49 protein-coding genes and 4 riboswitches are annotated in these 51023 nt (G+C 60.2%); of the genes, 23 read left to right on the top strand and 26 right to left on the bottom strand.

The features are described 5' to 3' along the window. Positions 1-317: 317 nt before the first annotated feature. From AUR04nite_RS15770 to AUR04nite_RS15790, 6 genes are all read right to left on the bottom strand, one after another. Positions 318-1283 carry a T3SS effector HopA1 family protein gene (locus tag AUR04nite_RS15770; protein ID WP_141366901.1) on the bottom strand — a complete coding sequence of 322 codons (966 nt, stop codon included), beginning with the start codon at positions 1281-1283 and terminating at the stop codon, positions 318-320. Then, positions 1237-2385, bottom strand: coding sequence for a class V lanthionine synthetase subunit LxmK (gene lxmK, locus AUR04nite_RS15775; protein WP_141366903.1), 1149 nt, complete (start codon positions 2383-2385; stop codon positions 1237-1239). The genes AUR04nite_RS15770 and lxmK overlap by 47 nt, the downstream gene beginning before the upstream one ends. 67 nt (positions 2386-2452) lie before the next feature. Next, positions 2453-2581 carry a hypothetical protein gene (locus tag AUR04nite_RS18465; protein WP_281285136.1) on the bottom strand — a complete coding sequence of 43 codons (129 nt, stop codon included), beginning with the start codon at positions 2579-2581 and terminating at the stop codon, positions 2453-2455. Between the two features lie 45 nt (positions 2582-2626). Continuing rightward, positions 2627-3532, bottom strand: a complete 906-nt coding sequence (locus tag AUR04nite_RS15780) for an ABC transporter permease (RefSeq protein WP_141366905.1) — start codon at positions 3530-3532, stop codon at positions 2627-2629. Positions 3533-3534: 2 nt separating this feature from the next. After that, positions 3535-4566, bottom strand: coding sequence for an ABC transporter ATP-binding protein (locus tag AUR04nite_RS15785; protein WP_246055563.1), 1032 nt, complete (start codon positions 4564-4566; stop codon positions 3535-3537). A gap of 709 nt (positions 4567-5275) precedes the next feature. Next, positions 5276-5623 carry a zinc ribbon domain-containing protein YjdM gene (locus tag AUR04nite_RS15790; protein WP_141366907.1) on the bottom strand — a complete coding sequence of 116 codons (348 nt, stop codon included), beginning with the start codon at positions 5621-5623 and terminating at the stop codon, positions 5276-5278. A gap of 174 nt (positions 5624-5797) precedes the next feature. Here AUR04nite_RS15790 and AUR04nite_RS15795 point away from each other — a divergent pair, with 174 nt between their 5' ends. The 8 genes from AUR04nite_RS15795 (at position 5798) to AUR04nite_RS15830 (ending at position 15568) form a co-directional block, all read left to right on the top strand. Next, entirely contained in the window at positions 5798-6988 is a 1191-nt protein-coding gene (locus tag AUR04nite_RS15795) for a siderophore-interacting protein (protein ID WP_141366909.1), read from the top strand. A 37-nt stretch (positions 6989-7025) separates the two neighbouring features. Then, on the top strand, positions 7026-8792 hold the full coding sequence (locus AUR04nite_RS15800) for an alpha/beta fold hydrolase (RefSeq protein WP_141366911.1): 1767 nt from the start codon (positions 7026-7028) through the stop codon (positions 8790-8792). Between the two features lie 4 nt (positions 8793-8796). Then, a complete protein-coding gene (locus AUR04nite_RS15805) occupies positions 8797-10179 on the top strand; it encodes a helix-turn-helix domain-containing protein (protein WP_141366913.1) in 1383 nt (460 codons plus the stop codon). Between the two features lie 173 nt (positions 10180-10352). Then, positions 10353-11372 (top strand): Fe2+-enterobactin ABC transporter substrate-binding protein, encoded by a 1020-nt coding sequence (gene fepB / locus AUR04nite_RS15810; protein WP_141366915.1) that lies wholly within the window; start codon positions 10353-10355, stop codon positions 11370-11372. A 2-nt stretch (positions 11373-11374) separates the two neighbouring features. Then, complete coding sequence (locus AUR04nite_RS15815) at positions 11375-12397, top strand: FecCD family ABC transporter permease (protein ID WP_141366917.1); 1023 nt, start codon at positions 11375-11377, stop codon at positions 12395-12397. Further along, positions 12394-13401, top strand: coding sequence for a FecCD family ABC transporter permease (locus AUR04nite_RS15820; RefSeq protein ID WP_141366919.1), 1008 nt, complete (start codon positions 12394-12396; stop codon positions 13399-13401). The genes AUR04nite_RS15815 and AUR04nite_RS15820 overlap by 4 nt, the downstream gene beginning before the upstream one ends. Positions 13402-13437: 36 nt before the next feature. Beyond that, a complete protein-coding gene (locus AUR04nite_RS15825; protein WP_141366921.1) occupies positions 13438-14292 on the top strand; it encodes a siderophore-interacting protein in 855 nt (284 codons plus the stop codon). Further along, complete coding sequence (locus AUR04nite_RS15830; RefSeq protein ID WP_141366923.1) at positions 14273-15568, top strand: esterase family protein; 1296 nt, start codon at positions 14273-14275, stop codon at positions 15566-15568. The genes AUR04nite_RS15825 and AUR04nite_RS15830 overlap by 20 nt, the downstream gene beginning before the upstream one ends. 76 nt (positions 15569-15644) lie before the next feature. Here AUR04nite_RS15830 and AUR04nite_RS15835 read toward each other — a convergent pair whose 3' ends face one another. The 4 genes from AUR04nite_RS15835 to AUR04nite_RS15850 all read right to left on the bottom strand — a co-directional run bounded on the left by AUR04nite_RS15835 (position 15645) and on the right by AUR04nite_RS15850 (position 19271). Further along, on the bottom strand, positions 15645-16994 hold the full coding sequence (locus tag AUR04nite_RS15835) for an LLM class flavin-dependent oxidoreductase (RefSeq protein ID WP_141366925.1): 1350 nt from the start codon (positions 16992-16994) through the stop codon (positions 15645-15647). Then, positions 16991-17794: a 3-oxoacyl-ACP reductase gene (locus tag AUR04nite_RS15840; RefSeq protein WP_141366927.1), complete on the bottom strand. Its 804-nt coding sequence runs from the start codon at positions 17792-17794 to the stop codon at positions 16991-16993. Before AUR04nite_RS15840 ends, AUR04nite_RS15835 begins: the two co-directional genes overlap by 4 nt. Positions 17795-17855: 61 nt before the next feature. Further along, positions 17856-17949: riboswitch (TPP riboswitch) on the bottom strand. Positions 17950-18012: 63 nt separating this feature from the next. After that, positions 18013-18621, bottom strand: coding sequence for a hypothetical protein (locus tag AUR04nite_RS15845; RefSeq protein WP_141366930.1), 609 nt, complete (start codon positions 18619-18621; stop codon positions 18013-18015). Next, the gene (locus tag AUR04nite_RS15850; protein ID WP_141366932.1) at positions 18621-19271 is read right to left on the bottom strand and encodes a hypothetical protein; all 651 of its coding nucleotides are present in this window, start codon (positions 19269-19271) and stop codon (positions 18621-18623) included. The genes AUR04nite_RS15845 and AUR04nite_RS15850 overlap by 1 nt, the downstream gene beginning before the upstream one ends. Before the next feature lie 240 nt (positions 19272-19511). On the opposite strand from AUR04nite_RS15850, the gene AUR04nite_RS15855 reads away from it, so the two are divergent. Beyond that, positions 19512-20213, top strand: a complete 702-nt coding sequence (locus AUR04nite_RS15855; RefSeq protein WP_141366934.1) for an HNH endonuclease family protein — start codon at positions 19512-19514, stop codon at positions 20211-20213. A gap of 168 nt (positions 20214-20381) precedes the next feature. Next, positions 20382-20591, top strand: coding sequence for a hypothetical protein (locus AUR04nite_RS15860; RefSeq protein ID WP_141366936.1), 210 nt, complete (start codon positions 20382-20384; stop codon positions 20589-20591). Positions 20592-20795: 204 nt separating this feature from the next. On the opposite strand, the gene AUR04nite_RS15865 is transcribed toward AUR04nite_RS15860, so the two are convergent. Both AUR04nite_RS15865 and AUR04nite_RS15870 read right to left on the bottom strand, forming a co-directional pair. Beyond that, positions 20796-21293: a hypothetical protein gene (locus tag AUR04nite_RS15865; protein WP_174787895.1), complete on the bottom strand. Its 498-nt coding sequence runs from the start codon at positions 21291-21293 to the stop codon at positions 20796-20798. Positions 21294-21344: 51 nt separating this feature from the next. Next, a complete protein-coding gene (locus AUR04nite_RS15870) occupies positions 21345-21767 on the bottom strand; it encodes a hypothetical protein (RefSeq protein WP_141366938.1) in 423 nt (140 codons plus the stop codon). A gap of 174 nt (positions 21768-21941) precedes the next feature. Between AUR04nite_RS15870 and AUR04nite_RS15875 the strand changes: the two genes are divergently transcribed. Then, positions 21942-22487 (top strand): MarR family winged helix-turn-helix transcriptional regulator, encoded by a 546-nt coding sequence (locus AUR04nite_RS15875; RefSeq protein ID WP_141366940.1) that lies wholly within the window; start codon positions 21942-21944, stop codon positions 22485-22487. 25 nt (positions 22488-22512) lie between these two features. On the opposite strand, the gene AUR04nite_RS17980 is transcribed toward AUR04nite_RS15875, so the two are convergent. Both AUR04nite_RS17980 and AUR04nite_RS15880 read right to left on the bottom strand, forming a co-directional pair. Further along, on the bottom strand, positions 22513-22686 hold the full coding sequence (locus tag AUR04nite_RS17980) for a hypothetical protein (protein WP_170184248.1): 174 nt from the start codon (positions 22684-22686) through the stop codon (positions 22513-22515). 769 nt (positions 22687-23455) lie between these two features. Continuing rightward, the gene (locus tag AUR04nite_RS15880) at positions 23456-23716 is read right to left on the bottom strand and encodes a GlsB/YeaQ/YmgE family stress response membrane protein (protein WP_141366942.1); all 261 of its coding nucleotides are present in this window, start codon (positions 23714-23716) and stop codon (positions 23456-23458) included. 675 nt (positions 23717-24391) lie between these two features. Between AUR04nite_RS15880 and AUR04nite_RS15885 the strand changes: the two genes are divergently transcribed. Continuing rightward, on the top strand, positions 24392-26659 hold the full coding sequence (locus AUR04nite_RS15885) for a 5'-nucleotidase C-terminal domain-containing protein (RefSeq protein WP_141366944.1): 2268 nt from the start codon (positions 24392-24394) through the stop codon (positions 26657-26659). 90 nt (positions 26660-26749) lie between these two features. Here the strand turns inward: AUR04nite_RS15885 and AUR04nite_RS15890 are convergent, their stop codons facing one another. From AUR04nite_RS15890 to AUR04nite_RS15935, 10 genes are all read right to left on the bottom strand, one after another. Then, a complete protein-coding gene (locus AUR04nite_RS15890) occupies positions 26750-27073 on the bottom strand; it encodes a putative quinol monooxygenase (protein ID WP_141366946.1) in 324 nt (107 codons plus the stop codon). A gap of 75 nt (positions 27074-27148) precedes the next feature. Further along, complete coding sequence (locus AUR04nite_RS15895; protein WP_141366948.1) at positions 27149-27856, bottom strand: hypothetical protein; 708 nt, start codon at positions 27854-27856, stop codon at positions 27149-27151. A 200-nt stretch (positions 27857-28056) separates the two neighbouring features. After that, on the bottom strand, positions 28057-28461 hold the full coding sequence (locus AUR04nite_RS15900; RefSeq protein ID WP_246055564.1) for an MmcQ/YjbR family DNA-binding protein: 405 nt from the start codon (positions 28459-28461) through the stop codon (positions 28057-28059). 19 nt (positions 28462-28480) lie between these two features. Next, complete coding sequence (locus AUR04nite_RS15905; RefSeq protein WP_141366950.1) at positions 28481-28897, bottom strand: CoA-binding protein; 417 nt, start codon at positions 28895-28897, stop codon at positions 28481-28483. 116 nt (positions 28898-29013) lie between these two features. Then, positions 29014-30432: an NtaA/DmoA family FMN-dependent monooxygenase gene (locus AUR04nite_RS15910; protein ID WP_141366952.1), complete on the bottom strand. Its 1419-nt coding sequence runs from the start codon at positions 30430-30432 to the stop codon at positions 29014-29016. A 2-nt stretch (positions 30433-30434) separates the two neighbouring features. Further along, the gene (locus AUR04nite_RS15915) at positions 30435-31673 is read right to left on the bottom strand and encodes an acyl-CoA dehydrogenase family protein (RefSeq protein WP_141366954.1); all 1239 of its coding nucleotides are present in this window, start codon (positions 31671-31673) and stop codon (positions 30435-30437) included. Positions 31674-31708: 35 nt separating this feature from the next. Continuing rightward, the gene (locus tag AUR04nite_RS15920; protein WP_141366958.1) at positions 31709-33331 is read right to left on the bottom strand and encodes an ABC transporter ATP-binding protein; all 1623 of its coding nucleotides are present in this window, start codon (positions 33329-33331) and stop codon (positions 31709-31711) included. Between the two features lie 30 nt (positions 33332-33361). Next, on the bottom strand, positions 33362-34246 hold the full coding sequence (locus AUR04nite_RS15925) for an ABC transporter permease (RefSeq protein WP_141366961.1): 885 nt from the start codon (positions 34244-34246) through the stop codon (positions 33362-33364). Between the two features lie 15 nt (positions 34247-34261). Beyond that, positions 34262-35218, bottom strand: coding sequence for an ABC transporter permease (locus AUR04nite_RS15930; RefSeq protein ID WP_141366964.1), 957 nt, complete (start codon positions 35216-35218; stop codon positions 34262-34264). Positions 35219-35226: 8 nt separating this feature from the next. After that, positions 35227-36858: an ABC transporter substrate-binding protein gene (locus AUR04nite_RS15935; RefSeq protein ID WP_141366967.1), complete on the bottom strand. Its 1632-nt coding sequence runs from the start codon at positions 36856-36858 to the stop codon at positions 35227-35229. 128 nt (positions 36859-36986) lie between these two features. Further along, positions 36987-37079: riboswitch (SAM riboswitch) on the bottom strand. Between the two features lie 295 nt (positions 37080-37374). Between AUR04nite_RS15935 and AUR04nite_RS15940 the strand changes: the two genes are divergently transcribed. The 7 genes from AUR04nite_RS15940 to AUR04nite_RS15965 all read left to right on the top strand — a co-directional run bounded on the left by AUR04nite_RS15940 (position 37375) and on the right by AUR04nite_RS15965 (position 42858). Beyond that, on the top strand, positions 37375-38238 hold the full coding sequence (locus AUR04nite_RS15940; protein ID WP_141366970.1) for an SDR family oxidoreductase: 864 nt from the start codon (positions 37375-37377) through the stop codon (positions 38236-38238). Positions 38239-38264: 26 nt separating this feature from the next. Then, positions 38265-38651 carry an AAA family ATPase gene (locus AUR04nite_RS18555; protein WP_141366973.1) on the top strand — a complete coding sequence of 129 codons (387 nt, stop codon included), beginning with the start codon at positions 38265-38267 and terminating at the stop codon, positions 38649-38651. Continuing rightward, the gene (locus AUR04nite_RS17985; protein ID WP_170184247.1) at positions 38545-38835 is read left to right on the top strand and encodes a P-loop NTPase family protein; all 291 of its coding nucleotides are present in this window, start codon (positions 38545-38547) and stop codon (positions 38833-38835) included. The genes AUR04nite_RS18555 and AUR04nite_RS17985 overlap by 107 nt, the downstream gene beginning before the upstream one ends. Positions 38836-39020: 185 nt before the next feature. Then, on the top strand, positions 39021-40844 hold the full coding sequence (ggt, locus tag AUR04nite_RS15950; RefSeq protein WP_141366975.1) for a gamma-glutamyltransferase: 1824 nt from the start codon (positions 39021-39023) through the stop codon (positions 40842-40844). Positions 40845-41028: 184 nt separating this feature from the next. Beyond that, the gene (locus AUR04nite_RS15955; RefSeq protein ID WP_246055565.1) at positions 41029-41538 is read left to right on the top strand and encodes a sigma-70 family RNA polymerase sigma factor; all 510 of its coding nucleotides are present in this window, start codon (positions 41029-41031) and stop codon (positions 41536-41538) included. Continuing rightward, the gene (locus tag AUR04nite_RS15960) at positions 41535-42245 is read left to right on the top strand and encodes an anti-sigma factor family protein (protein ID WP_141366981.1); all 711 of its coding nucleotides are present in this window, start codon (positions 41535-41537) and stop codon (positions 42243-42245) included. Before AUR04nite_RS15955 ends, AUR04nite_RS15960 begins: the two co-directional genes overlap by 4 nt. 94 nt (positions 42246-42339) lie before the next feature. Further along, positions 42340-42858, top strand: coding sequence for a COG4315 family predicted lipoprotein (locus AUR04nite_RS15965; RefSeq protein ID WP_141366983.1), 519 nt, complete (start codon positions 42340-42342; stop codon positions 42856-42858). 76 nt (positions 42859-42934) lie between these two features. Here AUR04nite_RS15965 and AUR04nite_RS15970 read toward each other — a convergent pair whose 3' ends face one another. Both AUR04nite_RS15970 and AUR04nite_RS15975 read right to left on the bottom strand, forming a co-directional pair. After that, positions 42935-44353 carry an LLM class flavin-dependent oxidoreductase gene (locus AUR04nite_RS15970; protein WP_141366985.1) on the bottom strand — a complete coding sequence of 473 codons (1419 nt, stop codon included), beginning with the start codon at positions 44351-44353 and terminating at the stop codon, positions 42935-42937. 41 nt (positions 44354-44394) lie between these two features. Continuing rightward, entirely contained in the window at positions 44395-45738 is a 1344-nt protein-coding gene (locus AUR04nite_RS15975; protein WP_141366987.1) for an acyl-CoA dehydrogenase family protein, read from the bottom strand. Positions 45739-45754: 16 nt separating this feature from the next. Further along, positions 45755-45843, bottom strand: a riboswitch (SAM riboswitch). Positions 45844-46108: 265 nt separating this feature from the next. Beyond that, positions 46109-46209: riboswitch (SAM riboswitch) on the top strand. 5 nt (positions 46210-46214) lie between these two features. Between AUR04nite_RS15975 and AUR04nite_RS15980 the strand changes: the two genes are divergently transcribed. The 4 genes from AUR04nite_RS15980 to acs all read left to right on the top strand — a co-directional run bounded on the left by AUR04nite_RS15980 (position 46215) and on the right by acs (position 50974). After that, entirely contained in the window at positions 46215-47036 is an 822-nt protein-coding gene (locus tag AUR04nite_RS15980) for an ABC transporter ATP-binding protein (protein WP_141366989.1), read from the top strand. 71 nt (positions 47037-47107) lie between these two features. Then, positions 47108-48130: an aliphatic sulfonate ABC transporter substrate-binding protein gene (locus AUR04nite_RS15985; RefSeq protein WP_141366991.1), complete on the top strand. Its 1023-nt coding sequence runs from the start codon at positions 47108-47110 to the stop codon at positions 48128-48130. A gap of 5 nt (positions 48131-48135) precedes the next feature. Beyond that, positions 48136-48960 carry an ABC transporter permease gene (locus AUR04nite_RS15990; RefSeq protein WP_141366993.1) on the top strand — a complete coding sequence of 275 codons (825 nt, stop codon included), beginning with the start codon at positions 48136-48138 and terminating at the stop codon, positions 48958-48960. 52 nt (positions 48961-49012) lie between these two features. Then, entirely contained in the window at positions 49013-50974 is a 1962-nt protein-coding gene (gene acs / locus AUR04nite_RS15995) for an acetate--CoA ligase (protein WP_141366995.1), read from the top strand. The last annotated feature ends 49 nt before the right edge of the window (positions 50975-51023 follow it).

Raw genomic sequence — 51023 nt, forward strand, 5'->3', positions numbered from 1 at the left:
AGCCAGCTCGGTCAGTGCGGTGGAATTATTCATGGAGTTCTCCCTATGTGAGATGGATGGTGATACTGAAGATTGCTGTTAGTTGGAGCTTCAAGCAGCTCGCAGTAACAGAGGGTGAATTTACCCAAGCGAAAAACATTGATTGCGTATATCAATGAGATTCAACTTGAATAGCTGGATGCCAAAAGAAATTTGACAAGTTTTTCGCGAATTGATGTTCCCATTTGTCGGCACTTCGTTTATTCGCATTTTCGCCACTATGGTTTCTTCCGGTGGCCGGAAGTTCTAGGTATACGTGAAACTCTCAAAAAATGGGTTCACACATAGTTTTCGGAAGGGTGCTCACTGTTGATACAGGCCAGTGCGGCTTGGTTGGCCCAAGCTTCCTTGATCGATATTCGCTGATCGTGAGCATCAATAAGAGAGTCAGTTAGTATTCGAGAGCGATGTTGGCCAAAACTTAATCGGGCATATTCTGTACGCCGATCGGCAGGTTCCATAGCTATCGCTATTCCTGGACCGATCGTCCTGCTAAAAATGGAGGTTGGGCAGCTGACCGTCGCATTTCCCCAGAACATGCTTTGAAGCTCTTGTTCGACTCTTGGTCTGTCCATGTTTGGCACGTAAACGACTATGGAATCGCTTCTGGGATATGCAGCAGACGAAGAGAGGACTTTGATATGGAAACCTGATGCGTGGGTTTCAAGCATGTCCTGAAGGTGGCCCCAGCGAGACAGAGCCTGTTCCGCTGAGTCAGATGCTATGTAGAAACGAGTGGCGTTGCGACTGTCTTGAACACCTTTACCACCGATGGCGAGTAAGTATCCTGGCGTAGTTCGCGCCCTCCAACTTGGCATTCGTACGGTTGCTAATCCGTCCGAGCTTTGTACGGCGACATCATCCCAAGGAACCAGTACTTTCACCCCGCCCAATTGCACAGTGGCGTGGACCTGGCCGTTCACTGTTTTCGAACTGCCATTAATTGATTTGTCGACTCGCTGCCAAATTGTTGGCTGCCGAATCTCGTCGATAAAATTCTGCGCGTAATCCTGATATCCCGTTGTTGGCTCATCAGCCAAGTGTGGGTTCTGCACATGATATTGCAGGTAAATTTCGTGAGCGATCTGAGATCTCAGTTCACTGCGGCTGCCGGCTGACAAATGTTTATCGCCAATACGGGCTTGGATCGTCCGCAAGTTCAGTTTGGCGGTATTCGCAAAGTTTTCTAGGTGGCTTTCAAACGGTGATGCCACGAGACGATGTTGAGTTGTCAATAGACTCATTTGTATTTTCCCCCAAGCCAAGTGCTGCTTGATATGCATCGGGCGTAATCAATGCCCTGCGACCGATGCTTAGTGCAGCTCGTTCAATTCCCGATAGCTTCGAAACCATGCCAGCACGGGCGATGGTCCTTTCCACTAGGTGCCATCCAAGCCGTGCTGTGGCACGCAGCCCTAGATTAGGATCGGATGCTTCTCTGTTGTTCTTATAGGTTTTCCAAAAATTTCCAATGTGGACAGTTGCCTCGTTCATGCGAGCTGCAATGAGAGTTGTTGCGCTCTGTTCATTAAATTTCTCTGGAGGCCTCTGCCCATCACCTCGCGAGGTGACCGTGTCGAGGATCGATCGGTATAACCACTCACCGGCCATCATTCCGACGTCCCTGGCGGCGTCCCCTCGACCGAAATCTTCCCAGTCCAAGAGCATGAGCTGCTCGTCGTTCAAATAGAACTGGTCAAGTCGAAGATCTCCGTGTATTGCCGCCGTGAGATTCTGCTTCTCGTCAGAAAGTAGATCTTCTGCCGCACAGATCAGTTCTTCGTCTTGCTGAAGCTGCGACCACAAATCCAATTCCGCCAGTGTCAAGTCGACATAACGGTTTTTGGGAATGCCGTGACGCAGCATCTGGACTATTCCGAAAACTGGCTTAGTTTCGGGCAGATGGTCACTTGGCAGATTATGCAGTTCCGCTACAACCTTCGCAGCCATACTCGCGAAGTTCTGAGGAAGCATTTCATCGACCAAGAGATGAGCCACCGATGTTCCTGCGCAATATTCGAAAGCAATTGCTTTGAGATTGTTGTCGCTGGCCAATACTCGTGGAGTCGTTTGATGGCTGCCTTGCACCTGGGTAATAGTTGATTCGTGCATCAATGATCGTTCAAAAGCATCTGCCGCAGAGGCTCCACTGACAAACCTTTTGACAAAGACTTTTGTGTGGTCTGCAAGGGTCATCACCCAGGTATCGTTTCTCCCTGCAAAAGCAGCAGGAGAAATTTCAATACTTTGCGGATATCCACTGTCCTTTAGCAGGGAGTTGACCTGCTCGGCGGCTTCAAAGGTGGATGGAGCCGTTGAAGCTGGATGCTGGGCAGTGATTGCCATAATGTCCTCTTTCGTGCTGCGGATACCCGGGAGCCTGCATGCTCCACAAGTACCGCACACAATTCGTCTAGAGCAGGAAAGTAGTGACTACGTAAGCCGCCGCAATACCCAGAATCAGCATGATTGCACTACGCAAGTACTTCTTAGTTGCAGCAGTCTTGGCTTCCTGGTTTTGGTGGTTCAGTTCGTTGTTCATCGTTCTATTTCCTTACGTCGTTGATCTGTTAGTTCGAAACTGGGGCTAGATATCGTTGGCGGATCGGAGCGAAGCTCGCAGAGAGATCCGCGAACCGGTGCGCAACGCGTTGTTTGTATAGAGCTTGGCGACAATGTTGAACAGCACTGGAATTGCCACCAGGGCAATGGCTGCAGCTGTGGCCATCTGCCACATCTCAACGCTTTCTAGGCCGAAACGAATTGGCATGAGGTAGGAGGAGAAGAGCGGCACAAACGAAAGAACCTTCAGCCAAGTGCTTTCCAAGTGTGTCGGCGCCATGTACAAAGAAACAACGAGCAAAACCATCTGAAGCACTGAAAGCGGCATCACTGCGCTGGCTAGGTCTTCTTGCCTTGCAACTGTTGCGGCTAGTGCTGTGTTCAATAGTGCGAAGACGGAATAGCCCAACAGGTACCAGACGATGAACCAAATGAGGGCCGGTCCAGGCTCAACCTGAAGGAAGGAGAAACCATCTTTAATGGCGAATCCTGCAACTGCAGCTCCGCCGATAAGCAGCAGTTGCGCCAGGCTCACGAGACCGATGCCGATGATTTTTCCGGCCAGCAACGGGCGTATACCGATTTTGGTCAGCAGGATCTCTACAATTCGCGAGGACTTCTCTTCAACAACGCCCGTTGTCAGCGACTGTGCGGAGTAGACCAGTGAAGCCAACAGTGCGCAGATCATGGCCGTTGCAAAAATCAGTTTGGGGTTCAGGTTCGCCGGCTCAGATCCCTGCATGCTGTTGCCAAGAAGCGTGGCGCCAAACCCTGCAGCTACTCCGACGCCGATAGCCAGCAACAGTGTGGTGATAAGGATCGTCCGGTTAGTGACACGCGTCAAAATTTCTCTTCGAATCACCAATAGCATTTCGCGTAGCGGCTGCCCCGACTGGGTGTTCAGCGAATCTTTCGATAGTGCGTTGCTCATGATCAGACTCCAGCCGTTTCGAGATTTTCAGCCGTTTCGCGGGCTTTCCCGCGACCAGCAGAGATGTACTTTTCGTTTAGCAGCTCTTCCAGCGAACGCTGCACAGGTTCAATCCCCCGCAAGGACCCAAGTCGCCATGCCGCGGCAAGAACGTTGGGTGGAATATCGCCGTCCCCGTGGTCGAGGCTGACAAGTACTTCGCGTCGATTCTCCTGATTCAGCTGAACCGAAACACCTTCGACAAGTTCGGCCTCAGCAGCAAAAGACTCTGCACTTCGTGAGAAACAGAAGTTCCAACGGGACTGGTTTTCGCGTTTCAATTCAGAGATGGATCCGCTGGCAACCACATGACCTTTATCAAGAATGCACACTCTGTCGCACAGCTTCTCTACAAGATCCAGCTGGTGGGATGAGAACAGCACGCCTACACCTTGCGCAGCTTGTTCTTGCAGAAGGGAACCCATTGTTGCTACAGCAGTTGGGTCCAAACCAGAGAACGGTTCATCGAGCACCAGCAGGTTTGGATTGCCTACGAGAGCAACTGCCAGCTGTACTCGTTGCTGATTGCCGAGGGACAGATCCTGGACGAGTGTCTTCTCGCGGCCCTGCAGCCCAAGTGAGGCGATGAGGTCATCTGCAATGCCACGAGCTGCCTTGGTGCTATTTCCCTCGAGCAATGCAAAGTGGATGATTTGTTCACGAATCGGCATCTGTGGGTAAAGGCCGCGCTCTTCGGGCATGTAGCCGATCTTCCTGCGGTCGGCGCTGGTGATCGGACGTCCGTCCCAGGTGATTTCACCGGTGTCAGCGGCCAGCAGACCCAAGATTAAACGCATGGTTGTGGTCTTTCCTGCACCGTTGCCGCCAATGAAACCGACGATCTCTCCAGGCTGGACGCCAAGATCCATACTGTGCAGGACCGTGTGGTTTCCGAAGCTTCGGCTTACACCGTTGAGCTGCAGCCCATTCATTGTGACCTCTTCGTGTTGTTCTTCCTTGTTAATAAAGACTTTATTGAGCTGTGGGGAATCCATACCTGTACTTACGTACATATTCGGGCTGTCTAAAAGTTCAAGAGTTGAATGGTCACATCGAGCAGTTTTTGTAATCCTCCAGCGATTTCTCCTGCATTTGGATTCTGTACAGTCAGAGTTCCGGCGTGTGGATCTTTGAAGCTGGACCTATTTCAGCGCGCAGCAATAGCTTGGCTTTACATTGGTGAATTTAGCAACGATCCGTTCCCGCAGTAATAAGCAAGCGACCTGCGCGATGCAAGATTCAACTCATGACGTAGTCGCTCATCTACGCTGTAGGACAAAGAGGTTGTCTGTGAATGCCTCTAGATGCCTAGTGGTTCGACGATCGGGCCTGTGTTCAAAGAAGTCATGTACGCCCAGCTTTCCCGGAAAAGCCACACTTGAGTCATGATTCGGGTGCTTCGACCGGGCGACTATGGAAACGACGGCAGGGTTCAGCCGAGCTGCTGGAGTTCTCGATGGACAGTGAACTGATCACGAAATATGATTACCCGTTCTCTGGCAGGGTAACGTACTTGAGCTTGCGGCAGGCGAAGTTCGAAAACTCGCCTAGCGTGGGGCAAGCGTTATCGGTGTCCTGATAGAGAACTGTCACCGATGTGTCGAGACATCACATCGTTAAAACAAAGTTGCGGTAGCGAGCTTCAAAGAACGAAGCTGGCCACCGCAAATTCACTGTTCATGCCAAAGAAGGTCTCTACGATGCCTAGATCTTCTTCACGATCGAAGACTTGAGTTCCATTTGCCCAAATCCATCGACTTTGGCGGCGATGTCATGGTCGCCGTTATCCGGCACCAAGCGGATATTGCGGACCTTGGTGCCTGCCTTCAGCGCGCTCTGCGCACCCTTGACCTTCATGGTCTTGGTGATGCTGACGGTATCGCCGTCCTGCAGCACATTGCCCACTGCGTCCTTGATGACAAGCTCAGCAGCCGGCGATTCCTCGGCTTCGGCATTCCACTCATGACCGCATTCGGGGCAGACCAGAAGCGCATCCATCTCATAGGTGTATTCGCTGGAGCATTTAGGGCACGGTGGCAAGGTATCAGACATGCGAGTATTTTAGCCCGAGCAGACCGCGAACCTATCATGCAATCGGTAGTCGAAAAGAGGCCGAAAGCTCTTCGTAAGACGAATGTCATGGGCGCCCATTTCTCTTGTGCGTGCGGGGTCGATAACGCATACTCAGGCTAGAAGCACAGCGTGCGTTATTCACCAGGGGGAATCATGTCCAAGCATCACAAGTACCGCAGGTATGAGTCTTCCTATATGGCCGCCCCCCGGGACGGAATTGCACTGGAAGTGTTGGCCCACGCAGAAAAAGCTGGAGCCAAGGCAGGCTACGCGACCGCCAAGGAACACCTCTATCGCAACATCGGCGTGGGGGCAGCTCTGGGACAGGCTGAAATTGACGAGCTGCTCGCCGCCGCCGAACGCGCAGGAGCCGCTGCGGCCCTTGCTTCGGCACGCAAGGTACTCGCCAAGACGCTTCGCACCTCTTTCAGCCCTGCTCCGATGCAGGCACCTGCCGAGGCCCAACCCGCCCCGCTACCCATGACCCAACCGGTAGAGCCGGCTCCCTATGCGCAAACCTATGAGGAGCCACTGGCCAGATACAACCCGCCCATCGGCTATGTCCCCATGCCCAAGGTCAAAACCGATCAGCATGTCCTGACGGTGACCCGTGTACAGCGCCTGAGCGAACAGATGGTACGCGTCGTTGCTTCGGCACCGAACCTCGGCGGCTACCGTTCCAATGGGGCGCTAGATGAGTACGTGAAGGTATTTGTCGCCGATCCAGCGCTGGGTCTGACACCTCCCTACGACCTGCGCACGTTGCGCCAGCACCTGCCGCGCGAGCTCATGCCACGCTCCAAGTCCTACACGATTCGTTGGGTTGATACGTTGACCGACGAGTTGGCCATCGACTTTGTCGTCCATGGGGAACCTGGAACGGTAGGCCATTGGGCTGGAACCGTTGAACCCGGGGCTGCGCTGGTGATCTCTCCGGCGCGCAGCAAGTCCTCATTCAAGCTCATTGCCGACAATTACATTTTGGCGGCGGACGAGGCAGGGATTCCTGCCATCAGCAAGATCCTAGAGGCACTGCCCGAGCAGGCGCAGGGAATTGCCCTGCTGGAAATCGCGGATCAGCAGTCAATGTTTGACGTGAAACATCCGGAAAACGTTGATTTACGCTGGGTCACCAGGGACGGCGTCCCTGCAGGCCGCAGCAATGTCCTACTCTCAGCCTTCCAGGAACTGCAACTACCGGCGATGAACACCACCGTGGTTGCCCATGCCGAACGTTCGACGATCAAGGCCATTGGGCATGTCTGCGACCAATGGAGGATCCATAAGGGTCAACGACACATCTCCTCCTACTGGACCCTGCGCGAAGACCGATTGCTACGCTAGATAGGCACCTGACCTCAAACTGCGCCGAAAGCAAACCATGCCGACATCGGAAAAAACCATTCAAATCCTCCGTCCTCTCGTCGGGCTCTCGCTAATTGTTCTGGGCGTGCTGCTGATAATCAACTCCGCCGTTGCCAGTACATTGATCGTCGTGCTTCTGAGTGCGGGGCTCGTCCTAGCCGGGCTGCTGCGCATGTTGGAAGCTCAAGACTCAACTGGTCGCAGGCTGCCAGCATTGGTCGCCGGTGGGCTGCTGATCTGCATGGGAATTGCTGCTCCGTTTTGGCGCGGTGTCACGCTGCCGGTCCTAGCGCTCGCGGTTTCGATTGCGCTTCTCGTGGGCGGAGTTTTGAGATTCGTCGATGTGCTCACCGGCGAGCAGCGTCCGGCATTTCGCGGGTTGCTCAGCGCCACGACTGGGATTTTCGGTGCAGTACTTGTACTTTTCTGGCCCAAGCTCTCTCTATGGGTGCTCGGCGTCGCCTTCGGGTCATGGCTTGTTATCAAGGGACTGCATGTCTTAGGTCAGTCGATCGGAGCCTCTCCTCGATTGGCCCGGCGGATGAAACGTCCGGCGAGCGCGACGCTCACGACGTTAACGCTCGTCGGCCTAGTGGCAGTTTTGGGGTTGGGAGCAGCAACGGCCTGGATGCATGGTCAAAGCCAGCGCACAGTCAGCGATGACTTTTACCTGCCTCCTGCGTCGGTTCCAGCCCAGCCCGGACAGCTCATCCGTGTTGAGCCGCTCAATGGAGGGAATTTACCTGACACCGATGCTTGGCGCATTTTATATACGACAACGGATGCGTCGGGAGACCCGTCCGTCGCCTCGGGCATCGTCACGATCCCCAGCAATGCGACCGGTAAGCTTCCCGTCATTTCCTGGGCGAACGGCACTAAGGGGGTAGCTTCCCGATGCGCCGTCTCGGAAAGCCAAACCCCCTATGACGATGGTCCAGGTACGGCACGCACAAAGATGCTCGATTCCGGATGGGCCGTGGTCGCCACCGACTACATCGGTTTAGGAACTGCAGGTCCTCATCCATATCTCGTCCCCAAGAGCGAGGCTCATGCGGTGCTCGACGCCACGCGCGCCGCTGGACAGATAGACGAGTTGAAATCCCACGACGTTTCGCTTGATTCCCGAACTGTCTTGTGGGGCCACTCCCAAGGCGGCCATGCTGCGCTTGCCAGCGCCAAGGAAGCACCTTCCTATGCACCTGAACTGCAAGTGCTCGGCATTGCCGCGATGGCCCCAGCCACTGACCTCAAGCAGTTAGCAGCTTCGGTTGCGAATTCTTCAGCTGGCAAGGTCATCAGCAGCTATATCGCCACGAGTTGGAACCAGCTCTACCCGGAGCTTCAGATTGAACAAAGCCTCAGCGGAGCCTCGGCTTCGGCTTCTGAGCTGATATCCAAGAGTTGCTTCTTCGGAACAGATACTTTGACTGCTATGGCTCAGGCCAGCCAGCTTTTTGAACCAATCTTCAACCCTCAGATGCTCAATGGACCTGTCGGTACGAAACTTGAAGAGAATTCGGCCCCAGTTCCGTCCAACGTGCCATTATTTATTGCTCAAGGGGCTGCGGATTCTCTTGTTCTTCCATCAATGCAGCGCCAATTCTTCAAGAAAATCTGCAGCACCAACGAGCAGGCTGCTTATGCCGAGTACGCGGGTCTTGATCACATGCCTCTGGTCGGTCCCGATTCAACGGTCAATCAAGATGTTGCCACTTTCACCGCCTCGCTCCTTGATTCCAAGGTGAAATACCCTTCCACCGCCGTGCACTGTGCCGGACAGTAGTCAGTTGTCCGTCGAACATCCTCGTTCAGGGGTTGTCAGGGTCGACTGGAAATGCAATCTGACCTACAACATTGTTGTTTACGCCAGCGTCGGAGAAATCAGTATTCATTTCGAAGACGAGGTGGTTCACTTACCAGCGGGGCAGGCATTGTGGATCCCCACACGACTGGCACATATGGTTGAACATGATGAAAAGTCTTTAGGCATTTCAATCTTGATTCCACAACGTGCGGAGCACACACTAGGCGTTGAACGACGGATCATCGCAGTCCCAAATTCACATCGTCAGTGGATGTTCCACCTCATGTTGCTGACGCTATCTCCTCTGCATACCGGACAGGTCGCTACCGACCAGGTGATTCAATTACTGACTCGGTTCGCAGCGGTACCGGCAACTCATTCCAATGCCGGACAACTGAAAATTCCACGCCATTCTGCCGCGCGGCGCACCGCTATTAGCCTGATGTCAGACCCGCACTCATCCCTGCGCTTGGTGGACTTTGCAGCACGGTACGGGGTTTCTGAACGAACAATCGGACGAGCATTTAGTGCTGAATCAGGAATGAGTTTTAGCAAGTTCAGGCAAGCCTGCGGTTCTTTGTCGGCTGCTAGTCCGGCCCTGATGCACCCTGTGCCAGCGTTGAGCACTCGGTGGATGAATTTGCTCAGAAACGACGTAGTCCTTTGGGCCATGCGAGGAAGGGCAGTCATTCATGTCGCGGCTCATGCTGCTCCAAGCATTGCTGAAAGAACTCAGCGTCTGCAGGCGGGACAGCTGATGCTTATACCCTGTGGCCATTCTGTGCGGCTGGAAATAGAGCAGGGCTCATTGCTTTTCCCGCTGCCGTTACCCAGTGGCGCACTCCCTTCCGATGCATTGGGCCTCTTGCCATGTCAGCTTCCTGCATCTCATACCCTTGCCCTTCTGCGCCGTTCCATCGCGCACATCACTGCACTCAGACCGCTGTATTTTGATCCACTAGATACCTTGACCCTGCTAGAAAAAATTCCCAATTACCCTGGCTTGCGTTTCCCGACATCTCCGCTGCTACGACGCATCGCTTCAGCGCTTATGGCAGATTTGCCCGGGAACCTGAGCGCAGATGAGGTCAGCAGAACCCACGGAATTAGCCTGAGACAGCTTCAACGACGCTGGCCGGAAGAAACGGGACTACGGCTTCAGCAGTGGCGTCAAAGGCACAGATTCCAGCACGCCCAATCTCTACTGGCTGCAGGATTCAGCGTAAATTTCACCGCGACTCAACTCGGTTTCTCGGAGAGCAGCAATTTTTCCCGAGCATTCATGAAAATCTACGGATACCGACCTCGGAAGATCCATTTAGATGGCGAGTCGGACATTTATGGATCACTTAACGACATCATTTGATTCAACGACTGACTTCATCTGTCTTCGAAATCCCCGATTTTCTAAGAAAAATCTCCCTTTGGCGCATTTATCACAAGGTAGGTGAGCCTAAACTAACCGCACTAGGCTCAGTCCCTGTCATCTTTAATTCACGGCTGCCATGAGATCAGCAGCCCGACGGGGAGAATTACCAAGTGCGAACTACGCTGTTTAAACTCGCTTCTGCATCCGCCACCGTGGCACTTGCCCTAACGCTCGGGGCCTGCTCCAGCAACGCGCCTCAGTCATCTGCGGACGAGAACAAGCCTGCAGCTGATGCGGGGCAATGGCCGCGCACGGTGACCGATGATCAGGGGCAGCAGGTGGAAATCCCTGCTCAGCCGAAGAAGATCGTCTCAACCACGGTCTCGACTACCGGCACGCTACTGGCCATCGATGCACCCGTCGTTGCCAGCTCAACCGGTGCAGTTGGTCCAGAAACTGATGAGAATGGGTTCTTCAGTCAATGGTCAGACGTTGCCTCCGAGCGCAAGGTCGAACCCATTTACCAGGTTGGCAACTTCAATTTGGAATCGGTCTTGGCTCAAGATCCTGATCTCATCATCGTCTCAACTTCGGGTGCCGACTCGGAACTCGACTATGTAGATCGGCTCAATGACATCGCTCCGACGCTCGTGGTGAATTACGGCGGAAAAGACTGGAAAGAATTAGCGACACAGCTTGGCGAAGCAACCGGATTGGAGGCCAACGCCGAGAATATCGCCGATGAATTCGATCAGAGGTCTAAGGCGGTCAAGGACAAGTTGAACATCCCCGAGGGAACTTCCGCATCGATCGTCTCCTACAACAAGGGCAAGGACTCCCCCGTGGGTAAAACCAGCGGACCGCATTCACGGCTGATTTCGGCCCTTGGATTCGCAGTTGTTGATCCGCCAGCAGAATTCGACACCTCCACCCAGAAGCGCGAAGATTTTGCGTTTACGTCCTATGAGGGTCTCTCGGAGTCGGCCACCGGCGATGCGACATTCCTGATCTCGGCCACCGACAAGACGGCAGACGCCTTCACCGCTGATCCAACGCTTGCCAATATTCCATCGGTGAAAAATAAGAATGTCTTCCCCCTGGCTAATTCCTTCCGGCTGGACTATTACTCCTCCAATGACATTCTCGACTACTTTGAGTCTGACTTTCCGGGCCTGAACTCAGCAAAGTAACCGTGCTGCAAAAAACAACAACGACACGCTTCCAGCCGCGCGTCCTGATCTGGCTGGCGGCGGCCGTTGCAACTACGCTCCTAGTTCTTATTTCCTGCGCCGTCGGCAGCAAGGGCATTGCCCTAGCTGAGTCGTGGCAGGCGATCACCGCATTCGATGAATCGAACAACAACCATCTGTTGGTTCACGAACTGCGTATACCGCGCACTATCTTGGCCTTGGTAGTTGGAGCGGCGCTTGGTTTGGCTGGAGCGTTGATGCAGTCGCAGACACGCAATCCATTGGCCGAGCCAGGGCTGCTGGGCGTCAATGCCGGCGCTGCCTTCGCCGTCTCCATTGCCATCACCTTTGGTGTAGTTCAGCCGTCGGGCTATATGCTCTTTGCCTTTTGCGGCGCGGCAGCGGCAAGCATCATCGTCTATCTCATGGGCGCGGGACAGCGCGCCGGGAACGACGTTGTACGGCTGGTGCTGGCGGGTGCTGGTCTTTCGGTCATGCTCATGGCCGCTACCCAGATTCTGATCATCGGCGGAAGCTCAGATGTTCACGCGAGATTCGCCGCCTGGACTACCGGTTCCCTACAGGGACGAGGCTATGACGTGCTGCCGGTGACCACTGCAGTAGTCGCCGTCGGAGCACTGATCGCCCTGGCGCTGACCCGTTCCTTAGACGCGCTTGCCCTTGGCAATGACAGTGCTCGCGCCCTAGGCATCAATTCGGGAAAAATCTGGTTCGTCTCATCTGCCGCCATCATGCTGCTGGCAGGCGCGGCCACCGCTGCCGCGGGACCGATCAGCTTCATCGGGCTTGCAGCGCCGCACGCCTCACGGCTGATGGTGGGCCCGAGCCATGCCCGCTTTCTTCCGCTGTCTATGATGCTCGGCGCTGCCATCCTGTTGGTGGCAGACGTTCTTGGGCGAGTCGTTTCAGCACCAGCAGAGATCGGAGCAGGAGCCATGAGCGCCCTCATTGGTGCTCCGCTGTTCATCATGCTCGCCCGCAAAAAGCTCAAGGCTGGCCGATGACTACCCCCACTATCAACAGCTCCCTGCGCCGGAGCCTCATTCTTTCGATCATCGCGGCTTTGCTTGCCATAACCTGTGTCGTAGCGCTGGGCACTGGGACAATTTCGTTGAGCCCCCGCGAAGTGCTGGCAGCACTCTTTGGACAGGCAGACGCCAAGGACCTTTTGGTCATCCAGAAAATTCGCGCCCCACGGGTACTCACCGCCCTGGGCGTTGGGGCAGCACTCGGAGCGGCAGGAGCGTGTTTTCAGTCAATTTCGCGCAATCCGCTGGGCAGCCCCGACATCATCGGATTTACCACCGGTGCAGCCACTGGCGCAGTAGCACAGATCGTCTTGTTCAACGCAGGCGTCTGGGCTACCGGGGTGGCGGCGATGATCAGCGGCCTGCTCACCGCAGCCGTTGTTTACCTTCTGTCTTTTTCACGTCGGACGACCGGAGGCCAGCGCTTGGTCATCATCGGCATCGGCGTTGGAGCAATGCTGGGTGCCGTCAACACCCTGCTGCTCTCGAAGGGCGACGCAGATCTAGCGGCTCAAGCAAACCTGTGGCTTTCCGGATCACTCGGCGGGCGCAGCTGGGCCGACGCACTGCTGGTGGGAATCGCAGTGCTGGTGCTCATACCGTTGCTAGTTGCCCATTCGAGAAGTCTGACGCTGCTGGAAATGGGAGATGACACCGCCAGCGCCCTCGGGGTCGGCGCCGAAACAGTTCGGCGGATCGTCATATTCGCCGCAGTCTGCCTCACAGCAGCAGCCACCGCGGCCGCAGGACCCATTGCCTTCGTAGCCCTGGCTTCCGGCCAGATTATCCGTCAACTGATCGGCAATCGATCAGTTCCAATCATTCCGGCGGCGATGACCGGTGCGCTGTTGCTGGTTTCCTGCGATGTTCTCACCCAGCATCTGCCGCTTCAGGCACAGGTGCCCATCGGATTGGCCACCTCGCTGGCAGGTGGACTTTACCTGTTGTGGCTGCTCACCCGGCACCGTGTAAGAACCTAAGCACCCAGTCCCATCAGTAGAAGAGGAACATTCAGCATGCCTGCCAAGGAACTTCGGGTCGCACAGATCCAGGACTTTACGCCGAAAATGCGAAGGGTAGTTTTCGACGGCCCCGGCGTTGCGCAATACGCCGCGCATCCACCCTGCGTCCCCAATATCAAACTGTATTTTCCGAAGCCGGGACAGCTACTGGACCACCCGGGAGTTGATGATCGGGGCAGGTGGGCATTTACCGGAGACCAGCGTTCTCGGGTGCGCACCTATACCGTCCGCTGGCTTGATGAAGCAGCCGGGCGGATGGCCATCGACTTTGTACGCCACGGTGACGAGGGCCTAGCCAGCGCCTGGGTTGAGCGGATCGCACCGGGTTCGATTCTCGGCGCCTTGGGCGGCGGCGGTCGCGTGCTCAAGCCCGGCGGATATGCCCTGCTTTTCGGCGATGAAACCGCCTTGCCCGCCATCAGCGACACCCTTGAACAGATGCCCGAAGTTCAAGAGGGCCAGGTCTTCATCGAGGTTGCTGACCATGAGGAAATCCACGATCTAGAAAAGCCCGACGGAGTGCAGATCACCTGGCTGCTGCGCGCGGGAAAACCTGCCGGGACCACCCACCTGCTGAAAACCGCGATGCAAAATCTGGAACTGCCCACCGACGTTGAACAGGTACAACTCTGGGTATCAGCCGAATCCGAGGTAGTGCGCTTTGCCCGCTCCTGGGCTGCCGGGGTAGGCATCCCCAAGGGCAACCGACTGATCATCGGCTATTGGCATCGCGATCTCGACGAACTGGCCTATGCCAATGACAGCGACCACGACCGGGTCAGCGGAGAAATGCTCTTTGAACGACAGGGACACGAACGCGAGATGAATCATGCACACTCCCACCACTAGAATCCCCAGACCCCAACCGCGCGGCAGCGGCGCCGCCACACCGCGCGTCTACAACCACCTCGCATTAACATCCAGCCGCGAACAGCTTCTTGGCCTTGCCGCCCAGCTTCGGGAGCGAGAGCTGGACTATCCCCTCTTCACCGATGCCGGCGACGGGCAAGTATTCGCCACCTTCCTCTGGGTGGATGCCCCCGTTGTGGAACCCGCCAGCAACGTCGTCCTCTCGGCCAATGCGCTGGTCGATCACGAAGAACTTGAGGCCTGCGAGTTCGAGCGACCGGCTCCCGGCCTGTGGTCAATTACGCTGCGGGTGCCCGCTGACTGGATCGCCTCCTACCGGATTACTGTGCACTATGGCGACGAACCGGCCCCCTGGCGTCGGGAAACCGAGCGGCGGGCCATCCGGCTTGCGGCGGATTCCGGCGGTGTGGATCCGTTGAATCCGTTGATTGGCGCGTCGATGAACGGCGCCCCGGTGTCAATTGTCCGCGGGCCGACCGCCCCACGCAACGATGCCTTGGCCGATGCCACCGCTGATCTTGGCCAGCAGGGGCCATCCATTGGCGGCACCGGCGCAGCTTCGACTCACGATACTGCACAGCACCCGCGCATGACCCGGCATCAACTATGGGACGAAAACTGCCAGCGACCGCGCGACCTCTGGGTCTATCAACCGCCGGCCCCTGCCGAAGATACTCCGCTGGTCTTTGTACACGACGGCGCCACCTGGACGAACTACCTCAATATCCGCAGCACCCTGGACACTGCCATCTCCCGCGGCGCGCTGGCACCGTTGCATGTGGTGTTCATCGACAGCACGACGACCGAGATCCGAGGTGAGGAGCTACCGGTGGCCTCGGGTACCACCCGATCGCTGGCCGAACAGTTCCTGCCCTGGGCCAGGCGTTTCCTCCCGGTCAGCGCCGACCCCGCACAGACCCTGATCACCGGTGCATCCTATGGCGGGCTTGCTTCCGTATTGACGGTCCTAGAGCACCCGAACCTCTTCGGCCTTGCCTTGGCCCAGTCTCCATCTTTGTGGCACACCGACCTGCGCGAACAGTTAACCGAGCTAGATCCGTCGGTACGCGTGCTCATGCAAGCCGGATGCTATGAAACAGAAATCTTCGATTCCTGTCAGCGGGCGCTCCAGCACCTCGCGGGATCCCCGGTCCGTGAACAGATTGAATTTCAAGAGATCTCAGGGGGCCACGACTGGGCATGGTGGAACGTCAAACTCCTTGAAGGTCTCATCGAGTTCTTCCCCGAGTCTTGAGCGTTCCTGCGCATCAAACAGGCTCCCCCGAAAACTACGATGACCTAGCTTTCGGGGAGCCTGATTCAGCGGCCGGCTAGGACCGACTTCCGGCGAGCGCTGCCTCTACCGGCAGAGCTTGCAACGCCGGAAGCCCGAGATTCTCGCGCAGGGTGTCGTGCTCATACTCGGTGCGATAGCGGCCGCGGCGCTGCAGTTCCGGAATGACCAGCTCGATGAAGTCTTCCAGTGCGCCGGGCAGCGACGGCGGCATCAGATTGAAGCCGTCGGCGGCGCCCGAATCCAACCAGCTCTCGATCTGGTCGGCAATCATTTCCGGAGTGCCGATCATGGTGCAGTGCCCTCCGCCGGCGGCCAGCAGGCCGAGCAGTTCGCGCACCGTCGGGTGATGGATTTCAATCAGCCGCAGGATGGTTGCGTAGCGTCCTGCCGGTCCGGTGAACTCTTCTGCTGGAGGCAGCTGCGGCACCGGTGCATCCAGGTCCCAGTTCTTGACATCCTGCTGAACAAACAATGCCAGCTGGTCCAGGGACTGTTCGATGGGCAGCAGATCATTTAGCGCCCGCTGTTTGGCTTTGGCTTCTTCCAGCGTTTTGCCCACAAAGGTGACCAGCCCCGGCATGATGGCGATCCCCTGTGGGTCGCGCCCCGCAGCCTCAACACGCCGGCGGACATCCTGCGCATAGTCTTGAGCCATCTGTTCATCAGCCGCCACTGCGTAGATCGCTTCTGCATGCTTCGCAGCCAGGTTGCGCCCCTGCTCTGAGGCGCCGGCTTGGAACAGGACCGGAGCTCCCTGGGGTCCGGAAGGTAGGTTCAGCGGGCCGCGGACCTTGAAGTGCTCGCCCACGTGGTCGATGGTGCGCAGCTGGTCAGGGTCGGTGAACTGTCCAGACTTGTCCACCTTGACTGCCGCAGCCGGGTAGGTTTCCCACAGCGCCTTGAGCACGGTGATGAATTCTTCCGCCCTGCCATAGCGCTGCGCATGGCTTTCCAGTTGGTCCATGCTGTGGTTCTGCGCTTCGGCATCCCACATGCTGGTGACAATATTTGCGCCGGCCCTGCCTCCGGAAATCCTGTCCAGGCTCGCCAGCAGGCGGGCCGCATGGAACGGGGTATAGAAGCTGGAGGACACCGTACACACTAGGCCAAGGTGCGTGGTGTGCTGGCTCAATGCAGTTAGCAGGGTCAGCGGCTCAAAGAACCAGGTCGGCCCGGCGGCCGCAGCCTGCGGATTGACGGCTTGCCCGTCGGCGAAGAACACCGCGTCGAGCAGCCCGCGCTCGCACAGCTGGGCCAGCTCGATGTAGTAGTCCAGTTCAGACAAGCGTTCGGCGCCGGAGTCCTCGGCCCTCCAGGCTGCCTGGTGGTGGCCGGAACCGTAGAGGAACAGGTTGAAATGCGCCTGCTTCTTCGGCTGGCTCATCCCTTGACCAGGCCGCCGTCGACGATCAGGTTCTGCCCGGTGACGCCGCGGGAGAGCGGGGAGGCGAAGAAGAGCACTGCGTCAGCCAGTTCGGCCGGAGTGGTCACGCGGCGCAGCGGGGAGCCGGCGGCGATCAGGTCGAAGACCTCTTCCGGGGTAGCAGCCGAAGCATCGGTGGTGCGCAGCAGCCCTCCGGAGACCATGTTGACATTGATGCCGTCCTGGCCCAGGTCGTCGGCGAAAGTGCGGGTCACAGACAGCAGGGCCGCCTTGGTGGCAGTGTAGTCGTGGTACGGGACTACCGGGTTCTGGAAGAGGTTCGTTCCGATGTTCACGATGCGCCCGAAGCCTGTCTCGCGCATGCCTGGAAGCACCGCTTGGATAGCGGCCACCGGTGCCAGCACCGACCCGGCGAACTGGGCGGAGAGCTCTTCGGCGGAGATCGAATCGGCCTTGGAACGTGCGTCGCCGTTGAAGGAGAAGTCCACCAGTGCGTTATTCACCAAGGTGGTGATCGGACGCTTGAAGTGGGAGCCGGCTTCTTCGGCCAGGGAAGCCAGTGCTCCGGCGTCGCGGACATCAGCCTGCACGGCAAGCGCCTGCTGCGGGTACTTTGCTGCGAGCTCATTCGCCGCAGTTTCGGAGGACTTGTAGTTGATGACTACCTTGGCACCGGCTTCGAGGAATGCGGTGCTGATGGCTGCGCCCAAACCGCGGGCTCCCCCGGTGACAAGCACGAGTTGGTCTTTGAGCGGCAGCGCGGCGGTTATTGGTGCGGTGGTTTCTGCCTGTGCAGTCATGGTGGTCGAACTCCTTGAGGATGTGTCAAGGCGAACGGGACCCCGGGAAAGATGCGGTGCATCGAGGTATCCAGGACATTCCCTTCGCCAGTACTAACTGGATCAGGTTCGACGGGTTTTATCTCAGCCGCAGTGCGGCACCCCGTGTCACTTATCCCCATTAGTATCACAGCCGACTTGTGCGCACCCAGAAGGTGACTTCACATTGGCTTAGCGAACTACTGGATCAGCTGGTACTCGAAGGTTGCGTGCGTTCCCGGCTGTGGATTCTGTTCAACCACCAAGTTCTCGATGTGCTCAACGTCGAATTCGTAGTCGGAAGACTTCACCGTCGACGCACAGTGTTGCTGTGTTCGCAGCAGTTCTTGGCCGTCTGCGGAAACAACGAGTTCGACCTGCCCTTCACCCTGGCACATGTAGCGCAGCAAATAAGGGCCCGTCAGATCTGCCGTGGGGATAGTTGTGATTTCAGAGCCAAGCGCACCGCCGCGTTCATAGGGAAAACCACCGCTGCCCCATGCGGCCAGGCCGGAATAGCTGCTCTTGTCCCATTCACCCTGCCAGTAGCCGATCCCCTGCTCCGCGGGAGGGTGCCAAACTCCTGTCTGTAGATAGGCCAGCGGCTTCCCATCAAAAATCTTTGCAATTTCTTGGGACCGTGCTTTGGCTTCCGGAGACTGGGGCTCGACATTTTCCGGCCCGGAGATCGGCCCGCCGCTGGTGCTCAGCGCCGATTCAACCTCCCCGAAGTCCAGCTCAGAGACCGGAGTGGTACAGGCGCTGAGCGCCAAGATGGAGAGGCAGACTAGGGGCCGGAGCTTCTTCATTATTCACCTTCCGTCGAGCTGTAAATCCTAAATTCATATGAACCCAAGGTCTTGGAATCAGCCGACACGAAAGTCGAGAGGCTATAGCCTCCACGAGGAATCGAGAATTCTCCATGCCGCACCGAAACAGGGTCGCTGCAGGATATTGGCAGCGCCAAACTGGACTGCGTTGCAAACTCAGCAGGATCATCGCTCAAATGCACTTCAAGAGTTGCTTTGCCAACACCCTCGCAGGCAAAGTACGCCTCGTAGTTTCCCGGTTGGGCTAATCCATCGCTCACTGCCATGGACTGGTCGATTCCTTGCACTTGGTCCAAGTCGTCGACGCCATAGGAGTAGCGGAAGAAACCATCCATAGACATCACCAAGTTGTCGTTATCCGTCAGCGGACCTGCAACGTCGTCAAGCAGTGTGCTGGCACGGTAAGTTTCACCGAAAAGCCCAGAAAATATCGGGATTCCGTCTTGGAAAGTTGAAAATTCTCCGTTTAGTTCACGCTGCTCGGCTTCCCACGCAGAAGCGTTCCCGCCCAGTTCCTCTAGCTGTTGATCGGTTTTAAGCTTGGATACCGGGGTGGTGCACGATGTCAGTGCAATAAGGCCTACGGCCAATAGAGGAAGAAGCTTCTTCACGGAATCTGTCCGTTTCATTTGTCAGACCTGCAGTACTCTGACCTTATTTTGCACACTGAAAATAAACAACCCTTGTCATCGCCCATTTTAGCGACAAATCGATAACGATTTCGGACCCTCCCAATGCTTTTGGCGAGAACATCACAGGCCCACGTCGGCTCGGCACACTGAATCCGTCGGTTCCAGATCCTAGAGTCGAAGAAGCAGGTTGATCGTTAACCTGCCGTTCATGCGCGACCCAAGGAGAATTACGACCGCATGCGTCTATTGCGCCGCACACTTTCAATCGCACTCATTGCCTCCACCCTCGGCCTCACCGCCTGTTCGGCATCCTCGCCACTCGATCTTTCAGGGGCCGGCAAAGCACAGGCTGCCACCAAGTCGGCAGACCAGAAAGCTTCCTACGCTCAAGCTCTAGACCAGTTGGACGATATCCAAATCAAGGGCCGCGCTCCCAAGACGGGCTACAGCCGGGAACAGTTCAGCAACGGCTGGAAAGACACCGATAACAATGGCTGCGACGCGCGCAATGACATCCTTGCCCGAGACTTGGAAGATGTGAAGTTCAAGCCTGCCCGGGTCGAGTGCGTCGTCATTTCGGGAACTTTCAACGACCCGTACACCGGCAAGACCATCCAGTTCCAGCGTGGACAAGGCACCAGCACCGCGGTGCAAATCGACCATGTCGTCGCGCTATCCGACGCTTGGCAGAAGGGCGCCCAGAAGTGGAGTTCCCAAAAGCGTTTGGAGTTTGCGAACGATCCGCTGAATCTTCTGGCATCGGATGGTCCGACGAATGCGTCGAAGTCGGACAAGGACGCAGCCACCTGGCTGCCCCCGAACAAGGATTTCCGCTGCGACTACGTGGCTCGCCAGACTCAGGTGAAGGCGAAGTACAAAGCATGGATGACTCAGGCCGAGCATGACGCGATTGCTAAGACGCTGAGGTCCTGCATCTAAGCCGGACCCGTTCCCCACTCAGTCCTAGGGTGGAGTCGCTCCCAGCAAATTACCACCTAAGAATCATGTCCAACGAACGTAATCTGTGACACCATTGATGTTACTCCAGCCGATAGCGATTATGTTTCGCGGTGTTTTGGCGTAAATCAACGGTGATAGGGATTCACAATGAAGATGCGTTTGCTAGGCGTAGTGATGCTGTTGCTCAGCGTCGGCGTCTTCGTGTTCGCTTTGGACAATACCCAGCGTTCCCTGGCAACCACCTGCTGGGTCACCTCAACCCTATTATTCATCGCGGCGGCAATGCTGTTGCTCAGCGGAATCGTCGGTTCTTCCTCCGCCACCGTTTCAGATTCCCAGCAAAAGCGCCGCCGATAGCAAACACCTCGAACAGTTCTAGATCCGGTGCCCCGTCACGAATCAACGGGGCACCGGGCGTTTAAGTATTTTCCTTCGCCGCTAAGACAGCGCTCGTGAAGCCCGACTGCCAATAGTCAAATCTCCACGAGTTCAATTACCCGCTGCGTAAAGAAGCGGGCCTCAGCGAAACCCCTCACGCCAAGACCCACTTCAAATCTGCAGTTAGACTCGCTCAAACACACAATTCTGAGCATTCACAGCTCGCAAAGTAGGTCCGGAGCGTTCCGGAAGCCGATACCGCCCCTGCGCAAATTGCGATTTCTCCATTGCTTCGCAGGACGGAACGGCGAACGCTACAGCCGTGTGATCCCACTGAGCCACTCGAAATTCCTGGCTCCCTTCAGCCATAACCTCTTTGAAGAAGTCTCCAGAAGTCTTGCGAGCGGGTGATGCTTCCACAACAGTCAGCACTTTCTGGGGCGTCGTTAGATAAAGCATGTGCAGCCGATCTGTCTTCGGATCAACCATGGCGAGAAAAACTGGCCGCCAGTGGACTGAAACCATTGCCATCGCATTGGTCAGCTCTTCCTCGGCATTGGTCATCACAACCGGCATCCCCTTGCGCCAGCCATACGCACTCAGATGCCTCTTCCCCTCGCGCGTGGCGAGAAATTCGGCAACTCGGACTGCTGTTTGAGTTCTTGCGATTCTGCTTGGCATTTGAGGTACTTCCCTTCATGCTCCGTTTATCAAAAGAAACTGCTAATACTTTTAGGCCATTTCCAATTTCGCAACGTGAGGTATCTGCAGTGGATGATCCAGCCAAGCGGTCGATATCGCTGCTTCCTCGACATGCTCTGGCTCGGAGAGCAGATCTTCGTGTCCAGCAACAGCGAACTGCAGGTTCCTGACCTCAAATTGAACCCCCAAACGACGCTCCATTTCAGGGATGACCTGATCACTAGCGAGGTTTACCAGCTCCGCCAGTGAACCTTCAGACCTGGCCGTGCAAGACAGATTTACAACAAGTTGCTTTGGCTCGCCCGTGATAGTGCAAATTGCGGAGTGGCATGATTGGTTATCTTGGCACTGGCCAGCGCCCCAAGCGGCGATCGTCGACATTTTGAGGGCCCAAGCCTTTTTGCTCGGCTTTTCGGGTGATGCTACGGGTACTGCAAACTGCTGCTTTTTCATCTTTCTCTCCGGTGCGTTGTTTGCTTTTGTAGTATGATTCAATCTGTAGCTTAGCTAACTGTTAGCTAGACTACACATATTATTCGAATACACGCAAGCCGAAAATCATGTCACCGCACAGCAAGGCGACATCACATCTGGGAGTTGCCCATAATCGACAGGAGGGAAATAAAGATGACGACCTACGAAGCGAGCGGCTATTGGTACGCTAGGGAAGAATCCGCCCCCGGTTCGATCGAGCTCCTCAATCTCCTGCGGGAATACCGTGATGCTGAGCGAAAAATGCGACTACAAACCCGCGACTCGATGGGCATGGGCGAGAATGACATGGAAGCCCTTCGCTACCTTTTGCGGGCGCATGCCCAAGGTGAGATTCCGCGTCAGCGCGAATTGGCAAAAGAGCTAGGCATTTCAGATGCTTCGACATCAGGCCTGATCGATCGCCTATGCCGCCAAGGCTACGCCGAACGCGTCATCCACCCCGACGACCGGCGTTCTGCTGGCATCATCCCCACCGACTTCAGCAACCAAGAGATACGCGAAAGCCTCGAAGAAATGCACCACCGAATGCATGACGCCATAAGCCAGCTCTCCCCCGCGGATCGCGCTGGCGCCGCAAGATTCCTCCGGCTCTTGATCGACAGCCTCAACGCGACTGTCCAAGCCAGAACACGATGCAGCTCAAGGAAGTCGGACACTTCTAGATCAACGAAGCGGTGAATTGGGCATGCTCGCCAAATAGGCGCTAGCGCGCGTCCGAATCTTCGTCCGACACTTCCACAGCATTTTCGCGCACAATTTCTCGCAGTTCCTCAACTTCCGCGACCCGGCCATGCCAATACTCCGGTTCCAGCCCAAAACCCAAGATAGACTCCTCCTCCAGCTTCTTAAGGCCGTGTCGATGATCCTCAAGAGCCATATCCAGGTCCTGGTACTGGCTGTGGCTTAGGTCAAGGTTTAGCCGCTTTCTCGGCATCGAATCACCTCCTATCTAGACTGGCTAAATATTATACAGGCTAACAACTTTGCTTCCGGGCGCGTCAGCCCACTGTGAATTACCCTCAAATTCGAAGTTTCAATTCAACCGGATCAGGATGGATGCAGCCGATGAGCTCGGCAGGTCTACCGGGAACGTCGCTTCACGTTCAAACAGTTGATCCCAAGGCACCAATTAGCGCGCCTCCGAGCGAAATCACCACGAGGATTACGGCACCAGAGCGCCGCTCCAAATTGCACTGGCATTCGCAACTTCTATTGAAACTAGCGCAGAGCGGCAAGAAGTCACTGCATCTCTAGGTTTTAGGGGTTTGGCTGACACAGGGAGCAAGAACCCTGGCTTCAACGCCTGCACGCCGCACGAAACCCATTGCCCTAAGTCAGGGAAGTGCTGAAAGCGCCTTCACCATGAGCCCGCCAAGGAGTCCTTGTCCACTCATAGAAGCCTATGCGCTGCTGCAACATCTTCACGCGCTGTCCGGTTGACTGATCGAACTTTTTCCAGCCAGCAAATTTTCTGAATGTTGACTGAACACCTCAACGATACTTGCTGATCACTTGCCAGCCTCTTGGCAAGTGCAGATCTGGCAGGTGATCAGCACCGCCTCCCGCACCCCGAACCCCTAGTTGGCGGTTTAAATGGAGGAGCCCACTGCATCATCTGCAGCAGGCTTCTCCTGTTTGCTCGGGAGCTATGCGCGTCGTCGAGTCAGTGCGCCCCAGACTACAAGCACAATTAGGGAACCGCCGATCGCGAGCAACCAAGTTGACAGCGACCAGAACTCATTCACTCCTACATCGAAGAGTGCAGTGCCAATCCATCCGCCAACAATGGCGCCAACAACGCCAAGAAGCAGGGTGGTTAGCCATCCGCCGCCAGCATCACCAGGGCGAATCGCCTTAGCGATGGCGCCGGCCACGAGACCCAAAATAATCCAGCCTAGAAAACCCATCAGTTCCACCTACTTTCTCATCGACTACATCTGATGCGCCCTAAGCTACACTGACGCCCGCAGCCCTCAACTGAATCTGTGTTTAATCTGAAAATGCCTAGTTATTGGGCTTACCACCAGCCAATTGCCCCAGCGCCAAGTCAGCGACGAAGCTAGCCGCAACACACAGAATCGCCAAGCAAAGCAAGACAAGTGCATTGCCATGCTTATCGTCAAATAACACCGTTGACCCGCACAGTCTAAGAGGAAGGCCAGAGCCAAATCGGAAGCTTCGGCGTCACTGCGCTCAGGAGAAAGTCAACAGCCGATAAGCCGGAAATGGATGTATTGGATTTGAATAATTCCTCTGCCCGCGTCAACCGGAACAAAGGCGTACGAGCATCTATCTGAAGCGTTGATTCTTAGCACGAAAGATGTTCATCTTTGCAGCATCAAACGCAACCCGCACCGAGGATCAACGAATCATCGTGCGGGAATGCTCCAGCTAGAACTAGTGACCTGTACCTTCGCCGCGTAACCCCCACTTGAGGTCTATGACGAAAACGAGGCCGGAAGCCATCTATTATCTGCCCTAAATCTCAGTTTTAAACGTGGAATTAATGTCCAGGCATCGACAGGTTCACTTCTTTGCGATAGACATGATGGAAGTCACACGCTTAACTCTGAGGAGGACCTATGCCTGCGTTCAGGCAGATCCGGAACTTTACGCTGTCATCAGCCGCCGCGGCGGCGCTCATCGCCTCGAGCTGTGCAGCGGCTCAGGCCGCTCCCGCAGCCGAACCAACAGCAGGTGAAACTTTCACGCTCGACCTGCTGGACATCAACGACTTCCATGGCCGCATTGCAGCCAACAGCGATTCAGCAGGCGCCGCCGTTCTCTCCGGAGCGGTAGACCAGGTGCGCAAGGAGAATCCAAATACGCTATTCGTTTCGGCCGGCGACAACATTGGAGCTTCCACCTTTGCCTCCGCCTCGCAGGAAGACGCGCCCACCATTGACGCCCTGGGCGCCGGCGGCCTGGACGTCTCCACCGTTGGAAACCACGAGTTCGACCGCGGCTTCAAGGACCTGTCCGGGCGCGTCATCGACCGCTACGCGAAGGCCACCGGCCAGGACGGCGCAGAGTTCGCCCTCGGAGCCAACGTGTATAAGAAGGGCACTAAGAACCCCGCCCTGCGCGAATATGCGATCCGCGAAGTCAACGGCGTCAACGTCGGGTTCATCGGCACTGTCACCGAGGACGTTCCATCCCTGGTCTCCCCCGCTGGCATCACCGAACTCGACTTCGGCAGCGAGCTAGAGGCAGTAAACCGCGTCGCCGCACAGCTCTCGGACGGCAAGGCCGACAACGGAGAAGCAGATGTCATCGTCCTGCTGACCCACAACGGCTCGGAAAGCACCGAATGCTCAAGCATCGCCAGGGAGAACACCAGCTACGGCGAGCTGCTGCGCAAGGCAAGCGGCGAAGTCGACGCCATCATTTCCGGACACACACACCAGTCCTACGACTGCTCGGTCGCCGGCCCTGGCGGCGAGCGCCCGGTGATCCAGGCACACCAGTACGGCACCACGCTGGGCAAGGTCTCCCTGGAAGTGGACGGCAGCACCGGCGACGTGGTGGAGTCCTCCACCGAGCGGCTGCCGCTGACCGCCAAGAACGATGTCGGGGAATGGGCCGCCAACTACGCACCCAACACCAAGGTTGAAAGCATCGTTGAGAAGGCAGTTGCCGACTCCGAAAAGGTGGGCAACGTCAAGGTCGGCCAGATTTCACAGGACATCCTGCGCGGCGGCGAAGTGCCCGGTTCGGACCGCGGGGTGGAATCCACCTTGGGCAACACCGTGGCAGACATCCACCTGTGGGCCACCTCCAACAAGGACTTCGCCGGAACCCCGGCGCAGATTGCGTTCATGAACCCAGGCGGCCTGCGCGCCGACCTGCTCTACGGCGAGGACGGCACCGTCACCTACAAGGCGGCCGCCGATGTGCAGCCTTTCGCCAACACCCTGGTCACCTTCGACATGACCGGCGCACAGATCCGCGAGGCGCTGGAACAGCAGTGGCAGCCGGACGGCTCGGAGCGTTCAAAGCTGCACCTGGGTATTTCCGAGGGCCTGTCCTACACCTACGTTGAGGATGCCCCGCGCGGAAAGCACATCAAGGACATCACCTTCAACGGCAAGCCGCTGGACGAGTCGGCGACCTTCCACGTTGCCGCCAATGCGTTCCTTGCGGCCGGCGGCGACAACTTCGCGGCATTTGCCGAGGCCAAGAACCACGCGGATTCCGGCCAGATCGACCTGGATGCAACGGTGAACTACTTCAAGTCCCATGACGTGGTTGACCCTGCGCCGCTGGGCCGCGCAGCTGTTGCCGGCACCGACTGGGCCAAGGTAGAACTCTCCTCCAAGCAGCTGAAGGCCGGCGAGGAAGCCACCGTGACAGTCACCGGATTGGCCGAGGGTGCACAGATCAACGCCAGCGCTTTTGACGGCGAACTGGTCATCTCTGACATCCCTGCCGCCGATGCCAAGGGCGCTACCAGCTTCAAGCTGCCTATTGCCGAGGACGCTGCCGCAGGCGACTATGAGCTGGTCATCTCGCAGATCCAGCATGAGGACATCGTGACCCCGTTCAGCGTCGTCGGTGCCGAAGAGCCGAGCCAGACTCCAACCGAGTCGCCGTCTGCAACCCCCACCGAACCGAGCGAGACTCCGAGCGCGGAGCCTACCGGCACCCCGAGCGAGACGGCTACTTCTTCCGAGTCGGCCACCGACGCTCCGAGTGCAACACAGTCGGCCAACGACGATGACTCGCAGAAGAATCAGGACGGCTTGGCGCAGACCGGCTTCAACACCGCATGGCTGGGCATTGCCGCCGGCGTGATCGTGCTGCTGGGCGTCGGCCTGCTGCTAGCGCGCCGCTTCGGCGCCAAGCACTAGCAGGACCGGGTAGGACAAACTGAAGACGGTGGGCGCGGATTCCTTTTTGGAATCCGCGCCCACCGTTCGTTATCCGGTGCTCTGCCGGTTCTAGTCGATGACCAGCTCGCCCATGGCGTCCCAGTCCTCGCCGTCGACCTTGCGGGAGACGATCTTTGGAGTGGACACCAGCAGCGGGCGCATGGTTTCAAGGCCTGCCGCGAAGTGCTCGGAGTTGACGTGCTTGCCGGCCGCTTCGTCGTCGCGGAATGCCTCAACGAGGATGAATTCGTTGGGGTTCTCGACGCTGACCGACCAGTCAAACCACAGATTGCCTTCTTCGGCGCGGGTGGCCTGGGTGAATGGGGTCACCTTTTCGATGAAGCTGTCGGTGAATTCTGGCTTTACCTGATACTTAACAACGATGAAGTACATGTTCCCAGTCTACGAAACCATGGCTCCGGCCGCAGTCTCCCATCCAGTGAATCTGCACCCATTTGAGCACCGCGCCTAGAGCGCCTTGACGAAGTTGAACGTCTTATCAGCGTCGGGGTAGCCTGTCGCCACGATCTGCCGTCCGCAGCTGAAGAGGGCCACCTGACCATAGGCAAAACCTGTTGAATCTGGGTTATCCGCTCCTGGACGCGGGAAATCCCAGGCCGGCCCGTGGGCGCGCAACACATACTGCACGGTCAGCGACTGCCCGGATTCCAGCGGTTCTGCCCCGGAGACCGTGGCATAGCCCAGCCAGCCCGGGTTTGAGCTGGCACTTCGCCGGCCGTTGTTGTCAAAGCCTCCCAGCGAGATGCCTCCCTGCGAGGAGGAAATGACCGGGGAGCCGATGATCTCCCAGTCGAGGCTGGTAGTTCCGTTCAGTCCCAGTTCCACACCGCCGACTTCCAGGGGGCCGCTGCCGCTGTAGAGGAAGGTGGCGGCCACGGTGATGTCGAAGTCGTCGCCAAAGACGGAGCTGTGCTGCAGCTCGCCGTTTTGGCTGTTGCCGATGTTCGTTGGCGCATCCCCTGCGGTGATGGTGGTGCTGAGCTTGCCGACCTTGGTGAACGCGCCGTCGGCGGCGCACTGCACGGGATCGATAGTCGATGCGGCTGCTAATGGAGCCATGACGGCGGCGGAGACTACCGGCACGGACCAGGCCGCGCCTTTGAGCACAGTTCGTCTTTCAGGCAGTGCTTTAAAGGCTTTTTGAGATTCATTCATGCTCTAAAACTAGGCCAGTTCCAGGCGTCGAAATGCTCAAAAAGAAGGATCTGGCATGACGGTTTTACGTCTGGCAGGTTTGCGCCCGATTGCGGATCTGACATGATCATTTAGCCGAAGGCCAGGGATCTTCTGCGGTCTAGAACCAACGCCTGCAGGTGCAATGTGCGGGCCACGCATTCTGGCCTACACTCATTTATTCAACCCTGTTGAATCACCGCTTGCAGGCGGATATATTCCTTGTCCCTTTTCGGCATCCCGTCCACGACCAGGTCATAGGAATCCTCGACCAGTTCGCGCATCGTCTGCTCGTCAAGGCCCACCCGGATTGAATTCCAGTGCTTCTTGTTCATGTGATAGCCGGGAGTGATCTGCGAGTAAGTGCTGCGCTGCTGGTCGGCGAGCGCGGGCTCGCATTTCAGGTTCAGCACCAGCTCCCCGTGCAGCACCATGAGAAGGGCGAACATTTTTGCGTCCTCCCGGTTGCGGCCTGCCACCTTGTAGACGGTGCTGTCGGGGCCGAAGGGATGGTCCTCGAAAGCCAGAGGCATCTGAAGGCACAGCGACCTCCAGCTGCGTTCCATTTCATCAAACTGTGGATTCATGAGGCTGCTGCTTTCGGGCTCAGAGGTACGGGTACTCGATCTTCGGGCAGGTATCCATCACGACCTCCAACCCTGCCGCCTTGGCCCGCTGGGCGGCCGCCTCGTCGACGACGCCCAGCTGCAGCCACACGGCTTTGGCGCCGACGGCAATAGCCTGGTCCACGATATCCCCTACCTTCTGGGAGTGCACGAAGCAGTCCACTACATCGATGGGTCCCGGAATCTGTGCCAGGTTCTTGTAGCCGGCTAAGCCCATCACGCTTTCTCCACTCAGGGACACCGGGATGATTTCCATCCCCAGGCTCTGCTGCAGGAAAGCTGCGATGGAGGGCGCCACGCGATATGGATTATTGGTCAGCCCCACCACTGCCCAGCGCCCGGGCGTGCTAAGCAGCCGGCGGATCACCGCCGGATCGTTGACATGTTTCCTATCCATACCGCAAGGCTACCCGCTGTGGCGGAGCGTTGGCGCCGCGGCGGGAAATGCCAAGGCCGGGGCCAGCTGGTCGCTGGCCTCGGCCTTGGCAATGGCTGTTATCTCGACAACCAGTATTAGTGCTGAATCTGCAGGCTCACCTCGGTGTTGGCGGCGGAGAATTCGCCAAAGGCTCCGCGGTACTGGGCGGCAGGGTGGTTCTGCGGCAGCCTGTCGCCGCGGCCGAACACCTTCTGGCGCAGGGAGCCCGGAGCGTATTCGCTCTGCGCGAGGCCGCGCTTGCGCAGCTCGGGCAGCACGCCCTGGATGAAGTTGTCATAGGAGCCAGGCAGCACATGATTCATGATGTTCAGCCCGTCGATGCCTGCATCCTGCCACTTTTCCAGTTCGTCGACGATCTGCTCCGGGGTGCCGACGATCTGCTGCGCCTTGGCACGGTAGTGCGCCAGGTCCCGCAGGGTCGGGTTGCCGCCCGGAGTGGAGGCGATGGCCGCCTCCAGCACGCCCTGAGCGCCCTCGGTCTTCACGTCGCCCAGCGGGGTGTCCAGGTCCAGGCCGCCCAAATCCACTCCGATGCCGCCGCCAATGTGGGCGATGATCGCGTGCGGATCCAGGTATTGGTCGTATTCGGCCTCCAGCGCCTTTGCTTCCGCCTCGGTGGAGCCCACGACGAAGGACAGGCCGGCGAAGACCTTGATGTCCTCCCGGCTGCGGCCGGCGGCTTCCAGGTTCGCGGTGAGCTGCGCGTTCTTCTTCGCCACATACTGTGCATGCGGAGCAAACAGGAAGGTTGCCTCCGCATGGGTGGCGGCGAACTGCGAGCCGCGCGGGGAGGAGCCTGCCTGGAATAGGAACGGGGTGCGCTGGGTGCTGGGCAGCGCCTGGTGCGGGCCGTCGATGGAGTAGATTTCGCCGCGGTGGTTGATCTTGTTCACCCGGGCCGGATCCGCGTAGACGCCGCTGAGCTTGTCGGCCTTGAGTGCGTCGTCTTCCCATGAGCCTTCCCACAGCTTGTAGGCGGCTTCCACGTATTCTTCGGCCCAGGCGTAGCGGTCGTCGTGGGCCACCAGATTCTTGCCGCCGAAGTTGCGGTGTGAGTTCTCCAGCACGCTGGTGACGATATTCCACGCCACGCGGCCCTGGGACAGGTGGTCAAGGGTGGACAGCTGGCGGGCGAACTGGAAGGGGTGGGCCTGGATGACCGAGCTGGTCATCGCCAAGCCGATCTGGCTGGTTGACGCGGCCAGCGCGGAAAGCAGCACCAGCGGGTCGTGGCTGGGAACCTGCATGCCCTTGCGCACCAGCGACGCCCAGCCGCCCTCGTGGTCGCCGTACAGGCCCACCACGTCGGCGAAGAACAGGTTGTCGAACTTTGCCTCTTCCAGCTTCTTGGCCAGGTCCACCCACAGCCCCAGTTCATGGAACTTGTGCTGCTGCGCGTCGGGGTGGCGCCACATGCCGCCGAGGATGTGGCTGGAGGTGTTCATGACGAACGCCGAGAGCAGGAAGCGCGGACGCGATTCGAAGGTACCCATGGTTATTTTGCTCCCTTTGCTTCGCCGATGGAGTTCAGGCCGGTTGGAATGGTGCCGTTGATGAAGTAGTCGCCCACCGAGCGGGCCTTGAAGGCCACCGGGTTGTGCGTGGCCACGGTGCGGGCATTGCGCCAGAAGCGGTCCAGCGACTTGGAGGTGGACACCGCGGAGGCGCCGGTGACGTCGAACAGTTCGCTGGTGGCATCCAGGACCAGCTTCGGCACCGCCACGTGGGCCTGCTGCACAGCGATTTCGGCGCGGACAAAGGCCGCCTCGGCGTCTAGGCCCAGGGCCGGGTCCAGCGCCGCATCCAGGTCGCGGGCCGCGGCGACCACGATGGACTGCGCGGCGAACACGTTGGCGGCCAGGCGGCCCACCAGTTCCTGGATCTGCGGGTCGTCCTTGAACAGGGCGCCGGAGCCGGTGTTGAAGGTGCGGGTGCGGGCTGCGACGATCTGCGCTGCCTCGTTGCGCGCCGCGATGCCAATGCCCACGAGCACCGCCAGCAGGCACAGCTGGAAGAAGGCGGGCTCCAGGGTGGAGGCGACCTTGCGCTGGATGATGTTCGCTTCCTCGACGGCCACATCGGTGAAGACTGCGGTGCCGGTGCCGGTCAGCGGCTGGCCAAATCCGTCCCAGTCGTCGAGGATTTCCACGCCCGCGGCATGACGGTCCACGATGGCGTACTGGCGGCCTTCCACGCCCTCGGTGGTGGCCATGACCACGACCCAGTCGGCGAAGATCGAGCCGGTGGTGTAGTACTTCTCGCCGCGCAGCACCCATCCCGCACCGGTCTGAACCAGCTTGGTGTTGGTGCTGCCCAGCGCGTTGCCGCCGCGTTCGGTGGCGGCATTGCCGAAGATCTCGCCGGCCAGCACACGCGGGAACCAGCGGTCCTGGAATTCCTTGGGCTGCAGGGCAATGGTCTCCACAAAGGAGAAGTGGCTGCGCAGCAGGTGGGCGACGTTGGAGTCCGCGGCCGCCAGCTCGATCAGCAGGCGGAACAGGTGCTCATGGGTGATCGGGGTTCCGCCGTGGCTGGCCGGCACGCGTAGCGTGGTGAACCCCGCGTCCTTGAGCCACTGCACCTGCTCGAAGGGAAGCACCCGGTGCTGTTCGCGTTCGCGCGCACCGCGTCCGATGCGCTCGAAAACCTGCGCAAAGCGGGCTTCCAGCTGCTGATAGTCAGCTTCGCCGCCGCTGTAGGCGGTAGGGACTGTGTCTAGGACTTCGGTGCTCATGGCGTCTCTTTCACTGGTGAGGGGTCTGGAAAATTTCAGGCGCTGCGGGTGCCGGCAAGCTCGCGCAGCACGGTTCCGGGGTTGGCGGCCAGCAGCGTGCGGGTGTACTCGTGCTGCGGGTTGGCGAAGACTTCTTCAGCGGTGCCGGTTTCCACCAGCTCTCCGCGGCGCATCACGCCCACCCGGTGGCTGATGCGCTCCACCACGTGCAGGTCGTGGGAGATGAACAGGTAGGTCAGCGACTGTTCTTCCTGCAGGCGGGCGAGCAGCGCAAGGATCTGTTCCTGGGTGAGCACATCCAGTGCGCTCAGCGCCTCGTCAAGCACCAGGATCTTGGCCCCGCTGGCCAGCGCCCGGGCGATGGCCACGCGCTGACGCTGGCCGCCGGAGAGCTGGCCGGGGCGCTTGGCGGCCAGGGAGGCATCGAGGCTGACCTGCTCCATCAGCTGGGCCACCCGGTTCGCGCGCCAGGCGGCGTCGCCGAGCTTGTAGTTCACCATTGGCTCGGCGATGATCGACTCGATGGCCTGGCGCGGGTCGAGCGCCGAGTCGGGGTTCTGGTAGACCAGCTGGGCCTCGCGCCACAGGTCATAGCGCGCCTTGCCGCGGATGCCGTCCACGGCCAGGCCGTTGACGCTGATGCTCCCTTCGCTGGCCTCCAGCAGGCCCATGACCATCTTCGCGGTGGTGGACTTCCCGGAGCCTGACTCGCCGACCAGCGAGAAGGTGGTTCCGCGCTGAATCTGGAATGACACATTGGACACTGCCCGGTGCGCCGCCGCTCCCTTCCCGAAGACCTTGCCCAGGCCCTGCACGGTGATCACCGGGGTGCCGGCCGCCGGAGCCTCCTGCCGCTCGTTGACCGCATAGGCCTGGTCCAGCAGCGCCTTGGTATAGGGGTCGGTGCTGCTGGAGACCAGCTGTGCGACGCTGCGGTCCTCCAGGATCCGGCCCGAGTTCATCACCAGCACCCGGTCGGCGATGTCGGTGGCCACCGCCAGGTCGTGGGTCACGAACAGGACCGTGGTCCCCTTCTGCCGGGCCAGAGAGACAAAGGTCTCCAGCACGGTGCGCTGCACCGTAACATCCAGGGCACTGGTCGGCTCGTCGGCAATCAGCAGCTGCGGATCCAGCGCAAAGGCGATGGCGATCAGCACGCGCTGCTTCAGCCCGCCGGACAGCTCATGCGGGTACTGGGACAGCCTGCTCTCCGCCCGGTCGATGCCCACGCTGTGCAGCAGCTCGATGGCCTTGGCCCGCCACTGGTCCTTGGGCACCGAACGGCTCGGGTGCAGCCGGAAGACCTCGATCAGCTGCGAGCCGATGGTCTTGACCGGGTCCAGCGAAGCGCCGGGATCCTGCGGCACCAGCCCGATGCCCGCGCCGCGGATGCTGCGCCACTGGTGCAGCTTCAGCTCGGTGACCTCGGTACCGCCAAAACGCACACTGCCGGTGCAGCTGGTTCCTTCCGGCAGCAGGCCGATCAGCGTCTTGGCCAGCGTGGATTTGCCGGAGCCCGACTCGCCGACGACCGCGACAATCTGGCCCGCGGGAATTTCAAGGTTGATGCCCTTCGCGGCAACCGTGCCCTGTGCATACTGCACCCGCAGGTCTTCAATCCGGATGACCGGATTGGCGCCGGTGTCCTGTGCATTCATGGTTCGTGTCCGTTCGCAGAGAGTTCGTGGCTAGAAGCGGAAGGCCTTGTTCACGCCGCGGCCCAGGGCGGCGGTGAGCATGACCGCCGCGACGATGACCAGCCCCGGAAGGGTGGTCAGCCACCAGGCCACCGACAGGTACTGGCGGCCCTCGGAAATCAGCAGGCCCCACTCGGGAGTCGGCGGCGGCGAGCCGAAGCCCAGGAAGCCCAGACCGGAGATCGCCAGGATCGCGGCGCCAAGGTCCACGGCGATCAGCGAGAGCACCGGGCCGATGACATGCGGCAGGATGTGCCGGCGCAGCACGGTGAAGTAGCCGCCGCCGCTCATCAGCGCCGCCTGCACAAAGTCGCGGGAGCGCACGCGCAGCACCTCGGTGCGCACCAGCCGGGCAAAGGCCGCGATGGAGGCGATGCCCACGCCCAGTCCCAGCGACAGCGGGCCGGGCTGCGTGGCGGTGACCAGAATCAGCGCGATCAAGAACCCCGGCACCGCCAGGATGATGTCCACAAAGCGCATGGCGGCGGTATCCGCGAAGCGTCCTGCGATGCCTGCCAGCAGGCCCAGCAGGGTGCCGACCACGCTGCCCACCAGGCAGGCCAGGCCCGCGGTGAGCAGGGTCTGCCGGGTTCCATAGACCACGCGGGTAAAGACGTCGCGGCCCAGGTGGTCGGTGCCGAACAGGTGTGCGCCGCTGGGCGCGGAGAACTTGTCTGCAGGCACGCCGGTGATCGGGTCCTGCCCGGTGAACAGGGCAGGCGCCAGCGCCCAGGCCAGCAGGATCGCCAGCGGAACCAGCACCCACCAGCGGGCGGCCCAGCGCAGCAGCGCCGGGGCCCTGCGCTCGCCGTCGGAATCGGCGGGAGCCTGTGCGGCGGCGGTTTCCGCGTCGACGCGGTCTGCAACGATGCTCATAGGTCTTCCCTTTCCTTAGGCGCTCAGCGCGCGGGGCGAGCCAGCGCGGGCGGTGATGATGCGCGGGTCCAGCTGCGGGTGGACCAGGTCCACCACCAGGTTCACGGCGGTGAAGACCACCGCGGTCAGCAGCACCAGGCCCTGGACCAGCGGGATGTCCTGGACGGTGACCGACTGCAGGATCAGCTGGCCCAGCCCGGCGCGGGCGAACACGGTTTCGGTGATGACCGAGCCGGCCAGCAGGGTGCCGATGGTGATGCCTGCAATGGACAGGGCGGCCGGGGCCGCGTTCTTGAGGGTGTGGCGGTAGAAGATCCAGGATTCGCTGGCGCCCTTGGCCCGCAGCACGTCGATGAACGGCTGCGCATTGACCTCCTGCACGCTCTTGATCAGCACCTGCGCAATCGGGGCGCTCAGGTGCACGGCAAGCACGAAGATCGGCACCGCCAGGGACATGAACGAGTCATCCGGGAACAGCGACATCACCCCGAGCTGGACTGCCAGCAGCTGCAGCAGCACCAGGCCCAGCCAAAACACCGGGATGGAGACCATCAGCGGCGGAAGGTTCAGCAGCGCGCTGCGCAGCTTGGCCCCGCGGGCCAGGGTCGCCGCTGCGGTCAGGGCCAGGGCCAGGACGACCGCCGCGGCGAAGGCGCTGCCGGCGAGCACCAGGGTGGATCCCACGACCTCGCCGATGCGGGTGGTTACGTCCGAGCCGCTGGAGAGCGAATAGCCCAGGTCTCCGCGCAGCAGGCCCAGCAGCTGGGTGAAGTACTGGATGACCAGCGGCTGGTCATAGCCGTAGTATTCCTTCATCTGCGCAATGGTTGCCGGGTCCGCCGCCGAGTCCGAGTTCAGGAAGATCGTGACGGGGTCGTTCGGCAGGGCCTGAACCGCGAGGAACACCAGCGTGTAGGCAAGCCAGATGACCAGCAGCGCCTGGCCGATTCTTTTGGCGACGTATCCACCCATGCCGGCTCCTAGCCCTCGGCCTTCCAGGCGCCCTGGAAGATCGGTGCGGTGCCGGAGGTGAACTCGACGTGGGCGTTCTTGCTGCCGCCGTAGACCTGCACTTCGTCCCACAGCACCAGGGTCAGCGCCTTGTCCAGAACCAGTGCGCGCTGTTCCTCGCCGACCAGCTTCAGGTGTTCGGCTTCGCTGGTGGCCGCCTGCTCTTTGGTGAAGAGCTTGTTCAGCTGCTCATCCGCGTTCAGCGTCTGGGTGTTGTTGGCCGGCGCGTAGACCGGGCCCAGGCCGCCATAGGCGAACTGGCGGGTGCCGAAGAATTCGATCTTGTCATCCACCAACGCGTTGGCAAGGAAGGTATTGTCGGCGGCGCGGTTGACCAGCTTCACCCCGAGTTCGCGCCACTGCTGCTCGATCAATTCAAAGGCGGGCTTGATCACCACGGAGTTGTTGGAGGTGGACACCGTCAGTTCCAGCTTCTTGCCGTCCTTTTCGCGGATGCCGTCGGCGCCGGGCTTCCAGCCTGCCTCATCCAGCAGCTGCTTGGCCTTCTCGGGGTTGTAGGCAAGGTCTGCCGACAGGTCAACGAAGCCGGGGGCCTTGTGGTTGAGGATCGATCCGGCCAGCACGTAGCTGTCAGAAAGCACAGTGTCCTTGATGGCCTGGCGGTCGATGCCCACCTGCAGCGCCTGGCGGACCTTCACGTCGGCCAGCTTGCCCGAGCCGATGCGGACCGCAGCCTGGTTGGTGGTCAAATCCACGCCCTGGGCGGCGAAGACCTGTCCTCCGTTGGCGCTGAGCACCTGCTCGTCCACCGGCTGCAGGCCGCGGACCAGATCGACCTGTCCGGACTGGGCGGCGCCGGCGCGGCTTGCCACCTCGGGCAGGTACTTGATAACCAGCTTGTCCAGGTAGGCGTCGCCCTGGTTTGCAGCGGTTTCCGGCGCCCAGGCATAGTCGTCGCGGCTGGTGAAGACGACCTCTTCATCAGGCTTCTCGGATTCGAAGACGAAGGGTCCGGAGCCGACGATCTTGGAGATCGCCGACTGCCCTGCATTGTCCAGCTTCAGGGTCTTGGGCGAGACCAGGCCTGCGGCCACCGAGGAGGTGGAGCGCAGGAAGTTCGCATCGGCGCGCTTCAGGGTGACCTTGACCTTGTCCTTGCCGATGACTTCGGCGGACTTGTACGCGCCGAAGTCGACGTTGGGAGCGATCTGCGCGTCCTTGATGCCAAGGCCCAGTGCGTCCAGGTTCAGCTTGACCGCCTGGGCGTCGAGCTTGCTGCCGTCGGAGAAGGTGACGCCGTCGCGGATGGTGAAGGTGAATTCGGTCTGGTCCTTGTTCGCCGTGAAGTCCTTGGCGATCCAGCCGACCAGCTTGCCGGATTCAGCATCGAAGTAGGTCAGCCGGTCGAGCACCGAGTTGAGCACATTGGCTTTTTCGTAGAAGCGGGCCGCCTGGGTCTGCCAGTTGTTGATCGGCGTGACTTCGGCGTAGGTGAAGGTGCCGCCCTCTACCGGGGCGCCGGAGTTCTGGGCTGCATCGGCCGCTGGCGCCGCGCTGTTGTTGGTGCCGCAGGCGGTCAGGGACAAGCCTAGGACTGCCAGCAGCGCCGTGACTTTCAGGCTCAGGTGCGAGTTGCGCATGATCGTACTGTTTCCTCTCGGTATGTGCCCGAGGATTACGCCTGAAGTTCGTTGGTCCTTGGTGCTGGCGGCGGGCTCGTTGAAGGTAGAGCTCTGCCGCTGCAGTGGACCGTTGCGAAATCTAGCAATCTCCATCGGTCCTGGCCTTAGCACCGCTCACGAAAACGTGATGGTTGCTGCGACTTCAACGAGCCAGGTCTCTCAGTCGCTCTGGATGGTGTGGTGTCCGGCATTACCGGCCGGACAATTCAAGTGTGAAACGTAGGTCGGGTTCAAGCCAAGAGTTACGTAAGAGAACCGTCACGAAGTAATATTCAGAATCTTGACACGCCTTAAACACGTCACAGTCTTCGTAACGAACTGTCACAAGTCGCTAGATGACGCGAAATCCAGCGATTCCTTGAAACTGTTCAATGAATCGGTGATCATGCGGCCGGACTGCTGATAATTTTCCGCCCCGGGAATTGCCGGGGGTCCTGTTTGGTTGGCACCAGTGGATACCTACGAAGGGAAATCATGAAGATCGCAATTGCCGGTGCCACCGGAAAGCTTGGAAACCTCGTCGTCGATGCCCTGCTGGAACGAGGTGCTGATGCCGGCCAGATCATTGCCATTGGCCGCTCCGAGGAGAAATTGGCTCCGCTGGCATCCAAGGGCGTCCAGACTCGAGTCGCCGACTACAACGCGCCGGCGACCTTGGTTCCAGCTTTGGAAGATGCCGACAAGCTGCTGCTGATTTCGGGCAGCGAGGTCGGGCAGCGCATTGCCCAGCATGAAAACGTCATCAACGCCGCAAAATCGGTCAACGTGTCCCTGATTGCCTACACCTCCATTGCCAATGCGGCCACCGGCGGCATGAAGCTTGCCGCCGAGCATGTCGCCACCGAGCAGGCGCTTGCGGCTTCCGGGGTGGACTACGTGTTGCTGCGCAATGGCTGGTACACGGAGAATTACACCGACCAGATCATGGGCTATCTGAACAGCGGAGTGATCCTCGGCGCCGCGGGCGACGGAAAGATCAGCGCCGCCGCGCGGTCAGACTTCGCCGAAGCCGCCGCGGCCGTGCTGCTCGCTGAGGAGCCCCAGGCGGGAAAGATCTACGAACTGGGATCCGACAAGCCCTTCACCTTGGCCCAGCTTGCCGGTGCGGTATCTGCCGCCGCTGGGCATGACGTCAGCTACAAGCAGATGGATCCCGAAACACTCGTTGACATCTACGAGCAGTCGGGTGTCCCCGCGGTCTTCGCCGACATCCTGGTGGACACCGATGTGCGCATCAGCGAGGGCGCACTGGAGGTAAACACCGGCCAGCTTGCACAGCTGATCGGCCATGCCCCGACTTCTCTGGGCAAGGTCATCAAGAACGCCTTGGACCAGTAGGTTTTCACCTGGCCACCGCCCAAACCATGCTGGCGTACTCTAAGTACCAGGCCCAGTGCGCCAGCATCACGTTCAGACATCGACAAAGAGGAGTCGGCCCCGTGGCCTCGCTCATTGTCTTGAGGGGAAACTCCGGCTCGGGGAAAAGCACCATTGCCTCACTGCTTCAGCGAGAACTCGGAGCTCTGGCTGCGGTGCTCGCCCAAGACCACTTTTGTTGGGCCGTCTACCGCGAACCAGACCAGCGCGGCATGGCCCATGCGCAGCTAATGAAAGCCGCCGCGAAACACTGCCTGACGCAGGGGCATGCCGTCATTCTTGATCTTCAACGCCTCGCGCTATTCGCGAATGCTCCAGAGGATCGCCCAGCACTCCTCAAATGCTTGGTTCTACGCATTCGATCTCGACTTTGAACAAACAGCGCTGCGCTATGAGTCGAGGGCAAGAGCCAAGGATTTCAGCAGTGAAGACATGCGCGGCTGGTACCACGGCTGGCAGCCGCTGGATTTCGTAGCTGAACAGCGAATTACCGCCGAGGAAAGCCCCGAAGAAATCGTTGGCTGCATCCTGGCTGATCTCAGCCGGGGCCGCGCTTAATATTGCATTCCCACTTGAACCAGATAACGCCTAGTAAAGCATGGGTTTTTCATATAACCCGGCGCGATCGGCAATGAATCATTCCCACATGAAACCAGCGTGGCGCGTGTCACACAAATGAACCGGTCAGCCCCTGCCGTAGATTGACGCATACTCATCCCCCACCTTCTAGAGGAGAACTAGGTATGTCTCGACCTGCTTTCCGGGTGCTGGCCTGCGCCGCCACCCTCGCCCTAGGATTGGGCAGCGTTGCTACGCTGCCAGCAACTGCCGACCCGCGGCATACAGAGAAGACACCCACCGCCCAGGGAACCGGCGGCGCGGTGTCATCAGTGGACCCAGAAGCAACCGCCGCAGGCATCGAAGTGCTCAGCAAGGGCGGCAATGCGGTGGACGCCGCGGTAGCCACCGCGGCGGCGCTAGGCGTCACCGAGCCATACAGCGCAGGAATCGGCGGCGGCGGCTATTTCATGTACTACAACGCAAAAACCGGCAAGGTCAGCACCATTGACGGCCGCGAGACCGCCCCGGCTGGCATGCCGCATGATGCATTCATCGATCCAGCAACCGGCAAGCCCTACAATTTCACCCCGGAACTGGTCACCAGCGGCGTGTCCGTAGGCGTGCCAGGCACCCTTGCCACCTGGCAGCGCGCCCTGGACAAGTGGGGTTCGCAGAGCTTGAAGCAGGTCCTGAAGCCTGCCACCCAGATTGCCTCGCGCGGTTTCGTCGTTGACGAGACGTTCCGCGAACAAACTTTGGACAACAAGAAGCGCTTCGAAGCCTTCGATGCAACCAGCGACCTGTATCTTCCCGGAGGCGACGCACCTGAAGTCGGCACACTCTTCCGAAACCCGGACCTCGCAGACACCTACAGGCTGCTGGCCAAGCAGGGGCCGAAGGCCTTCTACACCGGGGATCTGGCAGACGAGATCGCCCAGACGGTCCAAGCACCGCCGAAAAATGATGCCACCGATCTTCCGGTGCCGGCAGGCTATGTCACCGCCGAAGATCTTGCCTCCTACAAGGTCGCCGAACAGGCTCCCACCAAGGTCAACTACCGCGGGCTCGACGTCTTCGGCATGGCGCCGTCTTCCTCCGGCGGCACCACCATGGGCGAGGCGCTGAACATCCTCGGCGAGTTCGACCTTGCAGGCATGCAGCAGACCTCCGCGCTGCACCACTACCTGGAATCCACCGCGCTGGCCTATGCAGACCGCGGGAAGTTCGTCGGCGACGCAGCCTTCGTCAATGTTCCGGTCAAGGCCCTGACCGACAAGCTCTTCGGCGCTGAGCGCGCCTGCCTGATCAATCCCGATCAGGCGGCAGTCAAGCCTGTCGCTCCTGGCGATGTTGAGAACTACGACGGCGTGTGCCCGGCGGGCACCAGCGATGAGGTGAAGGAAACCGATACCGAGAACATTTCCACCACCCATCTGTCCGTGGTCGACAAGTGGGGCAACGTCGTTTCCTACACCTTGACCATTGAACAGACCGGCGGATCCGGAATGGTAGTTCCGGGCCGCGGCTTCCTGTTGAACAACGAGCTCACGGACTTCTCCACGGTGTACGATCCAGCTGATCCGAACCGTATTGACCCGGGCAAGCGCCCACGCTCGTCCATGTCTCCCACCATTGTCCTGAACGACGGAGAACCAATGCTCGCCATTGGCTCGCCGGGCGGCTCGACGATCATCACCACCGTGCTGCAGACGCTGGTCAACCGCGTTGATCTGGGCATGGACATCAGCCAGGCCATTGCCGCTCCGCGCGCTTCGCAGCGCAACACCGCAGCGGTGACCGCCGAACCTGAGTTCATCGACGCCTACGGGCCAGCCCTTGAAGCCCTGGGCCACAAACTGACCCCCGCGGGAGATTCCTTCACCCCGCAGGCAGAAATCGGCGCGGTGGAAGCCGTTGAGATCCACCCCGACGGCACCTTGACCGCGGCTGCCGAGCCTACCCGCCGCGGCGGCGGATCCGCCATGGTGGTCAAGCCGACTAAGTAGCCGAATTGTTCATTCCGCGGCCCCTGTGGTGGAAAACTGCAGGGGCCGCGGGATTTTCTTTCGTCAATCCATAGGCAACAAGCCTGAAGAAAACTGCACGCACAGTGAACCTTTTGTTCTGCTGCCTCGTGTTGCATGCATGGGAAAGCTGAGACGAAGCGCGGAAAAGGACCGGAGGCATGATGTGGATCTAGGCCAACGACAGCAGGCCTTCAACCGCCTGCAGGAGCTTCATGCCCCGTCGCTGCACCGCTATGCGTGCTCTTTGACCAGGGACAATGCCCGCGCCCAGGACATCGTCCAGGAAACGCTGCTGAAAGTCTGGCAGCACCCGCATCTGCTTGACGAGCCGCCCGAGCAATTACGCGGCTGGCTCTTCACCGTGGCCCGAAATCTGGTGATCGACCAGTCACGCAGCGGCTACTCGCAGCATGAATTCGCGGCAGAACAGCTTCCAGAACAATCGGTGGCGGACCAAGCCGACCAGATCTTCAACGAGCTGCTGGTCAGGGAAGCGCTGTCCAGCCTGAGCGAAGACCATCGGCAAGTAGTCGTCCGCGCCTACTATTACGCGCACAGTGTTGAGCAGATTGCCGCAGACTTGGCTATCCCTTCCGGGACCGTGAAGTCGCGGCTGCACTATGGCATGAGATCGTTGAAATTGGCCTTGGAGGAAAAGGGGGTAGGGCGATGAACGAGCATGAATCACTGAGCGAATGGGACGCCGCCTATATGCTCGGGGCGCTGAATTCCGCAGACCGGCAGCGTTTCGAAGCGCATCTCAAGACGTGCCAGGAATGCCAGAGCTCCCTCGCCGATTTGAGCACCGTGCCGCCGATGATGGCCCGCATCGCCCCGCCGGATGACCTGCTGTCCGCCCCCGCAGTATCTGCTGTGTCGCTTCCGGCTGCCGGCGCTTCCGCGCCTGAAGCCCAGCCCACGAAAACCAAGAAGCCTGCACGGCGCAGGCTGTACTTTGCCTTGGCTGCAGTCATGCTGCTTGCCGCAGGAATAGGGCTGGGAAGCCTGGTGAACAGCGCCCCCGCGTCATCCCCGGTAGTGCAGACCCTTGCATTAACGCCTGCAACAACCCAAGACATGGCGGTCAACGTTGGATTTGAACCGAAGAAGTGGGGTACTGCGCTGACAATCAACTGCAACTATCCTCCGGCGGCCGGCTATAACAGCGCCGAGACCCAACAGAGCTATGTTCTGGTGGTCCAAAACCGCGAAGGCGACCAGAGCAAGAGCGCCAGCTGGAAGTATGTCCCCGGCCAGAATGTCACGGTGCCAGCAGCAACCTCGATGCAGCTGGATGATATTGCCGTGGTCAGCGTCCAATTGGCAGATGGCACGACGGTATTTAGCGCTCCACTGAAACAAATTCCCAAAAATTCTTGACCGGACATTGAACCGAGGAGACCCTGTTCTCGTGTTAACTCCAGAACGGCAGCCGCGTTCCTCCCGAACGCACCGTTGGACCAAGGAGTAGCTCATGAGCAAGAAACTAGCTTCCGCCGCAGCACTCGCAGCGGCCCTCATGTTGGCCGTGACCGGATGTTCGGGGCAGTCTGATGCACCATCCGCCAGCCAATCAACCTCTGGCGGCAACGGCTACGGCGCCGCAACGCCATCCAAAAGCCAGAGCGTCAATGACACCGGCGCCATGCTGAGCACAGCAGACAGCGCTCTGGGCAAGATCGTTGTGGATCAGCGCGGAATGAGCGTGTACCAGTTCGACAAGGACACGCAGAACTCCGGAAAATCAGCATGCACCGGTACCTGCTTGGATGCCTGGCCTCCAGTTCCTGCGACCGGGGATTCCTTGAAGAATGCCCAGGGCATCACCGGTAAATTGGGAACCATCACCGGCACCAATGGCAAGGAGCAGCTGACCCTCAACGGCTGGCCGCTGTATTACTACGCCTCGGATTCCAAGGCCGGAGACACCAAGAGCCAGGCAGCCCAAGATGTCTGGTGGGTCCTTGATGCGAAGGGCACGCCCATCCACTAGCCGAAACCACGACAGCCCGAGCACCTTCTTCTTTACAGAAGGTTCTCGGGCTGTCGTTGCGCTTGAGGGGCGGCGGCTACGCCTGGGCCGCCACGCGATTGGAGATCTTGTACTTGGCAGCGCGGTGGGTTTGCTTCACGTGGTCGCCGGCGCCGAAGAGCTTGTTGCGCAGCGAGCCCTCCACATAGTCGGTCTTGTACGCGCCGCGGGCCTGCAGCTCGGGAACCACGAACTCGACGACGTCTTCGAAGGTGCCCGGGGTGATGGCGTAGGCCAGGTTGAAGCCGTCCACATCGGTGTAGTCCACCCAGTCGATGAGCTTCTCTGCGACCTCTGCGCCGGAGCCGACGGTGATCGGGCCGAAGCCGCCCACGCCGACCCATTCGGCCAGCTGGCGCACGGTCCACGGGTTGCCCTCGTCGCCGCTGGCCTTCTGGAAGGTGGCCACCGAGGACTGGATGGCATTGGACTTCACGTCGCTGCCGATGGGCTGGTCCGGGTCGAAGGTGGACAGGTCGATGCCCATCCAGCCGGAGATCAGCACCATGGCGCCTTCGATGTCTGCATAGGACTTGTAGTCCTCATACTTCGCCTGGGCGGCCGCCGAATCCTCGGCGGTGATGATGGTCTGCATCGCGAAGACTTTGATGTCGTAGCGGTCGCGGCCGGCGGCTTCTGCGTGGTCGCGGATCTTGGCCACGGTGGACTTGAGGATTTCCTTGGTCGGGCTGGTCACGAAGACCGCCTCCGCGTTTTCCGCGGCGAACTTCAGGCCGCGCGGCGAGGTGCCCGCCTGGTAGATCACCGGGGTGCGCTGGGTGCTCGGTTCGGTGATGGCGATGCCCGGAACCTTGAAGTATTTGCCCTCGTGGTTGATGGAGTGCACCTTGGCAGGGTCGGTGTAGATCCCGGTTTCCTTGTCCGCCTGCACCGCGTCGTCTTCCCAGGAACCTTCGAGCAGCTTGTAGACGACCTCGAGGTATTCGTCGGCGTGGTTGTAGCGTTCGTCGTGCTCCATCTGGTCTTCCTGGCCCATGTTGCGGGCGGCCGAAGGCAGGTAGCCGGTGACGACGTTCCAGCCCACGCGGCCGTTGGTCAGGTGGTCCAGGGTGGCAAGGCGGCGGGCGAAGGGGTACGGGTGCTCATAGGCGGTGCCGGCGGTGACACCGAAGCCGAGGTTCTCGGTGACAGCGGCCATGGCGGAGACCAGCAGGAACGGGTCGTTGACCGGGGCCTGGGCGCCGGTGCGCAGCGGAGACTCGTTGGTTCCGTTGTATACGTCGTAGGTGCCCAGCACGTCGGCGATGAACAGGCCGTCGAACTTCCCCTTTTCCAGCACCTTGGCCAGGTGGGTCCAGTAGCCGATGGTCTTGTAGTCCGAGGCCTTGTCCTGCGGGTGGCGCCACAGTCCCGGAGACTGGTGGGCAACGCAGTTCATATCGAAAGCGTTGAAGAGGATTTCCCGCTGCTTTTCAGTTGGCTGGTTCTGGCTCATTGATGTGCCCCGTTCGTTGTGTGAAGAAAAATCTGTGGTGTTTACAGCCCAAAGCCCTGATGGGGCGAGGACAGGTCGCCGGTGACCGACAGGCGCTGGGGCTGGACCCCGTTGATCTCGTAGTCCCCCACGATGCGCGCCTTGTAGATGGCCGGGTTGTGGGTGGCGATGGTGCGGGCATTGCGCCAATGCCTGTCCATATTGCAGCTGCTGCGCGTCGAAGAAGCGCCCAGCCCATCGAAGAGTTTGCTGGTGGCGCTGATGACCAGCGGCTGAACGATGGTCTGCGCGCGGTTGGCCGCCAGCTCGCAGACGGCAAAGCGCTCCTCGGCGTTCAGGTAGGGATCTGCCAGCGCCGATTCGACCTCAAGCACCGCCCCCATGACCACAGCGTCCGCGGCGAAGATCTCCGCGGAGACCTCGCCGACCAGCTGCAGCACCTGCGGTTCGCGGTGCACCGGGACCCCGGTGCCGGTGGAGAAGCTGCGGGTGCGGGCCTGCACCGAGGCGCGCATGTCGTTCAGCGCTGCACGGCCGATGCCTGCCTGCACCGCCATGAGCACCAGCTGGAAGATGGCGGCCTCCGGGTCATTGGCGTCCTCGGGCATGAAGCTGTCCACCGGAACCTGCTGGAACACGGTGCTGCCGGTGCCGGTGAGCCCCTGGCCGAACCCGTCCCAGTCATCGAGGATCTTCACCCCGCTGTGCTGGGTGGAAACCAGGGCGATCTGGCGGCCGGGAAGCTCCGGGTGCGCCACCGCCACGGTGGTCCAGTCAGCGAAGATGGTGCCGGTGCAATAGTACTTCTCGCCGTTGACCACCCATCGGCCGTCCACCTGGCTGACCTTGGTGTTCAGCGAGCCCAGGGCATTGCCGCCCTTTTCCGTGTACGCGTTGCCGATGATCTGGCCGGCGGCGATGCGGGCGACCCATTTGGCCCGCAGCTCGGCGTCTTCCAGGCGCAGCACGTCCTCGACGAAGGCAATGTGGGCGCGCCACAGCTGGCCGATGTGGGAGTCCGCCTCGGACAGCTCGATCAGTAGGCGGAAGACATCGCTGAGCCGTGCTCCGTGGCCGCCGTCGGCGACGGGCAGGCGCAGAGCGCCGAAGCGCTCGCGGTTCAGCAGCCCCACCTGTTCAAAGGGAAGGATGCGGTTGCGGTCGCGGTCCTTGGCCCCGGCGGCAATCTGGGCGAAAACCGGGCGGAAGATCGCGGCGAGGCGTTCGTAGTCTTCGTCGGCGCCGGGACCAGGGGTGACCTTGAGCAGCTGGCGGGTTGGACGTTCCTCGGAGAATTGGTCCAGATCGAGCGCGGATCCGTTGTGGGGATTGCTCAAGGCGTTGAAATCCAGGTCTAGGCTGTTCCCGGTTTCACCAAAAGACATGCAGAAGTCCTCTTTCTTTCCATCGATCCTGGCGGTAGCACCGGCCCGGTTGGGTGGTTGCTGCGGCGTCGTGGAGCCAGATCTCTCGGCCGCTCTGGATGGGTCGCTACTATTTGTAGCCGTAACAATCTGCGGCGTCCAAGTCCCAATGTCATATTTCGCCGTCCTGCGCACCGGAGTTGATTCACCAACTGAACAATGCTCAGCGCGATGCTCCGAAGATGCCCCATGCAGATCTCAAAGTATCGAGCAAACAGCCATTGAATGAAATAAAACACGAAATTTTCCACATATTACGCGCTGGCATCGAATATTTTTCATGTTACATCCGATTTGCAATAAAAACGTTCGACACCATGTAATGGACGTGTAACCATCCCGAGCGGCCGAGAGATCTGGCTCTGTGACGCCGCAGCAACCACCGATGAACAACATGTTCACGGCCGGTGCTACCGCCAGGACCGATGGAGATGATCATGGCTACTGCCTACGCCCTGCCGCACACCGACGTCGCCGCCAGCACCTCGACGGCGCTGGACGTCAACTTTGCCAATGTCTCACGCACCTTCAGCACCAAGAAGGAATCACGCACGGTGCTGCGCGACGTCAACCTGCACATCAACGCCGGCGAGGTCGTAGTGATCCTCGGCGCCAGCGGCTGCGGAAAGTCAACGCTGCTGCGCTCGGTCTCCGGGCTGGATGCGCCATCTACAGGCATTGTCTCCACCGGTGCCCACCAGGTCGACGGCATCAATGAACTGTGCGCCGTCGCCTTCCAGGAGCCGCGCCTGCTGCCCTGGCGTTCGGTGCGCGAGAACATTGCGCTGGGGCTCGCCCCTAAAACCGAGGCGGGTGCGGGAGCCGCGCTGATCAACGAGCTGCTGGAGCTGACGGGACTGACCCACGCAGCAGAGCTGCGCCCCCGGGAAATCTCCGGCGGCATGGCGCAGCGCGTTTCCTTGGCCCGGGCACTGGCCCGCCGCCCCGGCGTGCTACTGCTCGACGAGCCCTTTGGCGCTCTGGACGCGCTGACCCGGATGAACATGCAGGACCTGCTGCTCTCGATCCACGCTTCCTTCCCCACCACCGTGCTGATGGTGACCCATGATGTGGACGAGGCGCTGAACCTGGCAGACCGCATCGTGGTGCTGGGCCGCACCGAAGACGCACCCGGTGCCACCGTCGTCGAGGATCTTGCGCTGAACGCAGCCCACCCGCGCAGCCACAGCGCCGAGGACTTCATCGCACACCGCGCACATCTGCTGCGCCTGCTGGGCGTCGACCCGGCAAATCACTAATACACGCACCCCTTTTTCTTCGGCTGTTCACCCCAGCCGCCGCATTCGCACGCACAATTCAAGGAATTTCTATGCTTTCGACCCGTTTCACCCGTCGCACCGCACTGTCCCTGGCAGCCCTGGCAGTAGGCGCCGTGGCACTCTCCGGCTGCGCTGGCGAAAACGCCGCAGCCTCCTCCGCAGACCAGAAGCTGTCCATCGACTTCGCCACCTACAACCCGTTGAGCCTGGTCCTCAAGGAAAAGGGCTGGCTGGATGACGCAGCCAAGCAGCAGGGCGTGAGCGTCGAATGGATCCAGTCGGCGGGATCCAACAAGGCCAACGAGGCGCTGCGCGCCGATGCGGTGCAGGTAGGCTCCACCGCAGGGTCCGCCGCCCTGCTGGCGCGGTCCAATGGCTCCCCGATCAAGACCATCGCTCTCTATTCCCAGCCGGAATGGTCGGCGCTGGTGGTGAAGAAGGACTCGGACATCGCCTCGCCCAAGGACCTCAAGGGCAAGTCCGTGGCCGCCACCAAGGGCACCGACCCGTACTTCTTCCTGCTGCAGACTCTGAAAGAAGCCGGGCTGAGCGAAAAGGACATCACCTTGCAGAACATCCAGCACGCCGACGGCCGCACCGCGCTGTCCAACGGCTCGGTGGATGCCTGGGCCGGCCTTGACCCGATCATGGCCACCGCAGAAAAGGAAGACTCCAAGCTGGTCTACCGCAACCTAGACTTCAACACCTATGGTGCACTGAACGCCCGCGAGGACTTCATCCAGAAGAGCCCCGAGCTGGCCCAGCTGGTGGTCGACTCCTACCAGAAGGCCCGCGAATGGTCGGCAGCCCATCCTGAAGAAACCGCAGACATCCTGGCTGACGCCGCGGGCCTGGACAAGGACGTGGCGAAAACCGTCATCACCGAACGCTCCAACCTGGACGTGCCAGGCGCACCGTCCGAAGCGTTCACCACGGTGCTGAAGAACATCGGCCCGACCCTGGTGGAGAACAAGGACGTCGCCTCGCAGGACAAGGTCGACCAGGCCCTGGCCACGCTGGTTGACGGCCAGTTCGCCGCCAAGGCCGACGCCAAGAAGATCTCCGGAGAGTAATCCCCATGTCCGCGCCTCAACTTTCCACAGACCGCGCCGGCTCCCAGCGCCCCAAGAAGGCAGGGCTCGGCGAAGTGATCCTGCGCGCCCCCAAGTGGCTGCTTTCGCTCATCCTGCCGGTGGCGCTGCTGGGCATCTGGCAGTTCGTCACCACCACCGGGATCGTCGCTCCCTGGTCGCTGCCCACTCCGGGAGCGGTCATCGCCGCCGCCGGCGAGCTGCTGGAAGGCGGGGACCTGGGCAAGCACATCGGCATCTCCACCCAGCGCGTGCTGCTCGGTTTTGCCATCGGCTCGCTGCTCGGGCTTGTCTTCGGCGCGCTGGTCGGCCTGTCGAAGCTGGCCGACGCGCTGCTGAGCCTGAGCATCGGCGCGCTGCGGGCGGTGCCGTCCCTGGCCTGGGTGCCGCTGCTGGTGCTGTGGATGAAGATGGGCGAGGACTCCAAGGTCACGCTGATCATCATCGGCGCGTTCTTCCCGGTGTTCACCACCGTGTCCCTGGCCCTGCGCCATGTCGACGCGCAGCTGGTGGAGGCGGCGCGCGCCTTCGGCTTCAAGGGGCTGAAGCTGCTGCGCACGGTGCAGCTGCCTGCCGTGGTCCCCGCAATCTTCTCCGGGCTGCGCCTGGCGCTGGCCCAGGCCTGGCTGTTCCTGGTGGCCGCCGAACTGCTGGGCGCCTCCATGGGCCTGGGATTCCTGCTCACCGACTCGCAGAACAACGGGCGCATCGACCGGCTGATCCTGACCATCATCCTGCTGGCGATCTTCGGCAAGATCACCGACGCGCTCATCTCGCTGGCAGAACGCTGGGCCATCCGCCGCTGGACCTAGGCCCGGCGCACCGCCGAACCAACCACCTACGCAATATTCAAGGAGCCGGGCCATGAGCACCGAACTAGCATCCCGCGCCGCCGTACTCGACGAGGCGCACCGCCAAGAATTCTGGGACGAGGCAGCCAACTTGCTCGACTGGGACACCCGCTGGCACACCACCAGCAGCATCATCCCGGCAGACCCGCAGGCCCAGCACGGACCGCAGATCTCCTGGTACCTGGGCGGAAAGCTCAACGCCGCGGTGAACTGCGCCGACCGCCATGTGGCCGCTGGCCATGGGGAGAAGGTGGCGCTGTACTTCGAGGGCGAACCAGGAGACCGCCAGGCCATCACCTACGCCGACCTGCAGCGGCGGGTCAGCCAGGCGGCCAACGCGCTGGAACAGCTGGGCATCACCAAGGGCGACCGCGTGGTGATCTACCTGCCGGTGCTGGTGGAAACCGTGGTCATCACCCTGGCCTGCGCCCGCATCGGCGCGATCCACTCGCTGGTCTTCGGCGGCTTCTCCGCCGAGGCGCTGAAGTTCCGTGTGGAAGACACCGGCGCCAAGCTTTTGGTCACCACCGACGGGCAGTTCCGCCGCGGCGCCAGCGTCCCGGTCAAGCAGAATGCCGATGCGGCGGTCGCCGGGGACAACAGCATCCAGAACGTGCTGGTAATCCGACGCACCGGGGATCAGATCCCCTGGATTCAGGGACGCGACCTCTGGTGGCACGAGCTGGTCGATGTCCAGAGCACCGAGCACAGCCCTGAATTCTTCGACGCCGAAACCCCGCTGTTCATCATGTACACCTCCGGCACCACCGGGCAGCCCAAGGGCCTGGTGCACACCACCGGCGGCTACCTGACCCAGACCGCGCTCAGCTACAACCTGCTCTTCGCCAACCCGGATCCCGCCCAGCGCGACCGGGATGTGCACTGGTGCACCGCGGACCTGGCCTGGGTCACCGCGCACACCTATGAGATCTACGGCCCGCTGGCCAACGGCGCCACCCAGGTCATCTACGAGGGCGTGCCCAACGCCCCGCATCCGGGCCGCCACTTCGAGGTGATCGAGCGCTACAAGGTCACCAGCTACTACACCGCACCGACCCTGGTGCGTTCGCTGATGGGCTGGTTCCCAGAAGGCATTCCGGCAGACTACGACCTGTCCTCGGTGCGCGTGGGCGGCACCGTGGGCGAGGCGGTGAACCCCGAGGCCTGGCGCTGGCTGCGCGAGCAGGTGGGCCGCGACACCCCGGCGGGCATCCCGATGGTGGATACCTGGTGGCAGTCCGAATCCGGGGCCACGGTGCTCTCCCCGCTGCCCACCGACGAGCACTTCAAGCCGGGCTGCGCCTCGCGTGCGCTGCCCGGGCTCAGCGTGGACATCGTGGACGCGGCGGGCGCGCGCGTTGCCCCGCAGACCCAGGGGAATATCGTCATCACCCAGACCGGGCCCGCCATGGCGCGCACTGTCTGGGGCAACCCGCAGCGCTACTACACCAGCTACTGGCAGCAGTATGTTCACCAGGGCTGGTTCCTGGCCGGTGATGGGGCCCGCTTTGACGAGGACGGGGATATCTACATCCTGGGCCGCACCGACGACGTCATCAACGTCTCGGGCCACCGGCTGTCCACCATCGAGATCGAATCGGCGCTGGTCACCCACCCGGGCGTGGTGGAGGCAGGTGTCTGCCCGACCCCTGATGCGAAGACCGGCCACGCCGCCACCGCATTTGTGGTGCCGCTGGATAAGTCGCTGATTTCCCTTGAGCCGGATGCCGATACGGCGCGGCGCCGGGAGGAGTTCATCGGCCAGCTGCGCGCGGCCGTCACCCAGCAGATCGGCCCGATCGCCAAGCCTCGGGACATCGTGCTGGTCCCCGATGTGCCCAAGACCCGTTCGGGGAAGATCATGCGCCGCCTGCTGACCCAGCTCTTCGAGGGCAGCACGCTGGGAGACACCACGAGCCTGCAGAACGAGCCGTGCATCGAGCAGATCGATGAGATCTGCCGGGCCCGCGGCTGAACACCGGCAGCTGCAACAGCTTAAAAGGGCGCCGCCTCAAAGCATTGCT

The sequence above is a fragment of the Glutamicibacter uratoxydans genome, assembly GCF_006539925.1.
GTDB classification, from domain to species: Bacteria; Actinomycetota; Actinomycetes; order Actinomycetales; family Micrococcaceae; genus Glutamicibacter; species Glutamicibacter uratoxydans.

Bases quoted from the DNA above. Each gene is read 5' to 3' on its own strand.
- AUR04nite_RS15770 (WP_141366901.1), bottom strand. From the start codon at position 1,283: ATGAGTCTATTGACAACTCAACATCGTCTCGTGGCATCACCGTTTGAA.
- lxmK (WP_141366903.1), bottom strand. From the start codon at position 2,385: ATGGCAATCACTGCCCAGCATCCAGCTTCAACGGCTCCATCCACCTTT.
- AUR04nite_RS18465 (WP_281285136.1), bottom strand. From the start codon at position 2,581: ATGAACAACGAACTGAACCACCAAAACCAGGAAGCCAAGACTGCTGCA.
- AUR04nite_RS15780 (WP_141366905.1), bottom strand. From the start codon at position 3,532: ATGAGCAACGCACTATCGAAAGATTCGCTGAACACCCAGTCGGGGCAG.
- AUR04nite_RS15785 (WP_246055563.1), bottom strand. From the start codon at position 4,566: ATGGATTCCCCACAGCTCAATAAAGTCTTTATTAACAAGGAAGAACAA.
- AUR04nite_RS15790 (WP_141366907.1), bottom strand. From the start codon at position 5,623: ATGTCTGATACCTTGCCACCGTGCCCTAAATGCTCCAGCGAATACACC.
- AUR04nite_RS15795 (WP_141366909.1), top strand. From the start codon at position 5,798: ATGTCCAAGCATCACAAGTACCGCAGGTATGAGTCTTCCTATATGGCC.
- AUR04nite_RS15800 (WP_141366911.1), top strand. From the start codon at position 7,026: ATGCCGACATCGGAAAAAACCATTCAAATCCTCCGTCCTCTCGTCGGG.
- AUR04nite_RS15820 (WP_141366919.1), top strand. From the start codon at position 12,394: ATGACTACCCCCACTATCAACAGCTCCCTGCGCCGGAGCCTCATTCTT.
- AUR04nite_RS15825 (WP_141366921.1), top strand. From the start codon at position 13,438: ATGCCTGCCAAGGAACTTCGGGTCGCACAGATCCAGGACTTTACGCCG.
- AUR04nite_RS15830 (WP_141366923.1), top strand. From the start codon at position 14,273: ATGCACACTCCCACCACTAGAATCCCCAGACCCCAACCGCGCGGCAGC.
- AUR04nite_RS15835 (WP_141366925.1), bottom strand. From the start codon at position 16,994: ATGAGCCAGCCGAAGAAGCAGGCGCATTTCAACCTGTTCCTCTACGGT.
- AUR04nite_RS15840 (WP_141366927.1), bottom strand. From the start codon at position 17,794: ATGACTGCACAGGCAGAAACCACCGCACCAATAACCGCCGCGCTGCCG.
- AUR04nite_RS15845 (WP_141366930.1), bottom strand. From the start codon at position 18,621: ATGAAGAAGCTCCGGCCCCTAGTCTGCCTCTCCATCTTGGCGCTCAGC.
- AUR04nite_RS15850 (WP_141366932.1), bottom strand. From the start codon at position 19,271: ATGAAACGGACAGATTCCGTGAAGAAGCTTCTTCCTCTATTGGCCGTA.
- AUR04nite_RS15855 (WP_141366934.1), top strand. From the start codon at position 19,512: ATGCGTCTATTGCGCCGCACACTTTCAATCGCACTCATTGCCTCCACC.
- AUR04nite_RS15860 (WP_141366936.1), top strand. From the start codon at position 20,382: ATGAAGATGCGTTTGCTAGGCGTAGTGATGCTGTTGCTCAGCGTCGGC.
- AUR04nite_RS15865 (WP_174787895.1), bottom strand. From the start codon at position 21,293: ATGCCAAGCAGAATCGCAAGAACTCAAACAGCAGTCCGAGTTGCCGAA.
- AUR04nite_RS15870 (WP_141366938.1), bottom strand. From the start codon at position 21,767: ATGAAAAAGCAGCAGTTTGCAGTACCCGTAGCATCACCCGAAAAGCCG.
- AUR04nite_RS15875 (WP_141366940.1), top strand. From the start codon at position 21,942: ATGACGACCTACGAAGCGAGCGGCTATTGGTACGCTAGGGAAGAATCC.
- AUR04nite_RS17980 (WP_170184248.1), bottom strand. From the start codon at position 22,686: ATGGCTCTTGAGGATCATCGACACGGCCTTAAGAAGCTGGAGGAGGAG.
- AUR04nite_RS15880 (WP_141366942.1), bottom strand. From the start codon at position 23,716: ATGGGTTTTCTAGGCTGGATTATTTTGGGTCTCGTGGCCGGCGCCATC.
- AUR04nite_RS15885 (WP_141366944.1), top strand. From the start codon at position 24,392: ATGCCTGCGTTCAGGCAGATCCGGAACTTTACGCTGTCATCAGCCGCC.
- AUR04nite_RS15890 (WP_141366946.1), bottom strand. From the start codon at position 27,073: ATGTACTTCATCGTTGTTAAGTATCAGGTAAAGCCAGAATTCACCGAC.
- AUR04nite_RS15895 (WP_141366948.1), bottom strand. From the start codon at position 27,856: ATGAATGAATCTCAAAAAGCCTTTAAAGCACTGCCTGAAAGACGAACT.
- AUR04nite_RS15900 (WP_246055564.1), bottom strand. From the start codon at position 28,461: ATGAATCCACAGTTTGATGAAATGGAACGCAGCTGGAGGTCGCTGTGC.
- AUR04nite_RS15905 (WP_141366950.1), bottom strand. From the start codon at position 28,897: ATGGATAGGAAACATGTCAACGATCCGGCGGTGATCCGCCGGCTGCTT.
- AUR04nite_RS15910 (WP_141366952.1), bottom strand. From the start codon at position 30,432: ATGGGTACCTTCGAATCGCGTCCGCGCTTCCTGCTCTCGGCGTTCGTC.
- AUR04nite_RS15915 (WP_141366954.1), bottom strand. From the start codon at position 31,673: ATGAGCACCGAAGTCCTAGACACAGTCCCTACCGCCTACAGCGGCGGC.
- AUR04nite_RS15920 (WP_141366958.1), bottom strand. From the start codon at position 33,331: ATGAATGCACAGGACACCGGCGCCAATCCGGTCATCCGGATTGAAGAC.
- AUR04nite_RS15925 (WP_141366961.1), bottom strand. From the start codon at position 34,246: ATGAGCATCGTTGCAGACCGCGTCGACGCGGAAACCGCCGCCGCACAG.
- AUR04nite_RS15930 (WP_141366964.1), bottom strand. From the start codon at position 35,218: ATGGGTGGATACGTCGCCAAAAGAATCGGCCAGGCGCTGCTGGTCATC.
- AUR04nite_RS15935 (WP_141366967.1), bottom strand. From the start codon at position 36,858: ATGCGCAACTCGCACCTGAGCCTGAAAGTCACGGCGCTGCTGGCAGTC.
- AUR04nite_RS15940 (WP_141366970.1), top strand. From the start codon at position 37,375: ATGAAGATCGCAATTGCCGGTGCCACCGGAAAGCTTGGAAACCTCGTC.
- AUR04nite_RS18555 (WP_141366973.1), top strand. From the start codon at position 38,265: ATGCTGGCGTACTCTAAGTACCAGGCCCAGTGCGCCAGCATCACGTTC.
- AUR04nite_RS17985 (WP_170184247.1), top strand. From the start codon at position 38,545: ATGCCGTCATTCTTGATCTTCAACGCCTCGCGCTATTCGCGAATGCTC.
- ggt (WP_141366975.1), top strand. From the start codon at position 39,021: ATGTCTCGACCTGCTTTCCGGGTGCTGGCCTGCGCCGCCACCCTCGCC.
- AUR04nite_RS15960 (WP_141366981.1), top strand. From the start codon at position 41,535: ATGAACGAGCATGAATCACTGAGCGAATGGGACGCCGCCTATATGCTC.
- AUR04nite_RS15965 (WP_141366983.1), top strand. From the start codon at position 42,340: ATGAGCAAGAAACTAGCTTCCGCCGCAGCACTCGCAGCGGCCCTCATG.
- AUR04nite_RS15970 (WP_141366985.1), bottom strand. From the start codon at position 44,353: ATGAGCCAGAACCAGCCAACTGAAAAGCAGCGGGAAATCCTCTTCAAC.
- AUR04nite_RS15975 (WP_141366987.1), bottom strand. From the start codon at position 45,738: ATGTCTTTTGGTGAAACCGGGAACAGCCTAGACCTGGATTTCAACGCC.
- AUR04nite_RS15980 (WP_141366989.1), top strand. From the start codon at position 46,215: ATGGCTACTGCCTACGCCCTGCCGCACACCGACGTCGCCGCCAGCACC.
- AUR04nite_RS15985 (WP_141366991.1), top strand. From the start codon at position 47,108: ATGCTTTCGACCCGTTTCACCCGTCGCACCGCACTGTCCCTGGCAGCC.
- AUR04nite_RS15990 (WP_141366993.1), top strand. From the start codon at position 48,136: ATGTCCGCGCCTCAACTTTCCACAGACCGCGCCGGCTCCCAGCGCCCC.
- acs (WP_141366995.1), top strand. From the start codon at position 49,013: ATGAGCACCGAACTAGCATCCCGCGCCGCCGTACTCGACGAGGCGCAC.